Here is a 56,073-nt window from a genome sequence, read left to right on the forward strand (position 1 = left end):
GCCGCGTTCTCGCCAAGCAGCTATTCCGAGCTGATCAAGCGCGCCGCGCAGGACGGTGTGTTGACGCTCAAGATCGGCCAGCGCAACGACCTTTCCGGCGAGCACCTGAAGCAGCTGCTCGACGGCACGCTCGACGTCATCCGCCGCCGCCTCTCCAGCGTGGTCAACCCCGCGCGCCAAGCCGAAATCAAGCGCGCGATGGCGGCGATCGAGGAGGCTGCCCGGCCGCCGGGACCGCGCCGTGATTACTCGGCAGCACAGCGCACCGTGCTGGCGCTGTACCGCGAAGGCCATCTTGGCGAGAGCGCGTTGCTTGGCTTCGCCAAGGCGAACAAATACGAGGAATCGATCGCCGCTCTCTCGGCCATGTCCGGCGTTCGCCTCTCGGTGCTCGACCGCCTGATCGCGGGCGATCGCTACGATCCGATCTTGATCTTGGGCCGCGTGCTGAATCTCGGCTGGCCCACGGTGCGCGCGCTGATCCGGCTCTGGTATGGCCCGCAACGCGCGCCCGCCGACGCCGACATCGAGACCGCGCGCGTGAACTTCACGCGACTGATGCCGACGACCGCCGAGCGCGTCGTGCATTTCTGGCGCAACCGGCAGACGATCTGAATCTCTCGCTTGTCGTTTCGGGGCGATCCGCAGCATCGAACCATGGTGCGCACTTGCGCACCTGAGAAGCTCGAGATTCCGGTTCGCGCTTTCGCGCGTTCCGAACGACAATCATATCCGCCTGAACCGCAAATAAGCCGCCTTGCGTCCTTCTCGCGCGGCCTTCCGTCCGTAGCGTGTCATGGTGTAGCCCGGCCATGGCTGCCGGAAATCGTCGGCGCGTTCGGCAAGCCACACGAAGTCCTGCGAGCGTGCAAGATGCGACAGCGTCCAGGCGCAGTAATCGTCGATGTCGCAGACGAAGCGAAATTCGCCGCCAGGCTTCAGCACGCGCGCCATCGCGGCGATGGTCCTGTCCTGGACGAAGCGCCGCTTCCAGTGCCGCCGCTTCGGCCAGGGATCGGGATGGATCAGGTCGATCCGCGACAGCGCCCCCTTCGGCAACCAGGCCAAGAGCTCTGCGGCATCGCCCGCGAACAGGCGGATGTTGCCGATGTTGGCGGCCTCGATCTGCGCGAGGATCTTCGCCATGCCGTTGACATAGGGCTCGCAGCCGATGAAGCCGGTCGTGGGGAAGTTCTGCGCCTCGGCAGCAAGATGCTCGCCTCCGCCGAAGCCGATCTCGAGCCGTACGTCGTCGGCTGCGGGAGCGAAGATCGCGCGGGCATCCACCGGCGCCTCGCCGTTGATGTCGAGCGCGAGATGCGGCAGCAGATGGTCGATCAGCTCGGCCTGATGCTGCCGGAGCTTGTGACCCTTGCGGCGCCCGAAGAAGGCGCGCTCGCTGTCGTCGCGACCGGGATCTGATTTGCGTTCGCTCATCGCAGGGTCTGATACAGCCGATGGAGCAGCCGCGCGCGTGGCGCGAGCGACGAGACGTAGAGCTGCTCGAAATGAGTGTGTGCGCCCTTGCCGTCGACGCCGAGCCCGTCGAGCGTCGCGGTGTGCGCGGCGGTGAAATTGCCATCCGAGCCGCCGCCGGTATGGGTGTCGATCAGCTCGAATCCGATCTCCCTGGCGAGCAACCTCGCATGTTCGTACAGGGAGGCCCCCGCGTTGCTCTTCTCGTAGGGCGGACGATTGAGCCCGCCGGCGACCCTGACGGTGACGCCGTCGGTCTTCGCTGTCAGGGCGAGAATCCTGTCGACGTACTCGTCCGCGTCCTTCAGGCTCACGACGCGCAGATCGACTTCGGCGTAAGCCTCTTCCGGCGTGACGTTGGGGCGCGTGCCCCCGCGCACCAGGCCGACATTGACTGTGACGCCGCGCGCGGGATCATTCATTCCTTCAAGCGCCAGGATGACGTGGCCGAGCTCGCGGACGGCGCTGCGGCCGTCTTCGGGCCGGGAGCCGGCATGCGCGGGCACACCCTTGATGTGCACCTGGAAGCGACCAACGCCCTTGCGTCCGGTGACGATCTTGCCGCCGTCGCGTGCCGGCTCGGTCACCAGCACATATTTGGCCTTGCGCCCTTCCTTCTCAATCAGCGCACGTGACGTCGGGCTGCCGATCTCCTCGTCGGAGGTGAACAGGTGCGTGATGCCGAGCGGCGAGCGATCGCCGGTGGCGCAGAGCGCGCCAAAGGCATGATGGGCGATGTAGGCGCCGCCCTTCATGTCGTAGATGCCGGGTCCAAACGCGACGTCGCCTTCGACCTTGAACGGCAGGCGCTCGATGAATCCAACGGGATGAACGGTATCGAGGTGGCTCAGCACCAGGATGCCTGGCCGGTCCTGACCCCAATTCGTGCGCGCCACAAGATGATCGCCGCAGCCAGCCACGCCGGCGACGCGCTCGAGGGTGACGGGCAGGCCGCGGTATTGCTCCGCGACCAAGGAGACCAGCTCGTTGACTTGCTCAGGTGATTCCGTCGGCGTCTCGATCTCCACCCAGCGGCGGATGCCGTCGAGAATGGTTTGGGAATCGAACCAATTGGAGCTGGTCATGGATGCATCTGTGCCTTTGAATCGCATCATCGAAGCGGAGGTGCATCAATGCGCGGTCGCAAATGACGACATAGGCCAGATTTGACGCAGTCTCAAATCGCGCTTGAGACGGCCCTTCAGCGCTTGTCGGGACCTTCGCGGGCCGCGATCTGCTCGACGAGATCGACGATCGAGCGGCGCATCTTCGAATCGGTGATTCGCGTGAACGCCTTGGTCAAGGCGAGCCCTTCGGAGGTCGCGAGAAAGTCCGAGACGTAAGAGGGCGAGGCGCCTTCGCTGAAGCCTTCCGGACCCGGCACGCCGCTCGGGCCGCCCTCGAACAGGAATGAGACCGGCACCTGGAGAATTTCGGCGATCTGCTGGATTCGGCTCGCGCCGACCCGGTTCGTGCCCTTCTCGTATTTCTGAATCTGCTGGAAAGTCAGGCCCAAAGCTTCACCGAGCTTTTCCTGACTCATGCCCAACATGATGCGGCGCATGCGCACGCGACTGCCGACATATTTGTCAACAGGGTTGGGCGCTTTTGACATTTCCTCAGCCCTCCAAACATCACCCTCGGCGCAATCATCGCGAATGCCTCGGGTGCAGCATCGTCAAAATCAAACCCTGTTATTGGGAAACATTGCGGAGAAATTTAGCAATGCCCACTGTCTTTTGCAGCGGGTGCAGAATGAGGAGGCCATGTGCAGTCTGTCAACCGTGAGACTACGGTTGTCAAAGGATTCTGGCCGCGAGCGCGGACATGGCGCGATCAGGTGTGCCGCTTGGCGACGCGCCGCCGGACCGCCACAATCACTGCGAGCGCAACGAGCATGGCTGCAGGCGCATCGCCGACGCGCGCATAGACGGTCGGCGGCAGTGCGGCCGGCAGGTTTGCATCCAAGATGCCTTCGATGCCGAGACCGAGGCTGGCGATGGTGCGCCCGACCGGATCAATCACCGCGGAGATGCCGGTGTTGGCGGAGCGCACGAGCGGCAAACCAAGCTCGATCGCGCGCATCCGCGATTGCTCGAGATGCTGATAAGGACCGGTCGAAATGCCGAACCACCCGTCATTGGTGAGGTTCACGATCCAGCCCGGACGTTCGTTGCGCCCTGCCACCTCGCCGGGAAAGATCGCTTCGTAACAAATCAACGGCAGCGCAGGCGGCGCGCCGGCGACCGGCAACGCATGCCGCACGGTGCCGGGAATGAAGCCGCCGCGCACACGCGTCAGCTGCTCGAAACCGAGCTTCTCCATCAATGCCTGATATGGGAGAAATTCACCGAACGGTACCAAATGCAGCTTGTCGTACACTGCGAGCACACTGCCGTCGTGATCGATCACGTAGATCGAGTTGTAGGCGCGCGTGATCGGCGTGCCGCGCGGCAGGTCGGGCGCGCGGACCGAGCCCGTGATCAGCACGGTGCCCTTGGGCAGGAGGTCGGCGATCTGCGCCATCGCGCCGGCTTCGCGGGTCAGGAAGAACGGAAAGGCGGATTCCGGCCAGATCAGGATGGTGGCATCGCGCACGCCGGTCGATTGCGGGCCGGAGGCGCGGTCCGACAGCGCAAGGTATTTCTTCATCACCTCCGCCTTGGCGGCGTAGTTGAATTTGGCGTCCTGCTGCAGGTTCGGCTGCATCAGGCGCAGCTTGGCGCCTGAGACCATCGCGGTCGGATGGAGCGACAGGCGGATTGCGCCGAAGATGCTCATGACGATCAGAAGTGCGACGGCGGCGCTTGGCACGCGCCATTGCGGGCGGCGGTCGGGCGTGCGGTCGATCAGCGTCGCCGGGCTTGCGAAGATCGCGACGGTCAGGAACGTCATGCCCCATAGGCCGATCAGCGACGCCGTCTGTGCCAGCGGCAGCGGCTCGGACAGCGCGTAGCCGAACGTGTTCCAGGGAAAGCCGGTCAGCGCATGACCGCGCAGCCACTCGCTGATGGTGAGGCTCGCGGCGAGCGCCAGCACACGCGTGGCGTTCTTGGTCCAGAGCAGGCGCGCCAGTGCAAAGCCGATGGCCGTGAAGATGGACAGATAGGCAGGCAGGCCGAGCACAGCGAACGGCGTCAGCCAGGCGAACACATCGGCGTCGACGAAGAAGGCATAGCCGATCCAGTAGAGGCCGGGGACGAAATAGCCCAGCCCGAACCAGTAGCCGGTCAATGCGGCGGCGGGGACGCCGCCATGTCGGCCGGCCCCGGCGCCGTCGATCAGCCAGACCATTACCGGGAAGGTGATGAACAGCACCGGGAAGAGGTTGAACGGCGCCAGCGCCAGCACCGACAGCGCCCCCGCCGCCATGGCGATCACCGCGCGCTTCCATCCCCAGGTGAGGATGATGGCAAGCGCGATCTGCCGGAGTCGCTGCAATGGACTCACTGTTGGCTGGTCCCGTCGCTCGGCGACGTGGGCGTTTCGCCCGCCGGCGGCTGACCTGCGTCGGGGGCCGCCTCGCGGCGGCTTCTCTCGCGCTGGGCGCGCGGCGCGGGGCGCTCCTTCCGCGTCGAGATACGCAGCCGCTTGACCCGGCGCGGATCGGCGTCGAGCACCTCGACCTCGTAGGTGCCGGGGCCCGAGATCACCTCGCCGCGCACCGGCAGGCGCCCCACGAAGCTGACCAGATAGCCGCCCAGCGTCTCCACCTCCTCGCCGGCCTCGCCGGTCAGGAAGTCTTCGCCGATCACCGAGCGGACATCGTCGAGGCGGGCGCGGGCGTCGGCGATGAAGGCGTTGTCGGGCAGGCGCACGATCGAGGGTGGCTCGTCGCTGTCGTGCTCGTCGTCGATCTCGCCGACGATCTGCTCGACGATGTCCTCGATCGAGACCAGCCCGTCGCTGCCGCCATACTCGTCGACCACCAGCGCCAGATGGATGCGCGTGGCCTGCATCTGCGCGAGCAGGTCAATAGCCCGCATCGAGGGCGGCACGTAGAGCAGCTTGCGGATGATACGCGCTTCATGAAGCGGCAGCGCGAGATCGACGGCACGCAGGTCGAGCCCTGCCGGCAGCGGCTTCTTGCGCTTGGTCTTGGTGACTTCCGACACCCGGGCGCGCGCGGTCATGAAGGCGAGCAGGTCGCGGATATGGACGATGCCGACGGGATCGTCGAGCGTCTCGTTGTAGACCACGAGGCGGGAGTGGCCGGCGCTCTCGAAGCGGTCCATCAACTCGCCGAGCGGGATGTCTTGCTTCACTGCGACGATGTCAGCGCGGTGCACCATGACATCGGCGATGCGGCGCTCATGCAGGCCGAGAATGTTGCGCAGCATGGTGCGCTCGACGGCCGAGAAGCCGGTGTCGTCGGGCCTCGTTGCGTCGAGCACGACCTTGAGGTCGTCGCGGACCGATCCCGCCTTCCAGCCGAACAGCGTCCGGATGGCGCGCAGCAGCCAGCCGTCCGCCGTCGGACGCATCACCTCGCCTTGTGTCACCACGACCGGCAAATTGGCCGTGTTGCGCGGGTTGTCCTGGATTGGATCGGAATCCGGCATATCAGTGTGTCCCCGCGCGGTCTGCATAGGGATCAGGGATGCCGAGATGCGCCAGGATCTGCGTTTCCAGCGCTTCCATCTCCTCGGCGTCGTCGTCGTTCTCGTGATCGTAGCCGATCAGGTGCAGGAAGCCGTGCACGGCGAGATGGCTCAGATGGTGATCGAACGGCTTGTGTTCCTCGTCCGCCTCGCGCCGCATGGTCTCATAGGCGATCGCGATGTCGCCGAGCATGCGCGGCGCATCGCCCGGCTTCCGGTCGCCCTCCTGCTGAAGCGCGGGGAACGACAGCACGTTGGTCGGCTTGTCGATGCCGCGCCAGTTGCTGTTGAGGGTGCGGATGCCGGCATCATCGGTCAGCATCACAGCCACTTCCGCATCGGCAACGTCCTCGTGAATGCTCTCGGCGGCAGCGGCCACCGCTCGCTGGATCACGGCTTCGGAATCGGGCTCGCGCTGCCAGCAATCGGCGACGACGAGGACCTCGGTCATGGGAAGATTGGGATGGGACATTGTGTTGTCTGGGACGAGGGGCGCCGTGGTCGCGACCTCTGGAGTCCGGTGTTGCCTCGTCAGGATTGACCGGTGGTCGGCCGCTGCGGCGGCCCTTCGTAGGCGGCGACAATCCGCGCCACGAGTTCGTGGCGGATCACGTCCTCGGCCCTGAAATGAACCTGAGCAATGCCTTCGACGCCGTTCAGAAGACGCGTTGCCTCCGCCAGACCCGAGGTCTGGCCGTTCGGCAGGTCGATCTGCGAGGGATCGCCGGTCACGATCATGCGGCTGTTCTCGCCGAGACGCGTCAGGAACATCTTCATCTGCATCGATGTGGTGTTCTGGGCTTCGTCCAGGATGATGGCGGCATTGGTGAGGGTGCGGCCGCGCATGAAGGCGAGCGGCGCGATCTCGATCTCGCCGGTCTGGAGCGCACGCTCGACGATACGCGCGTCCATGAGGTCGTACAGCGCATCGTAGATCGGCCGCAGATAGGGGTCGACCTTCTCGCGGAGATCGCCGGGCAGGAAGCCGAGCCGCTCGCCGGCTTCCACTGCCGGACGCGACAGGATGATACGGTCGACCTCCTTGCGCTCGAACAGCTGCGCGGCGTGGGCGACGGCGAGCCAGGTCTTGCCGGTGCCGGCCGGGCCGACGCCGAACACCAGCTCGTGCCGCTTCAGCGCACGGATGTAAGAGTCCTGCGCGGCCGTGCGCGCGCGAACGGGGCGCTTGCGCAGATTGATGCTGTCGAACGCCGATTTGGCGGACTTGGCGTCGAACTCGAACAGCGAGCCCTGGGCGATCACGGCGCGGATCGCGCCCTCGACCTCGCCCTGGTCGAGATCCTGTCCCTTCGCCGCCTGCGCATAGAGCATCTCCAGCACGCGGCGCGCGGCGTCGCAGCCGTCGCGGCTGCCGCCGATGGTGATGTGGTTGCCCTTGGAATCGACGACGACGCCGAGCCGCCGCTCGATCTGCGCGAGGTGCTGGCCGTAGGGGCCGACCAGCGCGGAAGCGGCGCGGTTGTCGTCGAAGTCGATGACGACCTGGGTCTCGGGCGGAACTTGCATGTCGCGATCAAATTTGCGGCTGGGAGCGAACGAAGACGAATCCGATGCGCTTTTTGGCAAGGGTTCAGGCTCCAGTGGCTTGCGATAAAGCGTGCTCGCGCGCGCCACGCGGCGTCACGAGTTCGCCGAGAAAACTGTAGCGCTCGAGGCGGTCGATGCGCACCGGCAGGATTTGTCCGATGATGTCGGGCGAAGCCATCACATGCGCCGGCTGGAGGTAGGCGGTGCGGCCGACGATCTGGCCCTCCTTGCGGGCCGGACGCTCGAACAGCACGTCGACCGTCGAGCCGATCGCAGCCTTGTTGAAGGCCGATTGCTGGCTGTCGATCAGTTCCTGGAGCCGCTCCAATCGCTGGTCCATCTCGGCGGGGGATACCGTCTCCTGCATGTCCGCCGCCGGCGTTCCCGGCCGGGCGGAGTATTTGAACGAATAGGCTGCAGCGTAGCCGATTTGCGCGACAAGTGCGAGGGTGGCGAGAAAATCTTGCTCGCTCTCGCCGGGGAAGCCGACGATAAAATCTGATGAAAAAGCAATGTCTTGGCGTGCAGCACGGAAACGGTCGACGACGCGCCGGTAATCATCGGCGGTATGTTTCCGGTTCATGGCGGCCAGTATGCGGTCCGAGCCCGATTGCACCGGCAGGTGCACGAACGGCATCAGGGCATCGAGATCGCGATGGGCTGCGATCAGGCTGTCGTCGACGTCGCGAGGATGGCTGGTCGAATAGCGCAGCCGCGCGATGCCGGGAATGGCCGCCAGATGTTCGAGCAGCCGGCCGAGCGGCCAGGTTTTCCCGTCCGGACCCTCGCCGTGATAGGCGTTGACGTTCTGCCCGATCAGCGTGAGCTCGCGCACGCCGTTGTCGGCAAGACGCTTCACGTCATCGACGATCTTCGCCACGGGACGCGACACCTCGGCGCCGCGCGTATAGGGAACGACGCAGAAGGTGCAGAACTTGTCACAGCCTTCCTGCACCGTGACGAAGGCGGAAATCCCGCGCGCGCGGATGGCGTCTGGCTTGGGCTGGGCCAGGAAGCCGAACTTGTCTGCCGCAGGGAATTCGGTCTCGATCGCACGGCCTTCACTGCCGGCGCGTTTCAACAGCTCCGGCAGATGATGATAGCTCTGTGGCCCGACCACGACGTCGACCGCCGGCGCGCGGCGAACGATCTCCTCGCCCTCGGCCTGCGCCACGCAGCCCGCGACGGCGATCTGCATCGCGCGGCCCGCGCGCGCGGCTTCGTCCTTGGCCACGCGCAGGCGGCCGAGTTCGGAATAGACCTTTTCCGAGGCCTTCTCGCGGATATGGCAGGTGTTGAGGATGACGAGGTCGGCATCCTCCGCGCTGGCCGTCTCCACGAATCCTTCCGGCGCCAGCGTATCCACCATGCGCTGCGCATCGTAGACGTTCATCTGGCAGCCATATGATTTGATGTGCAGCTTGCGCGGCGGCGTCATGGAACCCGGAATGGAGGTGGAGGACGGCCTTCAGATATAGGCTGAAGGGGGGAAAATCCAGCGAATGGAGGCATTTGGATTGTGATTCCGGGGTGCGCGCAGTCGCGAGCCCGGAATCTCGCGCCAAAACCCCTGGATTCCGGGTTCACGCGCTCCGCGCGTGCCCCGGAGTGACACAAAGAGCGGAATTAGCCCGCCAGGGCCTTCGCTCCCGCACGCCGGACAAGCTCCGGCAGCTGATGCATGTCGGCAAAAATCAGGTCGGCGCCAGCCTCGCGCAGCGTCTCGGCATAACCGGGCCGGCAATGGCTGCCCCCGTAGAAGCCGAACACCGTCATGCCCGCGGCCCGGGCGCCGGCGATGCCGGCCAGGCTGTCCTCGATCACGACGCAGCGCTCGGGCGCCACGCCCATTTCGCTCGCCGCCAGCAGAAACAGGTCCGGCGCCGGCTTGCCGTTCTTCACCTGCGAGGCCGAGAAGATGTTCGGCGCCAGGCGCTCGTAGAGACCGGTACTTCCCAGGCTCACGCGCATACGCTGGTGCGAGCCGCTCGAGGCGACGCAGACAGCTTGCGTAACGACATCGAGCACGTCGCGAATGCCGCGGATCGCTTCGAGGTCGGCCCCGAACGAGCGGAACAGCTCGTCCTGAAGATCGCCGTGATAGGCCTCGGGCAGCTTGCGGCCGAGCTCGGTCTCGATCTCGAGATTGGCCTGCCGCGTCGAGCGTCCCAGGAAGCGTTCGAACACCTGCTCCGAGGTGATCGGATAGCCGTGCCGCGTCAGCACGTCGGCATGCGCGCGACAGGAGATCACCTCGCTGTCCACGAGTACGCCGTCGCAATCGAAGATGATGAGGTCTATCGGCACCAAATCAGGACGTCGGCTTGTCGTCGTCGAGCGGCACGCAATAGAGCTCGAGCCGGTGGTCGACCAGCTTGTAGCCGAGCTTGCGGGCGATTTCCGCCTGAAGCTTCTCGATCTCCTCGGAGGTGAACTCGATCACCTTGCCGTCGCGCAGATTGATGAGGTGGTCGTGGTGACTGTCGCGCATCTGCTCGTAACGCGCGCGGCCCTCGCGAAAATCGTGGCGTTCGATGATGCCGGCATCCTCGAACAGCTTCACGGTGCGATACACGGTCGAGATCGATATCTTGTCGTCAACGGCGACGCAGCGGCGGTACAATTCCTCGACATCCGGATGGTCGGCAGCCTCCGCGAGCACGCGGGCAATGACCCGGCGCTGCTCGGTCATGCGCATGCCCGTGGCAGCGCAGCGCGCCTCGATATCGGACGCTTTGGATGTGGAGGAGGGTTTCAATGCGGTCATAGGTTTGTCTGCCTGGCGGAGGCGTTTTCTGCCACCAATGTTACGACAAGTCACGCCGCATCAGAAGGGCGTTCAATTGTTCCCCGTTCGGCTGCTTATAGTAGCGTTCGCGGCGTCCGACCACCGTGAATCCGGCCCGCTCGTAGAGCCGCCGCGCCGGCTGGTTATTTTCCTCGACCTCGAGAAATATTGTGCGAACGCCGCGTCCGGCGAGATGGCCGAGATGGGTCATCAACAGCGTGCGGGAGAGGCCGCGGCCGCGATAAGCCGCGTCGACCGCGATCGAGAGAATCTCCGCTTCGTCCGCGCCGACCCGCGACACCGCAAAGCCGATCGTCTTGCCGCCCAGACGCAAGCGATGCACCAGCGTGTTGCGCTCGCTGATCATGCTCTCGAACTCGCCTTCGCCCCAGCCGCGCGCGAAGGACGCGCCGTGCAGCTGCGCGAGCCGCGCGGCATCGCGCAAGGTCGCAGGCTCGACGACGGCGCTGCCGCCGCGCCACCATTCGGACAGCCATCCCATCATGAGGTCGCGGCTTGTGCTGCGAGGTGCTTCTGCGCCGCCGGCTTTGCGTCCGGCGCCTTCAGATAGAACGGCCGCGCCGGGGTGGTGTCGGGATTGGCAGCTGCACCAAGCCAGGCGATCCAGCCGATGTCGGGCGCAGGTTGCGCGTCGACCGCGACAGGCTGCGGTCCATCCTTGGGCCAGCGATCGGCGAGGATGCTTGCGGCATTGCCGACCAGATGCGGCGCGCCGAATTGCGAGGCGGCGATCGCCTCGTCGATCGAGGCGACACCCGGTCGCACCAGCTGGCTGCCGTCCCCGGCCACGATCTGGAAAAAGACATGGTCGTGCCGCGCATCGATTGCGGAGAGCACGGGCGCCGGCTTGTTCTGGCTGACGATGGCCGCGGCATAGGCCGACAGTGTCGTCAATCCCACCGCGGGCTTGCCGGAGGCAAGCGCCAGTCCGCGTGCGGCCGAGATGCCGACGCGCAATCCGGTGAAGCTGCCGGGCCCGGTGGTGACGGCGATGCGGTCGAGCGCGGTGAAGCCGAGCTCGGCCGATTGCATCACCCGCGCGATCAGCGGCATCAGGGCTTCGGCATGGCCGCGCTTCATCGGCAGCGATTCGTGCGCGCGCAGCTCGGCCGTTTCGGTGTCGAGCACGGCGGCTGCGCAGGCGTCGAGCGCAGTATCGATGGCGAGGATCAGCATGAAAAAGCGAATGGCGGGTGGCGAATAGCGGGCAGTCTAGCCGATCCGAGTTCCATTCGCCATTCGCTTGCTCGCCATTCGCGCTCCAATCACATCGGCCGGACTTCGACCACGTCCGGAACGAAGTGCTTCAGCAAGTTCTGGATGCCGTGCTGGAGCGTGGCCGTCGACGACGGGCAGCCGGCGCAAGAACCCTTCATGTTGAGATAGACGATGCCGTCCTTGAAACCGCGGAAGGTGATGTCGCCGCCGTCATTGGCGACCGCCGGCCGCACCCGGGTCTCGATCAGGTCCTTGATCATGTCGACCGTCTCGGCGTCGGCCTCATCGAAGAACTCGTCCTCGTCGTCGAGATCGGCATCGCCTTGCGCTGTGCCGTCGGCAAGCAGCGGCGCGCCCGACATATAGTGCTCCATGATGGCACCCAGGATCGCGGGCTTGAGCTGCTGCCATTCACCGTTCGCCTTGGTCACGGTGATGAAATCCGATCCGTAGAACACGCCGGTGACGCCGGGCACGTCGAACAGCTTTTCAGCCAGCGGCGAGCGCGCGGCTGATTCGCGGCTCGAAAACTCCATCGGGTTGCCGTCGACCACGACGCGGCCGGGAATGAACTTCAGCGTGGCGGGATTGGGAGTGGCTTCGGTTTGAATGAACATGGCTTTCTCCAGACGTCGCCGGTTCAAGGCCAGCGCGTACCTATCCACTAGCAGATGGCGAGGGGGAACGCACGATCAAGGGGCAGGGCGAGCATTTCAAAGCCAGATCAGAGGCTTAGGCACTAGATTGCCCTTCCCTGGATGGGGCCCTCCAGGGAAGGGTAGGAGGCACCGCGCTACGACAGCAGATCCACGCTCTGGTCGCTCAGCGCCCCCGAGATGATCGTCACCGGTATTGGAAAGGTTCCGACCGCCTGCGCGAGCATCGCGACCAGCGGTCCCGGCCCTTCCGGGCCGGGATTGGCGGCCAGCACCAGCATGGCGATATCGGGATCCTCGTCGATCACCGCGAGCAGCTGTTCCATCGGCGCGCCCTCCCGGATCACCCGCTCCGGGGTGATTGCGGCGATGCCATTGGCCCGGCCGGCGGCGCGGTCGAGTGCGGCTTCGGCGGCCTCCTGCGCTTCCGCGCGCATGATGTCGGCAACGCCAAGCCATTCCTGGCTCTGCTGTTCGGGCTCGATGATGCGAAGCATCACCACGCCGCCCCCGGCCCGAATCGCCCAGCGGCTGGCGTAATACACCGCGCGATCCCATTCGGCGGTGTCATCGACGATGACGAGGCATTTGGGCTTGTGGCCCGGCTCGTAGCAAAGTCGCTTGCTGGTCATGCATGTCCCGGAATGTGCACGGCCGGCATGCTGCCACACTCGCCTTCGCTTTGGGAGAGGGGGCGCCGGACGGCGTCACGAGAGCGAAGGTCAGCGCCGGCGGATGAAGCCGACGATGTCCTTCGAGAGCTTCATGGTCTCGTCGGCGATGGCGCGGGCACGGTCGGAGCCGTCGTTCAGGATCGCGTCGATATGGCCGGGGTCGGCGACGAGGCGCTTCATCTCACCGGCGATCGGCGCGAGCTTGGTGACGCACAGCTCCGCCAGCGCGTTCTTGAAGCTCGAGAACTGGCCGCCGCCGAAATCGCGCAGCACATCGGCTTTGGAGCGGCCGGAGAGCGCGGCGAAAATGCCGACGAGGTTGTCGGCCTCGGGGCGGGCTTCCAGGCCCTTTTCCTCGGTCGGCAACGGTTCCGGATCGGTCTTCGCCTTGCGGATCTTCTGCGCGATGGTGTCGGCATCGTCGGTGAGGTTGATGCGCGAATTGTCGGAGGCATCCGACTTCGACATCTTCTTGGTGCCGTCCCGCAAGCTCATCACGCGCGTCGCCGGTCCCGTGATCAGGGGCTCGGGCAGCGGGAAGAACAGGCCGTCACTGGCGCCCTGGGCACGAATGGAATCGCCGAAATCGTTGTTGAACTTCTGCGCGATGTCGCGCGAAAGCTCGAGATGCTGCTTCTGGTCCTCGCCGACCGGCACGTGAGTGGCGCGGTACAGCAGGATGTCGGCCGCCATCAGCACGGGATAGTCGAACAGCCCGACCGACGCGTTCTCGCGGTCCTTGCCGGCCTTCTCCTTGAACTGGGTCATGCGGCCGAGCCAGCCCATGCGCGCGACGCAGTTGAAGATCCAGGCGAGCTCGGCATGGCCCGAGACCTGACTCTGGTTGAACACGATGTGCTTCTTCGGATCGATGCCGGCAGCGATGAACGCAGCGGTGACCTCGCGGGTGTTGCGCGTGAGCTCGGCCGGTCCGCCCCAGACGTCGACGCCCTGCGTGATCGCGTGCATGTCGACGACGCAATAGATGCAGTTGTGGGTTTCCTGCATCTTCACGAAGTTGACGATCGCGCCGAGATAATTGCCGAGGTGCAGATTGCCTGTCGGCTGGACGCCCGAAAAGACCCGTTCAACGAATGGCATGGTCAGCCTTCCCATAGGTATTCGCGCCGTCGTTTCCAACAGCGGCGCTGCCCCGTCAAGGGTATTTCGCCGGGCCTCGTGGTTTAGCGGGGCCGTTTCAACGCGCCGACCGCCTCATGCCAGGAGGTGACGCCGAGGATCCGCAGGAGCAGGCCATAGACGGCGATCCCCGCCGCGATCTGCACACCCAGCGCGACGAACTTGATGAAGCCTTGGCTCTCGGCAGGCACCAGACCTGTGGTCAGCCAGAGCAGGCCGCCCATCGCGATCGCGGCCAGCGCGATCCGCGGCAGCCGCGTGCGGGCGCTCGCATCGACCGCGAAGCCGAACTCGCTCGTGCCCTTGCGGAGCAGCGCGAGCGCGCTGCTCCAGGCGCCGGCCGCGATGCTTGCGGCGATCCCGCTCGCGCCGAAGACATGGCCGAGCAGAAGCGCGAGCACGACCGTCACCACGAAGCCCTGGGCCGTGGCCAGCAGCGGCGCCATGGTGTCGCTGCGGGCATAGAACGCCGGCGACAGCGCCTTGATCAGCACATGCGCCGGCAGGCCGAGCGCCAGCCAAATCAGGGCGTTCGCCGTCGCCGCGCTGTCCTGTGCGCCGAAAGCGCCATGCTCGAACAACAGCCGCACGATCGGCTCGGCCAGTACGATCAGGCCGAGGGTCGCCGGCAGCGTCAGCCCGGTCGCAAGCTCCAGCGCGCGCGATTCGGCGTGCGCCACCGCGTCGCGATCTCCGCTGCGCACGGCACGCGTCAGCTCCGGCACCAGCACCGTTCCCATGGCGACGCCGACGATACCGAGCGGCAGCTCGATCAGCCGGTTGGCGAAATAGAGCCAGGACACCGCGGAGGGCGTCGCCGAGGCGATGATCGCGCCTGCGACCATCAGCCATTGCGGGCCCGAGCTTGCCAGCATGCCGGGGATGGCCTTGGCGAAGAAGCCGCGCATCTCCTTGTCGAAGCTGGCGCGCAGCGGCGTCGCAAGACGCGCGCTTCGCTGCGACAGCAGCATGAGAAGCTGCAGCAGGCCGGCGATGCCGACGCTGGCCGCCAGGATCCACGCGGCGAAGCTTGCATCTGCGCGGTCCAGCAGCAGCACTGCGATCGCGGCGATCAGCGCGATGTTGAACAGCAGCGGCGAGAACGCGGTGAGGGCAAAGCGCCCTTGCGCATTGAGCAGTCCCATCAGCACCGTGACCGGACCGGCAAAGGCAAGGTAGGGCAGCATCAGCCGCGCATTCGCGACGGCGAGATCGAGCGTGCCGCTGCCGAGGAATCCCGGCGCGATCACCGTGATGACCAGAGGCATCAGAAGTGCGATGACGATCGAGATCGCGATCAGGGCCGCGCTGACCGTGCCGAGCACGCGCCCCGCGAATGCCGCGGCAGCCCGCTGCCCGTCATGGTCGCGGATACGGAGCCAGGCCGGGATCAGCGCCGCGTTCAGCGCGCCTTCGCTGAGAAGCCGCCGGACCACGTTGACGAGCTGAAACGCCGCCAGAAACGCGTCCGCCACGGCGCCGGTCCCGAGCAGCGCCGCAATCAGGGAATCGCGGGCAAAACCCAGCAGCCGCGAGGCCAATGTTCCCGTCGAGACGGTCAGGAAGGAGCGGATCATTGCCGTCGAGAATACCGTTGCTTGCTCGTGCCGGCCCGGTCGTGATAGGCCGCGAGCCGGATTTCAGGCGCACAGGAAGCGGATTTTCGCGGGTATCGCAATCCGCCAAACAGGATCAAGGTGAATGGCTGACGTGAAATACGACGTTCTCGGCATCGGCAACGCGCTGTTCGACGTGCTGGTCAGGACCGACGAGGCCTTTCTGGCCAAGCATGGCATGACCAAGGGCAGCATGTCCCTGATCGACGAGGCGCGCGCGGCCGCCATCTACAAGGACATGGGGCCGGCCACGGAAGTCTCGGGCGGCTCGGCCGCCAACACCATCGTCGGCATCGGCAGCCTGGGGGCACGCGCCGCCTATGTCGGCAAGGTCAAGGACGACCAGATCGGCAAGCTCTATGTCCATGACATCCGCGCCGCCGGCGTCGCCTTCGACACGCCCGCTGCCAAGGATGGCCCCGCCACCGGCTGCTCCTACATCCTGGTCACCGGCGACGGTGAGCGCACCATGAACACCTATCTCGGCGCGGCGCAGGATCTGTCGCCCGCCGACATCGACCCGGCCGAGATCGCGGCAGCCGGCATCGTCTATCTCGAGGGTTATCTCTGGGACCCCAAGAACGCCAAGGACGCCTTCGTCAAGGCGGCCAAGATCGCCCATGACGCCAAGCGTAAGGTGGCGCTCACGCTCTCGGATTCCTTCTGTGTCGACCGCTATCGCGACGAATTTCTCTCCTTGATGCGCAACGGCACCGTCGACATCGTCTTCGCCAACGAGTCCGAGCTGCACTCGCTCTACATGACCTCGGATTTCGACACCGCGCTGAAGCAGCTGCGCAACGACGTCAATCTCGGCGTCGTCACCCGCAGCGAGAAGGGCTGCATGGTGGTGTCGGTGGAAGACGCGGTTGCCGCGCCCGCATTCCCGGTCGACAAGGTGGTCGACACGACCGGCGCCGGCGATCTCTTCGCTGCAGGATTCCTGTATGGTTTGGCGCGCAATCTTGCCTACAAGCAGTGCGGCGAGCTCGGTGCGCTTGCGGCTGCCGAAGTGATCCAGCACATCGGCGCGCGGCCGCAAGTGTCGCTGAAGGAGCTGGCGGAGCAGCGCGGGCTGACGGCGTAAGGCTCTCGCCACTCTTTCCGTCATTTCGAGCCAACGGGTCCGCGCGAAGCGCGGCCCGATGACGGGCTCAGCGAAGCAATCCAGTCTGTCTCAGCGCAAAGACTCTGGATTGCTTCGCTAGGCTCGCAATGACGGTGTAGCTCACGCCGTCTTCGCCGCCTTCAATCCCAGTCGCTGCTCCACCGCATCCCGCATCACGAACTTCTGGATCTTTCCCGTCACCGTCATCGGAAACTCCTCGACGAACTCCACGTAGCGAGGGATCTTGTTGTGGGCGATCTGGCCGTCGCAGAAGGCGCGGACCTCCTCGGCCGTCAGCGTCTCGCCCGGCCTGACGCGGATCCAGGCGCAAAGCTCCTCGCCGTAGCGGGTGTCCGCGACGCCGAAAATCTGCACGTCCTGGATCTTGGGGTGACGGTACAGAAACTCCTCGATCTCGCGCGGGTAGAGGTTCTCGCCGCCGCGGATCACCAGATCCTTGATGCGTCCAACGATGTTGCAATAGCCCTCGTCGTCGATGGTGGCGAGGTCGCCGGTGTGCATCCAGCCATGGGCATCGAGCACATCGGCCGTCTTTTCCTTCTCTTCCCAATAGCCCAGCATGACGCTGTAGCCGCGCGTGCAGAGCTCGCCGCGTTCGCCGCGCTTGACGATCTTGCCTTCGAGATCGACGACCTTGACCTCGACATGGGGGTGAATGCGGCCCACGGTCGAGACGCGCCGCTCCAGCGGGTCGTCGGTCGCGCTCTGGAAGCTGACCGGGCTGGTCTCGGTCATGCCATAGGCGATGGTGACCTCGCGCATGTTCATCTCGGTGTTGACGCGCTTCATCACCTCGATCGGGCAGGGCGCGCCCGCCATGATGCCGGTGCGCAGCGATTTCAAATCGAACGTCTTGAACTCGGGATGATCGAGCTCGGCGATGAACATGGTGGGCACGCCGTACAGCGCGGTGCATTTCTCCTGCTCGACCGCGCGCAGCGTCGCGAGCGGATCAAAGCCCTCGCCCGGATAGACCATGGTGGCGCCGAGCGTGACCGAGGCCAGATTGCCCATCACCATGCCGAAGCAATGATAGAGCGGCACCGGAATGCAGATGCGGTCCTGCTCCGTCAGGCGCATCGCGCGTCCCGTGAAGTAGCCGTTGTTGAGGATGTTGTGGTGGGTCAGCGTGACGCCTTTCGGCGAACCCGTGGTGCCGCTGGTGAACTGGATGTTGACGGGGTCGTCGAACTGCAGCGCGGCGCCGAGCGCGGCAAGCTGCTGACGATGCTCCGCTCCGCTCATGCGTGCGACGTTGTCGAAGGGGATCGTGCCTGGGGCCGCCGGGCCGCCGATCTGGATCACCATCCGCAAAGCCGGCAACCGCGCTGCCTGCAAATGTCCAGGTTTCGCCCGCGCCAGCTCCGGAAGCAGCGTGTTGAGCATCTCCATGTAATTGCTGGTCTTGAACGCGGTGGCGGTGACGATCGCCGCGCAGCCGACCTTTTTGAGGGCGAATTCCAGCTCGCTGAGCCGGTAGGCGGGGTTGATCGTCACCAGGATCAGGCCGGCTTTGGCGGCGGCGAACTGGGTCAGCGTCCATTCCGGCCGGTTCAGCGACCATATGCCGATCCGCTCCCCCCGTTCGAGCCCGAGCGCGAGAAAGCCCGCGGCGAGCGCGTCGACCCGCTCGGCGAACTCTTTCCAGGTCCATCTGACGCCGTGGCTGGGCGAGACGAGCGCCTCGCGATCGCCCCAGCGCCGCACCGCGTGGTCCAGGCTGCGACCGATCGTGTCGCCGAGCAGTGACGTGTCCGAGATACCGCAGACGTAGCTGTCCGCCTTGTCAGCCAAATTATCAGCCAAGTCGAAATCCTCTCGTCAAAATACCCAGCATGGTCTTCAGTCGCCATGCCCGGGCTTGACCCGGGCATCCACGTCTTTGGCGCCTGCGGCTGCACGTGGACGGCCCGGACAACAAGCCCGGCCATGACGGGTGATGAGAGTCGCGCCCCTTAGGCCGCCTTCTGCCCGCTCCCGGCAGCATCGAGCCCGGCATAGACCCCGCGTTCGAATCCCGCGAACGCTTCCAGGCATTTCGCATCGGCGAACGGCAGAAGCTGCATCAGGATCACGCCGGTGACGTCGCGTGCAGGATCGATCCAGTAATAGGTGTTGGCGAGCCCCGCCCAAGCGAGGCTGCCGGCGCTACGGCCCTCGGCGGTCTTGGCGGTGTTGATCATGAAGCTGAGGCCCCACTTCTTCACCTGCTCCGGATACAGATCGACGTCGTTGGTGTACATCGGGGCGGCCGTCGTCATCTTGCCCATGGCGAGATCGCCGATGTGGTTCTGCCCCATCGTTGCGACGGTCTCGGCCTTCAACACCTGGTTGCCGTTGCCGCGGCCCTTGTTCAGGATCATCTGGGTAAACCTGATGTAGTCCGCCGCCGTCGAATAGAGGCCGCCGCCACCCATGTGGAATTCCGGCTCCTGCTCGAGCTCGAACGGGATGGCAGCCAGCTGGCCGTCCTCGCCGCGCGCGTGCATGCCGACCAGGCGCTTGCGCATGTCGTCGGTGATCTTGAACGCCGTGTTGCTCATGCCGAGAGGGTTGAACAGATTGTCGCGCAGATAGGCGTCCAATCGCTTGCCGCTGGCGGCCTCCACGGCCTTGCCGACGAAATCGATGTTGGTGCCATATTCCCAGCGCGTGCCGGGGTCGGTCATGATCGGGGTCTTCAGCGCCGCGTTCTGGCAGGTGGTGATGGCGGGAATGCCGTTCTTGTCCAGATAGACCGCGAGATCGCCGTTCCACATATTGTAGCAGAAGCCGGCAGTGTGGGTCATGAGCTGGCGCAGCGTGATCGGGCCCTTGGCGGGGCGCAGCTTTGCCTCGCCATTGGCGTCGAAACCTTCGAGCACCTGCGGATTGGCGAGATCGGGCAATACATCGCCGATCGGCGCATCCAGCGACAGCTTGCCCTGCTCGACCAGCTGCATCGCGCCCGCCGTGGTCACCGCCTTCGTCATCGAGGCGATCCAGAACACGCTGTCGTCGGTCATCGCATCCGGCCTGGACAGGTCGCGCTTGCCGAACGCGCCCTGATACAGCACGTCGTTGCCGCTCGCGGCGATGGCGACGACGCCCGGAATCTCCTTGGTCTCGCTCTTCTGCCGCAGAATCTCGTCGATGTCAGCTTTGCTTTGCATGGCGTTCCTCAGGTTTGATTATTGTTGGAAGCAGCCGATTGTCCTCCCGGATGGCCGGCGCGGCAAGCGCATCTATGTACCTGAACCGGTCGCGATGTCGTGACTTGACGGTCTTGATCTAGCGCAGGACGACAACGCGGCTGAGCGCCTACGCTCTTTCACAATCTGCGGTGGATCGACGTGCCTCGCCCTCACCTTGGACGGGCTTCAGGCCGATATGCTTCGTGGTTGTCGAACCCTTGAAACATTTCGTGAGCTGCCGCGTTCAGCACCCGGTCCCGATCGAGGGGCCGATAAGACTTAATGCAAATGTTGCCGGCCGTGTGGATGGGCGGCGAGGGGGCCTCGGATGATTTCGACCTGGAGCGAATGGAAGCGCTATCCCCGTCCGGGACGCGGCGAGAACCTGGAGGCGCCGATTTCGCCGGGGATCTATGAGGTGCGCGTCGCCGGCACCGGCGCACTCTACTCGTTCGGGGCGGTGGACAATCTGGCGCAGGCGCTGTCGCTGTTGCCGGTCGGCTCGAAATCATGGTTCGGCCGCCGCGACACCTCTCATGTTCCCGATCTCGAATACCGGACCTGCGCGACCTCCTCGAAGGCCGACGCCAAGGCCGCGGCCGAGCGGATGATCGGCCGTCGCGAGACCTATATGAGCGGCGCGGCCTGAGGCCGCTGCCAGTTTAGCTGCCACCTGACGTGCGTTTGCGGGGCGGTGCATTGCGCACCGTCTATCTCTATATTGCGGCCGATCCGATCGCCGCCAGGGAGAAACGCCAATGACCCAGACCGCCGCCGCTCGCGCTCCGCAAGCCACCTCCAATCTGCGCGACCGGCTGAAGGACCCGTCGCTCCTGAAGGAGGCCTGTTATATCGACGGCGCCTGGGTCGGCACGCCGGTATTCGCCGTCAACAATCCCGCGACCGGCGTGGAGCTGGCAAAAGTCCCGCAGCTTGGCGCGGACGACACGACCAAGGCGGTCGAAGCGGCCGAGCGCGCCTTTCCGGGCTGGGCCAAGCACACGGCAAAGCAGCGCTCCAACATCCTGCGCAAATGGTTCGAGCTGATCATCGCCAACCGCGAGGACCTCGCGCTGATCCTCACCTCCGAACAGGGCAAGCCGCTTACCGAGGCTCTGGGCGAGGTCGATATCGGCGCCGCCTACATCGAGTTCTTTGCCGAGGAAGCCCGCCGCGTCTATGGTGAGACCATCCCGACGCAGCGGCCCGATGCGCGCCTGCTCGCGATCAAGCAGCCGATCGGCGTCTGCGGCGCCATCACGCCCTGGAATTTCCCGAACTCGATGATCACGCGAAAGGTCTCGCCGGCGCTGGCCGCCGGTTGCACCGTGGTGCTGAAGCCCGCCAATGAGACGCCGCTGTCGGCGCTGGCGCTCGCCGTGCTCGCCGAGAAGGCGGGCATCCCCAAGGGCGTGCTCAACATCATCACGGGTGACGCACCGCCGATCGGCAAGGTGCTGTGCGAGCATCCGGCCGTGCGCTTCGTCGGCTTCACCGGCTCGACCGCCGTCGGCAAGATCCTCTACCAGCAGGCCGCCGTCGGCGTGAAGCGGCTCGGCCTCGAGCTCGGCGGCAACGCACCGTTCGTGGTGTTCGACGACGCCGACATTGACGCTGCGGTCGAAGGCGCGATCGTCTCGAAATACCGCAACATGGGCCAGACCTGCGTTTGCGCCAACCGCCTCTATGCCCAGGACAAGATCTACGACGAGTTCGTGCAGAAGCTGTCGAAGAAGGTCGCGTCGATGAAGATCGGCGACGGCACCGAGAGCGGCGTCACGCAAGGACCCTTGATCAACATGAAGGCGGTCGACAAGGTCGAGCGCCACATCGCCGATGCCGTCAAGCGCGGTGCCAAGGTCGTCACCGGCGGCAAGCGCAGCGAGCTCGGCCGCTCCTTCTTCGAGCCGACCGTGCTGGCCGACGTCAAGCCGGATTCGCTGGTGTCGCAGGAGGAGACCTTTGGCCCGCTTGCCCCGGTGATCCGCTTCAAGGACGAGGCGGACGTCATCGCGATGTGCAACGCCTCGCCATTCGGCCTGGCCTCGTACTTCTACTCCCGCGATCTGGGCCGCGTCTGGCGCGTCGCCGAAGCGCTGGAATCGGGCATGGTCGGCGTCAACACCGGCCTCATCACCACGGAAGTCGCCCCCTTCGGCGGCGTCAAGGAAAGCGGCCTGGGGCGCGAAGGCTCGCGTCACGGCATGGAAGAATATCTCGAGATCAAATACGTGATGATGGCGGGGGTGTGAGGCACCATTATCTCTCCACGTCATTGCGAAGCGAAGCAATCCAGACGATCTCCGCGGAGGGACTCTGGATTGCTTCGCGACGCTCGCAATGACGGAGCGAGACGCGACAGTCGAGGCTAAATCTTCAACTCCGATCCCGTCACGCGCCGGTACGCTTCCAGATATCGCTTGCTGGTCGCTTCGACGACGCTCGCCGGCAATGGTGGCGGCGGGGCGTCGCCGTTCCAGCGGCCGGCGCGGCGCTCGGCGTCGAGATAGTCGCGCAATGGCTGCTTGTCGAAGCTCGCCTGCGGCTGGCCGGGCTTGTAGGTGTCGACCGCCCAGAAGCGCGAGGAATCCGGCGTCATCACCTCGTCGATCAGAATGATGCGGTCGTCCCTGTCGCGGCCGAACTCGAACTTTGTATCCGCGATGATGATGCCCTGTTCGCGCGCCAGCTCCTCGCCGAGCGTGTAGATCGCGCGCGTCATGCTTTCCAGCGTATAGGCGACCTCGTCGCCGACCACTTCGCGCATCTTCGCGATCGTGATGTTCTCGTCATGGCCACTCTCGGCCTTGGTGGCGGGGCTGAAGATCGCAGGCTCCAGCTTCTCGCTCTCGACAAGCCCGGCCTTCAGCTTCTCGCCGGCGAGCGTGCCGCTGGCGGCATATTCCTTCCAGGCGGAGCCCGAGAGATAACCGCGGATCACGCATTCGATCGGAAACACGGTGGTGCGCTTGCACAGCATGGCGCGGCCGAGGATCTCGGCGCGGTGCGGCTTCAGTGCCGGCACGGCCGCAATGATCTCGTCGGTGTCCGCGCTGATCATGTGATGCGGCACCACGCCTTCGAGCTCATTGAACCACCACGCGCTGATTTGCGTCAGCACCGCGCCCTTCATCGGAATGGTTTCGCCCATCACCACATCGAAAGCGCTGATGCGGTCGGTGGTGACGAGCAGCAGGCGCTCATCGTCGACGGCATAGATATCGCGCACCTTGCCGCGTCCGATCTTGGGAAGCGGCAGGTCGCTGGAGAGCATGGTGGTCATGGGCAAGGCTTTCGCAGGCTTTCAGGCAGGCATCCGGCCGTGCCTGATGGCATTGGCCGGAGACCGGATTAGCCTATTCCGGCAGCGGAATGAACTCATGTTCCTGCGGAACTGGCGCGAAACGGCCGGTTTTCCAGTCCTGCTTGGCTTGCTCGATCCGCTCCTTGCTGGATGAAACGAAATTCCACCAGACATGGCGTGGACCTTCCAGCGCATCGCCGCCAAGAAACATCATCCGGGTCGCCTTGAGCGCCTTCACCGTAATGCGGTCGCCGGGGCGGAAAATGAGGAGCCGCGGCCCTTCATAGCGCTCGTTCGCGATCTCGACCTCGCCGTCGACGACATAAATCGCGCGCTCCTCGTGATCGGGATCGAGCGGCACGCTCGCGCCGGCGAGGGCAGTCACCTCGGCGTAGAACCAGGGCGACACCATCGATACGGGCGAGGTGATGCCGAACGAGGATCCCGCGATCACGCGCGCGGTGAAATCGCGTTCGGTGATCATCGGCAGGTCGCCCGCCCCGTAGTGTTGGAACGACGGCGCGATTTCTTCCGATCCGGCCGGCAGCGCGATCCAGCTTTGCAGGCCCAGCATCTTCTGGCCCGAGGCACGCTGTGCATCCGGCGTGCGCTCGGAATGGGCGATGCCGCGGCCGGCCGTCATCAGGTTCATCGCCCCCGGCGCGATCTCCTGGACGTTGCCTTCGCTGTCGCGATGCATGATCGCGCCGTCGAACAGATAGGTGACGGTGGCGAGCCCGATATGCGGATGCGGCCGCACGTCCATGCCTTTTCCGGAGACGAACTGCACCGGTCCGAAATGGTCGAAGAAGATGAAGGGCCCGACCATCTGCCGCTTGCCGTGCGGCAGCGCCCGGCGCACCGCGAAGCCGTCGCCGAGATCGCGCGTCCGCGGCACGATGACGAGATCGAGCGCATCGCAGGACATGGGATCGCCGAGCACGGGATCGTTCGAGGGCTGCCAGCTCATGGGGGACTCCTTGTGTATTTCGCGAGCCTGATTGTAGCAGGATACCATGCCGCAGTCGCGGCAAAGCCCGACCTCATGCGCTTGTGACTTGGGAATGTTCGATATGTCGCAGCGGTCGCCATGCCGGGACAAGCCGGTCATGCATGGCGCAGCATACGGGCAGCGGCAAACGGATGGTTACTGACGTCCCAGCTCGGTCGCCTGCGCCACGCGGTCGAAGCGCTCCAGCGTCATGATCGCGTCCGCGAATTTCTCCGCCCGCGCGTTCAGCACGGGGCGGGCCAGCGTCAGGAATTTCTGCTGCATGGCCTGCGCGTCCGGGAACGAGGTCGGCTCGCCGGAGGGATCGGCATAGAGCCGCTCATGCACGCCGTCGTCGGTGGTGATGCTGACGCGCGCCCCGAACGGGTGGGTGCGGCCGATCTCGAGCCGGTCGTCCTGCACCACGTCGAACTTGTCCGCGAGCGCGTCGATCGCGGCATCGCCAAGCCGGTTGTAGTCGTCCCAGCCGAACGAGCCCTGGTCAAGCGCGAGCGCGCCGGTGAAGAACATCGAGAACTGGCCGCCCACGATCGAGCGCGGATGGCGCTTGGTCGCGGCATCTCCGGTGAGCGTGATGCCGTTGCGGTGCAAGCCGATCTCGACTCGCTTGACTTGGTCGGGAGTCAGATTGTGCTCGCGCCGCATGGCGATCAGGGCGTCGATCGCGGCATGAGTGTAGCGGCAGCTCGGATAGGGTTTCACGCCGATCTTCATCGTCTCGTAGGTCTTGCCAAGCTCGGCGACCGCTTTGTCCGGATGCGCGTCGTCGGTGTAGCCGGCGAGCAGGCCGTGCTTGCCCTCGATCGATTCGGTCGCGCCGACGAAATCGTTGCGGGCGAGCGTCGCGGCGATCACGCCGTTCATCGCGGCCGCGCCGACCTGGTAGCGCTTGTTCCAGGCGCCGTTGACCAGGAATTGCAGCGAACCCGCGGCCTGGCTGCCGGACACGCCGAAGGCCGCGATCAGCTGCTTCTCGCTGAGGCCAAACAGTTTTCCGGCCGCTGCGGCAGCGCCATAGGTGCCAGCCGTCGCGGTCGGATGGAAGCCGCGTGCATAATGCGAGGTCGGATCGAGTGCGTTGCCGAGGCGGCAGCAGACCTCATAGCCCGCGACGATCGCCGTCAGCACGTCGCGGCCGGACGCGCCGACCATCTCGCCGACGGCGAAGGCCGCAGGAACCACCGGGGCGCTCGGATGCAGCGAGGAATCGGCGTGCGTGTCGTCGAAATCCAGGGAATGCCCCAGCGCGCCGTTGAGCAGGGCCGCGACTGCCGGAGTCCAGGTCTTGGTATCGCCGAACACGGTGGATTCGCCCTTGGTGTCGAGCGCGAGCGCCTCCAGCATCTTCAGCATCGACGGGGTCGATTCCGCCTCGCGCCTTGCCCGGATCGCGCTGCCGAGAAAGTCGAGCGTCAGCACTTTGGCGCGCTCCAGCACCTCTGCCGGAATATCCTGGTACTTCAGATTGGAGACATAGGCTGCGAGCGTTGCGGTTTCAAAGGCCATCGTGTTTCCTCGTTTTGGCCGGCAAGTTAGGCGGGCTCATTTCGCCTTTCAAGCGGCCTTGCGGCCGCGGGCATCAGCTATGCTCCTGGCAGCTTCGACCGGATCGGGACGTTGACGATGGCACTCGCAGGACAGCTGTTCGACAGGATCCGGGCGCGAAGGACGCAGCTGGGGCTCGCGATCCGGGTCACGGTGGCGGCGACCGCCGCCTACGCGATCGCCACCGCGCTGCACCTCTTGCTGCCGCTCTGGGCGGTGCTGACCTCGCTGATCGTGACGCAGATGAGTGTCGGCCGCTCGCTCAAGGCGACGCGCGACTACATGCTGGGCACGATCGGCGGCGCCGTTTACGGCGGTGCCATCGCGATCCTGATACCCTATTCCAGCGAAGCGGGCCTGTTGGGGCTCCTGGTCCTCTCGGTCGCCCCGCTTGCGTTCATCGCCGCGATCAATCCGAGCCTCAGTGCCGCCACGGTGACCGCGGTGATCGTGCTGCTGGTTCCGACCATGCACCATTCCGATCCCCTGGCCTCGGCGATCGATCGGGTGAGTGAGGTCGCGGTCGGGGCGGTCACGGGATTGCTGGTGTCCTTCCTGGTGCTGCCCTCGCGCGCGGTGCGGCAGATCCGCGCCAGCGCGGCCAAGCTGCTTGAATTGATCGCCGACGCTTTCACCGAGCTGCTTGCGGGCCTGACGCGCGGCCGTGACAACGATGCGCTGCACCGGATTCAGGACGGGATCGGCACTGCGATGGTCGATCTCAACGCGATCGGCTCCGAAGCCGAGCGCGAGCGCGCCGCGCATCTGTCGAGCGGCCCGGACACCGGCCCCTTGCTGCGCACGATCCTGCGGCTGCGCCATGACGTCGTGATGATCGGCCGGGCCACGGTGGTGCCGCTGCCGATCGAGGTGCAGACGCGGCTGGCCGGCCCGTTGACGGAGGTCTCGACGGTGATCGCCCGTTTCCTGCGTTCGGCCGCCTCGGCCTTGCGCGAAGGCGCAGGCGCGCCGCCGATCCATCCGGTCCACGTCGCGCTCCAGCACTACGCCGAAGCGGTCGCGTCCGTGCGGCAGGACGGCCTGATTCGCGGCTATCCAGGCGACACCGCCGAGCGCTTCTTCGCACTCGGTTTCTCCCTGGAGCAGATGCACCAGAATCTGTGCGATCTCGATCGTGTCGTCGGCGAATGGTCAGAGGCGGCGAGCAAGTCCGCGCGCATTGCAGACTGAATGGTGTTACAGATCGAAGAACGCGAGCTGCGTCGCATCGCGCCGCTCTATGCCCTCGGTCAGCGCGTTCAATGCGGCATCGAAGCTTGGCTGAGGTTGCTCCAGTTCCCACGCCCCGTCATGGTCCCATTGAAAACACTGACCATAGCGCGTTCCGGGCTCGACATGGAGGAGGAGACAACGGCTGAGCTGCGATGGTTCCGCAATCGGCACCAGGTGCTTTAGCGACACGCCGTATTGCTTGCGAAAATGGGCGCAGGCTTCCTCGAGCACTTCCTCGGAATAGGCGATGAAATCGAGCAGGCTTCGATGCTGCGTGGCAAGCTCATCCGGTCCATAGAAGCGAAGCTCGGAGGAGGACTCGGGCAGCCGCACCAGCAGCTCCGTCTCGCCGCGGGTCAGCAGGAAGTCGCGATAATCATCGGGCAGTCTGACTCCGAGGGCCCGCTGCGCAGCACTCACATCGGCTTCGCTCGCTGGCGTGCCGGGCCTCCAGCGCCAGCTCCTGGCCGATCCCGCCTTGCGCCGGCTTTCGTACTCAGCATAGCCGGGAAACGCAATGATGTCCTCGTAGCCGCCGAAGCGCGACCATTGATAGGCATCGTCTAAGGCTTCTTCCCGCCGCTCGGGGAAATATCCGCAGACAATCTCCGCGCGCTTGAGGATGTGTTCATGGTTCGGGGCGGTCCTGCACAGGTGCTCGGCGGTCTTCAGCGCCGCATCTGCATCGTCGGCATAGAGATAGGCGTCGCACAGCAGCTCGAGAATGCGCTCCTCGAGGTCGTTCTCGGAGATGGACCACGCATAGTGCGGCTGTCCGGATGCGCGCCGCGCGCGGATTTCATTGTGTGCCTGTTCAGCAAGGCGCACCGCCCCGGCCGGGTCGTCTCCGGCAGCGTAATCGCGGCGTGCGGCGTGCCAGAGATACAGCGGCTCGTGCTCGGCCGGCGTGCCCTTGAGCAGGTCGAGTTGCTTTGCCTGCTCCGCGAGTGGGCCGCTGAGCGCCAGCATCATCAGCTCGTCGAGTCCTTTTTGCCAGTCCGGCTTTGCCTGCGGATCGGGCAGGAGATTGCGCAACGTATAACGCGTGTGGTGGGTCTCGACGTAACCGTGCGCTACCAGTTCGGCGGCATGGCGACGGAAGGCTGCGGCGGCCTCGGCAATGTCCGGAAATTCCTCGCGCAGATATTGATCCGATCCGGGTTCGTCGTCCCGGTTCATGCGGATGCCGATCACCATGGGCTCGCTGCCCGGGATCAGCATCAGCTCGCGATCGTCGTCGCCCGGTGCGCGATGGAAGAATTTTGCCAGATGCATGCGACCTCCGGACGCGCCGCCGGTATTGGTGCGGGGCGCCTCGTCTCAGTCGTCGGCTCGAAGACTTGGGTTCAGGTCGGCGGTCTTACCGCCGCGTCAGGCCCTTGCTCTGCATGCGCCAGACCAGGAGATCGACGCGGTCCTGGCCGAAGAACGGCTCGTTCTCGAATACGAAGGTCGGCACGCCCCAATGGCCTGACGCCGCGTGGTCCGTCTCGTTCTCAGCGATCACCTGCTCGTAGCGATCCGGGTCGGCTGTGATCGCCGCATCCATTGCGGCGAGATCGAAGCCGGCTTTCTCGGCCGCCCGCGCGAGATGATCGCCTTCGTTCCATCCGGCGACCGAGCCGTCCCAAAGCACGCGGGCGATCGCGCAGGTGAATGCGAGCGAGCGGCCTTCGAGCTGCGCCATGGCACCCAGCCGCGTCAGGCGGTGGATGTAGGGCTGCTCGGCCGCGACCTCCAGCGTCGTCATGTCCTGCACGATCGGATCGGGCCGCGGAAAACGGAACGGGATGCCCTCGTATTCCGCCACGCGGATGGAATCGCGAACGACGTAGCGCGCAAACTGCGGGTTGGCCTTCTTGAAAAAGCCGGGCACGCGCACCGCGAGCGGATAGACCGGCCGCAGGTTCACGGCCAGATCGTAGTCTTCGACGAGTTTTTGCGTCTTGGGCAGCGCCAGATAGCTGTAGGGGCTGCGGAAGGAGAAGAAGAGGTCGACGGCGAGGGTCATCGTGCTGGCTCCACAATCCGCCCCATCATGCTGCGGACCACGAGCTTGTGGAAGGGCATGATCAGCATGAGATAGGTGCGGCCGAGCAGATTGTGCGTGCGCACCAGCGTGGTTGACGTCACCTCGCGGTCCGCCGCCGAGCCTGCGACATCGACCACGATGCGAAAATCGAGATGGTAGTCGTTGAAACCAGCGACCAGCCGTTCGGGCGTTTCGCTGAGCACCGGAAACAGGCCGATCAACCCGTGCGGCGCCGGAGCGCCTTCGCCCGATGTCCTCAGTCCGAACGGTTTCACCAGAATGTTGCGCAGGCGCAGCAGCGCGTCGGTCCAGCGCGGCCCGTGGAGCACCATCCTGGTGCAGGCTTCGCGGGCATCGAGCGCCGCCGCGCCGATCTCCACGCGAAACGCGTCGATGAACTGCGCGCCTGCCAGCACCGTTTCGACATCGACATTGGGAGTGATTTCGCGAACTGTCCCGTTCATGCCGCCAATCTGCGCGCGAGCATCCGGAAGCGCAAGATCAGGAGACCGGCATAGACGAACGTACCGACCGAGAATCCGATCCAGACACCGATCGCGCCCAACCTTGTGTGGAACGCCAGCACCCAGCCGATCGGAAAGGCGATGCACCAATAGCCGATCGCCGCGAACAGCAATGTCATCCTGGTGTCGTTGATGCCGCGCAGCGCGCCGCCCATGATGGTCTGGAGGCCGTCGGCGATGAAGAAGCTGGCGCCGACCAGCAGCAGAGTCCCGGTCAGTTCGACCGTCGCCGCGCTTTCGGCGCCGCCGCCGAAAAACAGCCGGCCGAGCTGGTAGCGGCCGATTATGATGGCGATGGTCAGCGCTGAGACCAGCGCGAGGCCGAGCACGGCAGCGACCAGCCCCGCGCGCTTCACTGCCGCCGGATCATTGCGGCCGAAGGCATGGCCAACCCGCACCGTCGCTGCCATGCCGATGCCGAGCGGCACCATGAACAGCACCGCCGTGACCTGGAGCGCGATCTGGTGCGCGGCAATCGCAGTGGTCGAGATCAATCCCATCAGCAGCGCCGCCGAGGAGAACAGGCCGTATTCCAGCAGCAGCGAGAACGAGATCGGCGCGCCGATCGCAATGAGCTGGCGCATCAAGGGCCAGTCGATCCGCCACAGGCGCGCGAGCGGATGGTAATCCGCAAACGGCTCGCGCAGCGCCGCGATCGCGAGCGCGGCGAGGAAGGTGCCGAGATTGACCAGCGTGGTCGCGAGTCCTGCGCCGAACAGCCCGAGCTCCGGCAGGCCGAACAGGCCGTGGATCAGGGCATAGACCAGCGCGGCATTGATCGGGATCGCCGCCACGGTGATCCATAGGGGCGCCTGTGGCCGGTTCACCGCGCTCATCATGCCGCGCAGCGCGATGAAGCCGAGCGCCGGCGCGACGCCCCAGGCGAGGCCGTTCAGGTAGCGCTGCGCCAGCGCCGCCGATTGCGGCGCCTGGCCGAGCGCGAGCAGGATCTGCTCGCCGTAGAGCGGCGAGGCCATCATCGGCAGCGAGATCAGGAGCGCAACCCACAGGCCGACGCGCAAGGAGCGGCGGATCAGCCTGACGTCGCCGGCACCGAACGCCTGCGCGGCCAGCGGGGACACCGCGGACGTCAATCCGAGCCCGAAGGTGAAGCTGACGAAATAGACCGTATGGGCCAGCGCCGCAGCGGCCACGGCGTCCTCGCCGAGCCGGCCGATCATCGCCAGGTCGGTGGTGATCATTGCGATCTGCCCGAGCTGCGTCAGCATCAACGGCACGGCGAGGCGCAGCGTCTCGGCCAACTCCTCGGCGAGATGGTTCGGCGGTGCATCCGAGCGTGCGTGGCCCGGCTGTTCGGTGTCCAGAAGTTCAGTCATGGCAAGGCCATAGCAGCCTCGATCGGCGAAGTAACGGCAAAGAAGCGTGAGGGCGGGTCTTGCCAAAAAAAGTGCGTGCGCAGGCGAAGGAAAGTTCGGCTTGGACCGTATTCCTCATGTGCGCGTCCGGCGCCGGTCTCACATGGGGGAAGCCGAGCATGACAACGAGATTCAGAATGACGTTCGCCGCGCTGCTCATCGGGTCTGCCCTCACGGGCGCCGGCGCCGCTGCAGCGGCCGACCTGAGGTTGCCCGCATCGCCGCCCCCGCAAGCCCAGGCCGCATCTGCGGCCCTCTTGAGCTGGGCGGGGCCCTATCTCGGCGTGCAGGCCGGCTACCTGTCGGGCCGCACTGAGACCTCGTTTCCCGCCACCGGGGAATTTCACTTCGTCGATCCCAAGGGGGCGACCGTAGGTGCAACGGCAGGCTTCTCCGCGCAATGGGGCCGTATCGTCGCCGGTATCGAGGGCGACGTGAACTTTGTCGATGCGCGGGCGACGGTCGACACCGGCTTTGCCCCGACCCCTTCCGTCACCCAGCTTCAGTCCGCGGTCAATTGGAATAGCCATCTGCGTGGACGCGTCGGCTACGCCTTCGGCCGGACGATGCTGTTTGCCAGCGGGGGCCTCGCCGTTGCGGGGGTCGAAAGCAAAGCGTTCGACAATGCGAGCGGGGCGGTCGCCAACTGGACCGATACCCGTGTCGGCTGGTCGATCGGAGCAGGCAGTGAATTCCGCTTCGCACCGAACGCGTCCGCCCGGCTCGAATATCTCTATGACAATTACGGCTCAAGAACCCTCGGAAGCCAGACGGTTGGAGCCGTCAGTTTCACCGAACGCGCGTCCAGGCTCGATACCCATACCGTTCGAGCAGGCGTCTACTGGCGCTTTTGACCCGTTGTCGCGACTTGTTGCCGCGGATGATGCAATTGAGGCGGTGCCGCATTCCGGAGATGCGGCATATCCTCATGACCGGGACCGGCTCGTACCGCATAGCCATCATGGCCGCAGTCCAAGGCACCAGATCGAGATGATGGAAGAACCATCGGACGAGACCTTGATGTCGGAGGTTTCGGCGCAGCGGCAGCACGCGTTTCGCATCCTGATGCGGCGTCACATGCCCCGCGCGCTGCGGGTCGCGGAGCGGATCGTTCGCGATCCGGCCGAGGCCGATGACATCGGCCAGGAGGCGTTCATGCGTGTCTGGACCAACGCGGCCTCGTTCGATCCGAAGGTCGCGAAATTCACGACCTGGCTCTACCGCATCGTCCTCAACCTGACCTTCGACCGCACGCGGCGCCGAACGTTTGAGCCTCTCGAAGAGGCCGGCGAGGTACCTGACACCGGGCCGCATGCCGTCGAGCGGCTGATCGCCGACGAGGAGCTCAGCCTTCTCAACCGCGCGATGGCCGGCCTGTCGGACCGGCAGCGCGGCGCGATCGCGCTCTTCCACATGGAGGGGCTGAGCGGCGAGGAGGCGGCGAAGGCGATGAATCTCAGCGCCAAGGCGTTCGAATCGCTGCTGGGCCGCGCCCGCCTGGCGCTGAAGGCAAATGTTCGAAAAATACAGGACACGGGGAGCTACGCATGACGCCCGATCAGTTCAGGGAATTGGCCGAGACATGGGGAGGCGACGTCGAGCGCTGGCCGGCGGCAACGCGCGAGGCCGCGCGGCGATTTGCGGCGAGCGCGGAAGGCGCCGCCGTGCTGGCTGAGCAGGAGCGCCTCGACCGCCTGCTCGCTGTCGCCCCGGAGATCGAGACGACGCGGGCGGACCGTTCGAGCTTTCTTGTCCTGCAGAGGCTCGCCGCCGTCCCGCCGCAGCGTCGGCCGGCATGGCATCAGCGCCTGTTGCGCTGGCCGGCGCTCGTTCCCGCCGCAAGTCTCGCCTGCTCGGTGATGGTGGGCGTGTGGCTGGCGGGAGCGATGCCCTATGCCCACGCGCCGTCGGACGTCTTGTCCGTCATGAGCGGCGTCTTCGACGTCTACGCAATCGGCTATGGATCGGTGCCATGAAGTTCTGGCGAGAATGGTCCACTCCCTGGCGTGCGCTCATGCTGCTGTCGCTGTGCGCCAACGTCGTCCTTTTCACCTATGTCTCGGTGCAATGGCTGCTGCCCGGCGGCTTCAGGCCCGGCGCGGGCGTGCCGATCCGCATGATCGAGCGTGTCGCCGAGAGATTGCCGGCAGAAGACGCAGAGATCCTGTGGAGCATCTATCGCGGCAAGGAGGCCGAGCTGCTGCCGCTGCAGTCCGAATACCGGCTCGCGCTGATCAAGGCCATGAAGACGGCGGCACAGACGAACCTGGACAAGGCGGAACTGGAAGCGGCCGTGAAGGATGCCCGCGACAAGCGGGTGAAGATAGGCGACCTCGTCGTCGCAACCTTCGTCGAAATGCTGGAACGAATTTCACCGAAAGGACGCCGCCAACTCGTCGGCGGCTATTTTCGCTGAGCCGCGCAGAGTGAACGAGGGATTCGGTCCGTCCAGACGTATCACCTACATCGATGTCTGCGAATTGGTGGAGATGATATGGTGCAACGATTTGGCAGGACGGCAAGCGGGACGGTAGTGAGCTTCTCGCGGCGTACGGCCGTCTATGTGCGTGCGGCTCTCGCGGCCGCGAGCTTGATCGCCCTTCTCGTGCTGTTCCTCTCGCAAGCTTCCGCGGAGGACGCACGGAACGAAGCGAAGCAGGCCTGCAAGGCGGATTATTCGCGCCTCTGCGCGGGAACGATGCCCGGTGGCGGCCGCATTCGCAAATGCCTCAGCGACAATTACGGCGGCTTGTCGGCAGCCTGCAAACAGGCCCTCGATGCACGCCCGCCGAAATAGGATGGGCTAAGTCCGTGCCGGCACGCGCTTGATCTTCGCACCAAGCGCGTTCAGCCGCTCCTCGATGCGCTCATAGCCGCGCTCGATCTGGTCGGCGTTGTTGATGGTCGAGGTGCCCTCGGCGCAGACCGCCGCGAGCAGCATCGCCATGCCGGCGCGGATGTCCGGCGAGGTCATGGTCGCGCCGTGCAGGCGGCTCGGCCCGGCGATGATGGCGCGGTGCGGGTCGCACAGCACGATCCGCGCGCCCATCGCGATCAGCTTGTCGACGAAGAACATCCTGGATTCGAACATCTTCTCGAACATCAGGATCACCCCCTCGCATTGCGTGGCGGTGACGATCGCGATCGACATCAGATCGGCCGGGAAGGCCGGCCAGGGCTGGTCCTCGAGCTTCGGCACATGGCCGCCGAAATCGTCCTGAATCTTCAGCGTCTGGTTCGAGGGCACGATGAGGTCGTCGCCTTCGACGCGGCAGATGATGCCGAGCCGCTCGAAACCCATTCGGATCGAGCGCAGATGCTCGACGCCGGCGCGCGTGATGCGCAGCGGCGATCGCGTCACGGCGGCGAGTCCGATCAGCGAGCCGACCTCGATGTGATCGGGCTGAATCCTGTAGGTCGCCTCTCCCAGCGTCGCCGGCCCGTGCACGATCATGGTGTTGGTGCCGATGCCTTCGATTCTGGCGCCGAGCGCGACCAGGAAATTGGCAAGGTCCTGCACATGCGGTTCGGAGGCCGCGTTGCGCAAATAGGTGACGCCGTCGGCGGCGACCGCCGCGACCAGTGCATTCTCGGTTGCGGTGACGCTCGGCTCGTCCAGGAACACGTCGGCTCCCGCAAGCTTGGGCGCGCGGAATTCGAGCCGGTCGGTCGCGGTGACCTTTGCCCCCAGCTGCTCCAGTGCCAGCACATGCGTATCCAATCGGCGACGGCCGATGACGTCGCCGCCGGGCGGCGGCAGCATCACCTCGCCGCAGCGCGCGAGCAGGGGGCCTGCGAGCAGGATGGAGGCGCGGATGCGCACGCACAGCTCTGGGTCGAGGTCGGCCGCGCGGATGCTCTTGGCATGGATCTGCAGCGTATTGCGGGCACTCCATTCCGCCGACGCACCGACCGAGCGGACCAGCTCGACCAGCGTCTCGGTGTCGCGGATGCGCGGCACGTTCTCCAGCGTGACCGGATGCTCCGTGAGCAGCGCGGCGGCGATGATCGGCAGCGCCGAATTCTTGTTGCCGGACGGTTCGATCGAGCCCGAGAGCCGGTGACCGCCCTCGACGATGTATTGGATGGGCGCCACGTGGTTCTCGCTGTCCTGTTGCTGGGCGGCTATTCGGGCGGAAACTACAGAGAATCGAGCGCGGGAGCAATTGGAGCGGGCGGTGGTTCGTGGCCTGTTCGCGAGCCCAGGCGAGGCTACTGATCCTTTGGTGAGGAGGGCGGAACGCGCGCCGCGAACGATGCAGGCTCCCCGCGGCCATCCCTTCGAGACGCACGCTTTCGCGGTCCCCTCAGGATGAGGCCGCGAGCTTGTGGCAGGCGGCCCTCAAAACAGCCCGATGATATTCCCGATCACATAGAGGAGCGCGATCAGGATCAGCGCGCCGATCATGAAGAAGGAGATTTCGATCGCGATGGCGCCGGTGCCGAGCGCGGCGGCGACGGCGGCGAGAAGCCGTTCTTCCCGGAAGATCAGCGAGAGCACCGAAAGTAGGATGGCGAGCAGGCCGAGCGAGATCGCGGTGACCGACGCGATTTCACTCCAGCTTCGTCCAGGCGATTTGTCGGACCTGGGAGCCTGGTAATCCACGCCCTTCACCTTTGCGACGATGCGGTCCTTGATGCGGTACCCGGTGTCGACGATCACCTTGTCCGCCGGGGGCGGCGGGAACACGATCGGCACGACCCAGTGCGGCAGCACCGCCGCCATAAGCGCGAGCACGCCGACAATGCTGCCGATGATGCCGAGGCGGCGTGATGGCGCAGCGGAACTGGGCGTCGCAGAGGCGATCATGACGTGAGGCTTCCCGGCCGGAATAGGCCAACGGGTTCATGCCACTTCGTCGCGATGGCGGGTGGGGAGGTTCAGGGCGGTGCCGCATGAAGCTGGTGCGCTCCCTCCCCCGCTTGCGGGGGAGGGTGTCTCCGCAACGGGACAATCCCCTACAGGAGAAAGCCCTCACCCGCCACGCTCTGCGAGCGTGTCGACCTCTCCGGCAAGCCGAGGAGAGGTTGCAGCGAGTGCTTGGCTAGCAGATCAGACCCAAGTCCATCCGGCCTCAGATATCGATCGTCGCGCTCAGCGAGTGTTCCTGGATGAAGTCGCGGCGCGGCTCGACCACGTCGCCCATCAGCTTGGTAAAGATGTCGTCGGCCTGGTCGACCTCCTTGACCTTCACCTGCAGGAGCGAGCGCGCCTCGGTGTCCAACGTCGTCTCCCAGAGCTGCTCCGGGTTCATCTCGCCGAGGCCTTTATAGCGCTGCAACGTGATGCCCTTGCGGCCCGCGTCGGTGACGGCTTCGAACAGATCGGCCGGTCCGTAGACCATGTGCTCGACATCCTTGCGCCGCAGCTTGCCGGGGCGGGCATACACGTCCTGGAGCTTGACGGTGTACTCGTCGAGCTTGCGCGCCTCCGCGGATCCAAGGAAGGCATCGTCGATAATAGCGGCTTCCTTGACGCCGCGCACGGTACGCTCGAACTGGAAGCCCTGGCCCTCGGCATACTGTCCGACCCAGCCGCGCTCGACCTCCTCGGCCTGGTTGTCCAGCCGGCTCGCGATGTATTGCGCCGCAGCCGCAGCCTTTTCGGGGTCGCCGTAGATCGCCTTGTTCAGCACACCGGTGATGGCGGCCTGCTCGATGACCTTGCGATTGTAGCGGCTGTGCAGGTTGCGCAAGATGCTGCGGACCACGCGGGCATCGTCGACCAGCGCCCGCAGGTCGCGGCCGGTGCGATCGCCACCCGTGCCGGGAATGAAGACGCAGTCGTCGAGGCCGGCGTCGATCAGATAATCCTCCAGCGCCCGCTCGTCCTTCAGATATTGCTCGGACTTGCCGCGTGAGACCTTATAGAGCGGCGGTTGGGCGATATAGAGATAGCCGCCGTCGATGATGTCGCGCATCTGCCGGTAGAAGAAGGTGAGCAGCAGCGTGCGGATGTGGGCGCCGTCGACATCGGCGTCCGTCATCACGATGATCTTGTGATAGCGCAGCTTCTCGATCGAGAACTCGTCGCTGATGCCGGTACCCAGCGCGGTGATCAGCGTGCCGATCTGTTCCGACGACAGCATCTTGTCGGGACGGACGCGCTCGACGTTGAGGATCTTGCCGCGCAGCGGCAGCACCGCCTGGAATTCGCGATTGCGGCCCTGCTTGGCGCTGCCGCCCGCCGAGTCGCCCTCGACGATGAACAGTTCGGACTTGGCGGGATCCTTTTCCTGGCAGTCGGCGAGCTTGCCGGGCAGCGAGGAGACCGACAGCGGACTCTTGCGCGTCAGCTCGCGTGCTTTTCGCGCAGCTTCGCGGGCCGCCGCCGCCTGGATCACCTTGCCGACGATCATCTTGGCTTCGGAGGGGTGCTCCTCGAACCACGCCTGCAGCGCTTCGTTGAGGACGTTCTCGACCACGGGGCGCACTTCCGAGGACACCAGCTTGTCCTTGGTCTGCGACGAGAACTTCGGATCGGGCACCTTCACCGAGAGAACGGCCGTGAGGCCTTCGCGGCAGTCGTCGCCGGTCAGCGCGATCTTTTCCTTCTTGGCGTTGGCCTCGGCATAGCCGTTGACCTGGCGCGTCAGCGCGCCGCGGAAACCGGCCAGATGCGTGCCGCCGTCCCGCTGCGGGATGTTGTTGGTGAAGCACAGCACGTTCTCGTGGTAGCTGTCGTTCCACCACAGCGCGGCCTCGACCCCGATGCCGTTGGCTTCCGCGCGCACCATGATCGGCGCCGGCACGATCGGGCTCTTGTTGCGGTCGAGATATTTGACGAACTCCTCGACGCCGCCGGAATAGTGCATCTCCTCGCGCTTCTCGACCGCATGCCGCATGTCGGAGAGGGCGATGTGGACCCCGGAATTGAGGAAGGCGAGCTCGCGCAGCCGGTGCTCGAGCGTGGCAAAATCATACTCGATGTTCTTGAAGGTTTCCGTCGAGGCCAGGAACGTCACCTCGGTGCCGCGCTTGCCCGGGGCATCGCCGACCACCTTCAGCGGCGCCACGGAATCGCCGTGGGCGAACTCGATGTAGTGTTCCTTGTTGTCGCGCCAGATGCGAAGCATCAGCTTGCTCGACAGCGCGTTGACCACGGAGACGCCGACGCCGTGCAGGCCGCCGGAGACCTTGTAGGAGTTCTGGTCGAACTTTCCGCCGGCATGCAGCTGGGTCATGATGACCTCGGCCGCCGAGATGCCTTCGCCCTTGTGGATGTCGACGGGAATGCCGCGGCCATCGTCGCGCACGGTGACGGAATTGTCGGCGTTGAGGATGACGTCGACGCGCGTGGCATGGCCCGCGAGCGCTTCGTCGATGGCGTTGTCTACGACTTCGTAGACCATGTGGTGCAGGCCCGAGCCGTCGTCGGTGTCACCGATATACATGCCCGGGCGCTTGCGGACGGCGTCGAGACCCTTGAGCACGCGGATCGATTCCGCGCCGTATTCGCTCGCGGTGGAGGGCTCGTTTTCGGCAAGCGGCTGCCGAGCAGGTTCTGTCATGAGAGGCCTTCGAGATGTCGCCCGAATCAGCGGCGCAAAAGGCGCTGATTTGCAGGGCTGTTGTGCCACGAAAGGTGGATTGCGCCTAGCGTAAAGTATCCGCCCGCAACCCCTTGATCAGATAGGAGTTTTAGGCCGGTTTTCAAGGCTTTGGAAAGCCGTTTCTGGGCGCTGCAAAAAGCGCGATTCGACGGCTCGCCCGAGGCGTCGAAAAACGTGGATTCAGCGCGGCGGAAAGGCAGGTTCCGAAGTGCCTGGGGAGCTGCTTCGGACCCCGCTCCCTCGCCCGCCGGCGGGTGAGGGAGTGCACGTTGTTGGTCGCGGCTCAATACATCTGAAGCGGCAGCACGTCTCCGCTCGGCCCGACCATGAGGCCCCAGGCCTCGCCGGCGGCCACGGCGAGGGTCTCGGTGCGGGCCGGGTGCCCGTCCACGCGCAGGGCGTACTGGTACTTGCCTGGCGGCAGGTCGAGGATCGGCCCCTTCGGCGATTGCGGGCCGCCGGCGCCGGCCGCGATCTTCACAGTCTGCCTGTTGATCGTCAGCGACGCCTCTTTCGGTCCCATATTTCCGAACATGAGCCTGGCCTGGCCCGGCTTTGGCATCATGTCGGCCTTGGCCGCAGCATCCGCGTTCTTCTGCACCAGAGTGACCGTGGTCTCGCCCTTGGCGCGGCCAAGCTTGAGCACGGCCGGGCCTTGCGGCGAGGTGAACTCGATCTGCGCATGCTCTGCAGACGCGGCCGCGCCGTTGGTCTTTTCCTGCCAGCCCAGCTTGGACAGTTCTGCACGGTAGAAGGCAAGGACGTCGTCGAGCGGCGCCGGGACGCTGGCGGTCAGCTCGCGGCGGAGCGGCGCATCGCTGCCCGGAATCTTCGAAGTCCCAAGCGATTTCGACGAACGCTGCGTCGGTACTGGAAGTGGTGATTCGGAGTCGGGCTTGAGGGGCTCGGAGGGCTTGGCCTGCGCCTCGGCGCTGCTCGCAGCTTTGGCCGCTTCGGTCACCAGGCCCGATCCGTCGGCACGGACATTCACCTTCGGGCCCATCTGCATCACGGTCATCGAGATCGACTTGCCGCCCTTGGAGAAAGCCATCACCGCCATGTTGGGCTGGTTGATGACCGAGGGCTGCTCCTTCCAGCCCGAGCTCTTCAACGCCGAGCGATAGAAGGTGCTGAGTGCCTTCACGCTCGAAGCCGAGGAGAACTCCAGCCGGCCGTTGCCGCCCTCGAAGTTCACGCTTTCGGCGTTCTCGGGCAGCGGCACCGGCGTCTTGCTGTCGGATAGTGCATTGAGAGGCGCATCCGACAGGGAAGCGGATTGTGCCTTGCGCCTGCTCTCGTCGGCGGCGATGAGCTGCTGGGCCGCACTCAAGGCATCGCCGAGGAATCTCGCGTCGGCCTCCTTCTTGGCCCTGGCGCGGGCGGCGAGCGCTGATTCCTTCACCTGGGCGGTCACGTTGATCATGGTGAAATCATACTTGCGGCCAAGCCGTAGCATGCCGGTTTCCTCCGCCGAGGAGATCCTGACCGCGACCTCGTCGCCGGACGCGAGCGGGGCGTTGCCGTCCTCCTGCCAGCCGCGCGCCGCGAGCTCACGGCGATAGAAGGCGAGCACGGCGGGCAGCTCGGCCATCGCTGCGGCCGACATCTCGCGCTTGTTGGAGTTCGTGCTGCCAAGTCCCCTCGCAGATCTGGTCGGCTTGGGTCGCGGCAGGCCGGCCATGTCGTCATCGGCCTCGAGCACCTCGGGCAACGCAAACGGCGCCACCCGGATTTCGACATTGGTGCGACCGTCCTCGCGCCGCGTCAGTGTCAGCATCACCGGCTTCTGCTTGTAGAATTGCGTCGTGTCGCCGCCGGGATGCTCGTAGAAGACGCGCACCCCGTTCGGCACTGTCTCGCCGAGATCCGCATTCGGCCAGCGTGCCGCCGCTTCTAGCGTCAGCTTGCGCCAGCCGATTGTCGCCATCTCCCTGGTGAAGAAGGCCGCTGTCGCATCGAGCGTGCCGGGCGCGATGCAGCCGAGATAGGGCCGCGTCTCGTCGAACACGAGTTCGGTCGCACCGTCCGGAAACGGCACGTTGGAATAGATCCGGTTCGGCGTGTAGGACACGGCGGACTGATCGGGACGGCCGCGCGTCTGCGTGAAGGAGACGCGCAGCCCCTGCCGTCCCTTCTTGAAGCTCAGCGATGTGCTTTTCTCGTCCAGCGAATAGACATAGGGCACCCAGCCCTCGGCGCTCAGCAGCTTCCTGGCCGCGTCGGACGTAACGGTCACGGCGGTCGGTACGGAATAGACCACGCGATGGGGATCGGCGCGCGAAGTGTCTTCCGTTGCGCCTTCGAGCCGCGGCAGCTTATGGACGTCGACGATGCCTTCGTCGGCCCCGCGCGCGGGACCTGATGCGCCCGCCATCGCGAGAATGCCGCAGGCAAGCAGCAGCCATCTTGCCGGGACTTGCGTCCCGCGCCGGATCATCGGCATCGTCGAAACTCCTGGATGTTCGCGCGGGTCATGCCCTGCGCATTGGCGGGCTGCGGCGCCGCGGCGCGCGGCCTCAGACGAAAAGTCGCGGCGGGAACCGGAGAGGTTCAAAAGGGGCGTCCGGCCAGCGCCGGGCGTGGACAGAAGCGCGGCTCAGGCTCAATACAGCTGGAGCGGCGGCCACGGCTCGCCGTCGCGCCCGACCGTGAGCTCCCAGGTATCGCCGGCTGCGACGTCAAGCATGTTCGTGCTGGCTGGGCGGCCGGGCACGCTCACGCCGTAGGCGTATCTGCCGGGCGGCAGGTCCAGCGCGACGGCGTTGGCGCCGGCCTGGCGCGAGATGGATCGTTCGTCGATCGTGAGCACGGCTTCCTTTTCGCCGATATTGCTGAACACCAGCTTGGCCCGGCCGGGCTCGGGCAGCACGTTCGCGCGCGTCGCGACCTCCGAATTCTTCTGCACGAGCTGCACCGCCGTGCCGCCGTCCTTGCGCGCAAGCTCCAGCGCCGCCGGCCCGATCGGAGAGACGAAGGCGAGACGCGCATGATCGGTGCCGACCCATGCGACGTCCTGCTGCTCCTGCCAGCCGAGCTTTCCAAGCTCGGCACGGTAGAAGGCGAGGACGTCACCGAGCGTTGCGGGCACGCGGGCTTCGAGCCTGGTCCGGAGCGGAGCTTCGATGCCGGGTATCACCGTGGTGTGGATCCCTCGATAGCTGTAGCGGGTCGGCGCGGGCAACCTGGCATCGGGATCGCGCGTGAGCGCGGCCGAAAACAGCGGCGGCAGATTCGACACGAAGGCGCCGGCGCTGGCCGCAAGCAGGCAGCTTGCGAGGAGCGCAAGGCCGCACGCAACAAGTTGCCATCGTGCCGGAGCTTGCGCTCCACGCCCCACCGCCGCCATGCTCATGCTCCAAGGATGTCGCGCTGTCCGACATCCAGCGCGATGACCGCTGCTCGCGGCCTCAACCAGCTAGTCGCGGCCGTCAACAAGCGGGTTCAACGCAAGGGCCTATCTGCGGGCCGAGACTCGTCCGCTCTCGACGTCAAACACTTCGCCGCCCGCGCCAATCTCGGCGAAGGCGACAGGGTCCGCACCGGTCAGCCACACCTGCGCGCCGAGCTTCTTCAGCTCATCGAACAGCGCGGCACGGCGGCTCGGATCGAGATGCGCGACCACCTCGTCGAGAAGCAGCAGCGGCACGATGCCGGTCATTTCCGCCACCAACGTCGCATGCGCCAGCACGAGGCCGATCAGCAGCGCCTTCTGCTCGCCGGTGGAGGCATCGCGCGCCGGCATGCCCTTCGGCGCATAGACGACCTGGAGGTCGGTGAGATGCGGACCGTCGGTGGTGCGGCCGGCAATCGCATCGCGCGGGCGATTGTCGCGCAGGATCTGGCGGTAGCGGTCCTCGACCGAGGTCGCGGTCTCCGTCAGCAGCGCGTTCTCCATCCAGCCGTCGAGCGCGATCTGGGCAGATGGGAAGGCGGATTGTTGCGCGCGCGCGTTGAGCATGCCGGTGAGACGCGCAGCAGTCTGGCCGCGCGTTGCCGCGACCGCGACCGCAAGCTCGGCGGTCTCGCGCTCGATCGCGCCGCACCAATGGTCGTCGTAATTGCGTGTCTCGAGCAGGCGGTTGCGCGAACGCAGGGAACGCTCGAGTGCGTTGATCCGGCTGGAATGCTCGCTGTCGATCGCGAGCACCAGGCGGTCGAAGAAGCGCCGCCGTTCCGACGCAGCCCCCATGAACAGCCCGTCCATCGCGGGCGTCAGCCAGACCATGCGGATATGGTCGCCGAAGGCGCTGGCGGAACCTACCGGCTCGCGGTCGATGCGGCAGCGCCGGCTGACCGCGGTATCGGCGCGCGGGGCGTCGATGCCGGTGCCGAGCGTCGCGAGCCCCAGCGCGCCCTCGACTTGCGCGGAGACAGCCCAGGAGCCGTCGCCCTGATTGTCGGCGACGTCTTCCAGCGTCGCCCGCCGCAAGCCGCGTCCCGGCGACAGGAACGAGATCGCCTCGATGCAATTGGTCTTGCCCGCCCCGTTCGGCCCGACCAGCGCCACCATGTCAGCCGCCGTCTCGAGCCCCGCCGCCCGATAATTGCGAAAATGCGTCAGCGTCAGGCGATGAATGCGGGAGGGGGTCATCAGTTCTTTATCATGAACGCGATTCTTCCCCTCTCCCCTTGTGGGAGAGGGTGGCGCCTCACGAAGTGAGGCGACGGGTGAGGGGTATCTTACCGCGCGCCGAGCTTTGCAAGGAGATCCTCCAACACAGAAGCGGGCTGTTGCAGCACGTCATTGTTCCAGTAGCGGGCGATTGAGAAACCTTCAGCGGAAAGTGCTGCGTCTCGAACTGCGTCGCGCTGCGATCCGCGTGCTGACTGCCGTCGATCTCGATCACGAGGCGTTTCTCGAAGCAGACGAAATCGAGGATGTAGTTCTCGATCGGGACCTGTCGGCGGAATTTGTAAGCCGATAGCCGGCGATCCCTCAGCAATCGCCACATAGCCGCTTCCGCGTCCGTAGGCTCGTGCCGCATGTTCTTCGCGAACTGGCGAAGATGATTGGCAATCGGCCGATGATGCGGGTCATTCGGCATCGGGTGTTCATTCTGAAAGGTGTTGGGGCGCGGTGCCTTCACCCTCTCCCCTTGCGGGAGAGGGTGCCGACGCGAAGCGGCGGCGGGGGGGGGGGCGAGAGGACCCCTCACCCGAGTGATGTCTTGGCCGATAGCGGAGATGCCCTCTCCCGCAGGGGGAGAGGGCGCATCAACGAGCATCGCGTTCGATTCTAAAGGCAGTCTCCGCCGGGAAGGGACCACGCCCCTCACACCCGCATCGGCATCAGCACGTAGAGCGCGCTCTTGTCGTCGCGGTCTTGCACCAGGGTCGGCGAGCCGGGGTCGGCGAGCTTCAGGACGGCCACGTCGCCTTCGATCTGGGCGGCGATGTCGAGCAGGTAGCGGGAGTTGAAGCCGATATCGAGGGCGTCGGAGGCGTATTCGACCTCGAGCTCTTCGGTCGCGCTGCCTGAATCCGGGTTGGTCACCGACAGCACCAGCTTGCCGGCCGACAGCGACAGCTTCACCGCGCGGCCGCGCTCGCTGGAGATGGTCGAGACGCGATCGACCGCGTTCTCGAAATCCTTCTTGTCGACGACGAGCTCCTTGTCGTTGTTCTGCGGGATGACGCGGCCGTAATCGGGGAAGGTGCCGTCGATCAGTTTCGAGGTCAGCACGACGTTGCCGATCGTGAAGCGGATCTTGGCCTGCGACAGCTCGATCGTCATCTCTGCCTCGGTGTCCTCGATCAGGCGCTGCACCTCGCCGACGGTCTTGCGCGGCACGATCACGCCGGGCATGCCCTCGGCGCCCTTGGGCTGCACCAGGTCGAGCTGGGCGAGGCGGTGACCATCGGTCGCGACGCCGCGCAGGGTTGCGGCCTTGGGCGTGCCGGCGGCGTGCAGATAGATGCCGTTGAGGTAGTAGCGCGTCTCCTCGGTCGAGATCGCGAACTGGGTACGGTCGATCAGCCGCTTGACGTCCTTGGCGGCGAGCGAGAACGAATGCGACATGTCGCCGGCGGCCAGGTCCGGGAAATCGTTCTCTGGCAGCGTCTGCAGGGTGAAGCGCGAGCGGCCGGCACGGATCGCCAGCACCGCGCGGTCGCCGTCCGCCTCCAGCACGATCTGGGATCCGTCGGGCAGCTTGCGCACGATGTCGTAGAACATGTGCGCCGGCACGGTGGTGGAGCCGGCCGTCGCGGTTTCCGCCGGCAGCGTCTCCGTCACCTCGAGGTCGAGGTCGGTCGCCTTCAGCGACAGTTTCGCGTTCTCGGCGCGCACCAGCACGTTGCCGAGGATCGGGATCGTGTTGCGGCGCTCGACCACGCGGTGGACATGGCCCAGCGACTTCAACAGTTGCGCGCGTTCGACCGTAACCTTCATTGCACTACTCGCCCGATCCCCAAGGAAAACACAGCGTTGAGAAGGCCGGGCGGCGGGACGCGCGCCACGGCACCGAAGACCCCGACCAAGCCGGATCATCCAGCCGATATGACCAAAGCTGTCAGGGCCGCACAAGGTGGCCCGGATGGCCCACGGATTCAAGGGATGGAGGGCAGTTCCCCCACGATTTACCGCCCGGAACGAAGACCGCCGCCCGGGCAAGCCGGAGCGGCGGGAGAATGGCGGAAGCCTGGGCCTTTATTCCTGAAGCTGGCGCTTCAGCGACTCCACTTCCTCGGAGAGCGCGGTATCCTTGGAGACCAGTGCCTCGATCTTGCGCACCGCATGCAGCACGGTGGTGTGATCGCGTCCGCCGAAGCGGCGGCCGATCTCCGGCAGCGAGCGCAGTGTCAGCGTCTTGGCGAGATACATCGCCACCTGGCGCGGGCGGACCACGTTGGCGGTGCGGCGCGAGGAGAGCAGGTCGGAGCGGCTCACATTATACTGCCGCGCCACCACGCGCTGGATGTCCTCGATCTTGATCCGCTTGGGCTCCTGCGGCCGGACCAGGTCGCGGACCTCGTGCTCCGCCATTTCAAGCGTCACCGGGCGGTTGTTGAGCTTGGAATGCGCGAGCAGACGGTTGATCGCGCCTTCGAGGTCGCGGCCGTTATGGGTGATGGTGCGCGCCAGATAAAGCAGCACCTCCTCGGGCACCTCGAACGTCGCATGATGGGCGCGGGCCGCTGCGACGCGCGACTTGAGAATGCCGTGGCGCAGCTCCTCGCCGAGCGAGCCCATCTCGACCACGAGCCCGCCCGCGAGCCGCGAGCGCACGCGATCGTCGAGGCTTTCGAGATCGGACGGCGGACGGTCGGCTGCGATCACGACCTGGCGGCCGGCGTCGATCAGCGCATTCAGCGTGTGGCAGAACTCGGCCTGGGTCGACTTGCCCTGCAGGAACTGGAGATCGTCGATCACGAGCACGTCGATGCCGCGCAACGCTTCCTTGAACGCCAGCGCGGTCTGCGTCTTCAGCGCAGCGACGAAGCCGTACATGAATTTTTCGGCCGTGAGATAAAGCACCTTGCGCTCGCTGCCGGAATTGCCGGCCCAGGTCACCGCCTGGAGCAGATGCGTCTTGCCGAGGCCGACGCCGGCATGGATGTAGAGCGGGTTGAACATGACGGGATCGCCGCGGCGCCCTTCGGCGACCTGGCGGGCTGCGGCATGCGCCAGCGTGTTGGAGCGGCCGACGACGAAGCTCGCGAAGGTCAGGCGCGGATCGAGCGGCGAGCCGCCGAGCGCGTCGTGGTTGGCCGAGACCGGCGCGGTCGCGGTCGAGCGCAATTCCGGCGTCGGCGCGCGGCGTGCTTCGATCGGCGCCGGCGTTTCCTTCGGCTGCGCGGCCGGGCGCACGGCGGATCGGACCGTCAGGTCGATGCGATGCACCTCCGGCATCTCGGCCTGCCAGCACGACAGCACGCGCTCGGCATAATGGGCCTGGATCCAGCTCTTCAGGAACCGCGTCGGTACCGAGAGCCGCACGCTCTCGTCCTGCACGCCTTCCAGATCCATGCGTGCAAACCAGCTCGTGTACACGTCCTCGCCAACGCTCGAGCGCAGCCGACCCTTCACGCGTGACCAGCGATCCTGTTCCATTGTCATCGTCAGAAAACTTCTCTTGAGAGATATAGTTGCGTTGTGAGCGCCATGCAGGGTCCCTGCCACGGCCCTGAACTGGCGCGACCTCGAGCGATTCCATCGTCTGGCATGGCTCGACCGTTCGGCGCGAGCGCCGCGGGTCAAATCAGCGATGTCGGAGATGGAGGGGTCGCGAGGTCAGCGCGTACTCGGCGCTCCGTCGCACGCGGGAGGCTGGAGATCAGACGGAGCTGGAACGGCATCGTTGGAATAGGAAACGTGCTTCAATACCGCGTTGAGTCCGTAAGACATGATACCTCCCCGTCCTGCCGTGATCACTCACGACAAGGTCCTGCGTGTCCTGAAGACAACCGCGCCGTACTCCTGTCGCGGATGCCTGCCCAATGTACTAGTCGTCCGCTCGGCTTCGCCGCCTTGCGTGCCGGGGTAGCGTTGCGATGTCTCTCCTGTGCGCGCTTGGCGCGAGCGGGAAGATCCCGCTTGGAGACATTCAGACAAAGAGCTACCATTCCCATATTGCTATGGGTTTTGAACCGCCATCGCTTGTTGAAGCGTCGCCTACGTGCACACCGCCGCCGATTTGCACGCTCGCCCCGTTTCCTAAACCGCGCTGGTCTGAAGATCGTGGGCGCCGCTGACGACCTAAGGAATACACTAAGCGGAAAGACTCGCAACGAATTGATTCACTGTTGAGCCACCAAAAAAACTTGACGTCGGTTAACGCCGCGCGCGAGTTGTTCACAGGCCGCAAGGTATGTTTTTGAATCCGTGCACAGAATCGAGAAGGCCGCGCATCGTGTGACAATTCTCAGTCACCGCCGACTTTTTTTCAAAAAACCGTCACGCGCCCGACGTGCGGACGTATTTTCCAAGTGCTTGTCGCTGCTATGTTGATAAGTGATTATTGAGTCATCGGTTTTCGAGACTCGTTTTGCAGGGTAACTCCAGCGCCACACGCGTTCCGGTGAATTCACGGTGTGCAGAACTCTCGTCGGCCGCCGCTTCAATTCGAGCTCGCAGCACAGGGGTTTTGCAACGCAGTGAAGTTTCCACTGTTGCAGAATGTCGGCAGGTAGAAGTACGGAAGAAGAATAACGCAGCAAATCGCCCAAGCGAGCATCAGGCCTGGCGCGACTGCTTGCCTGCATATGACAGTCAACAAAAAAGCCCGGCGCGATGCCGGGCTATTTGACGCGCTGACCGGATCGACCGATCAGATGAGAGCCGCGAGATGATTTGGCGAAATCACTTCGCGAGCTTGGCGATCTGCGCGGTGAGGCGCGAGACTTTGCGGCTGGCGTTGTTCTTGTGAATGATGTTGCGCTGGGCGGCGCGCATCAAGGCGGGTTCGGCAGTCGCGAGTGCCTTCACGGCAGCGGCGCGATCGCCGCTCTTGATGGCTTCCTCGACGGTGCGCACGGCACCGCGCATCTGGGTGCGGCGCGACTTGTTGACGGCGGTGCGGCGGGCGATCTTGCGCGTCGCCTTCTTGGCGGAAGTGGTATTGGCCATGGTCTCAATGTCCTTTGCGGGTACCGGTCGCGTCTTGGTCGGGTAGCGCCGGCTTGCTTGACCGCGTAATCGACGCTCGGATTTAGGGTGTTCGGTTGCTGGGCCGTTCCCGGAACATGAGCGACGGCCTTGCGGCTGTCTCTGAGGCTCCAAAGAGTTTCAAGCCCAAGAGAGTCTTGAAGCTCAAGGCGCCTGCAACTGCTCAAAGAACAGCGGCGGCAGGATTGCGCCCACCGCCAGTCGGCGCCCTTATAGTCAGGGTCTTCGGCACCGTCAACGCTTTCGGGAGCTGGAAATCCTGCCTTTGGCGGCTTGGCGCGCGCCCTAACGCCCTGAAGAGGTTGAATTTCTGCCGTCGCCCGGTTATTGGCTGGCAACGTTCCGAAAAGGTTGTCCGATCGGACGACCATCGCAGGTGAGGCATGATCCGCGGCTTTTTCCGACTGATTGGGCTCTTGCTGCTCGCCGGCGGGTTCATCTTCATGGTCTATGATGGCGCCCGCTGGGTGGCCGACCAGACCCTCCAGTTCACCCGGTTCGGCCAGTTCTGGAACGACATCAATCAGGCCAGCCAGGCGGCATTCCGCACCTGGGTCGAGGCCAAGGCGCCCTGGCTATGGACCTCGGTGATCCGCCTCGTGCTGGATCAGCCGGTCTTCGCCGTCCTAGGCATTCTCGGCATCCTGCTGATGATCCTGTTCCGGCCGCGCAAGCCGTTGATCGGCTATTCCCGGGATTGATCTTCAATTCCGCCGGGATTGATCTCAATCTATCGCCGGGACTGAGCCCTCCGAGCTGGCAGCCGCGTAACACGGCTGCCCCTTGCTGCGTAGATGCCTATATTCCCACCTGATCGCGAGCGCGCCGCCTGAGTGTCTGGCTCACGCGACGGACAGCTCGTCTCGGAGATCCGTCATGCTGTTCATGCGCAAGACCACCGCATTGCCGAGCGCAACCGAAGCGCTGCCGGGCCGTGCACAGGCCATCCCCACCGCGACCACCCATTTCGTCAACGGCGCCAAGCTCAAGCCGCCTCATCCGGCCGGTCTCGAGCAGGCGGTGTTCGGGCTCGGCTGCTTCTGGGGCGCCGAGCGCAAGTTCTGGGAGCTTGGTGACGGCGTCCACGTGACTGCCGTCGGCTACGCCGGCGGTCACACGCCGAACCCGACCTATGAGGAAGTCTGCTCGGGCCGCACCGCTCATACCGAAGTGGTGCTGGTCGTGTTCGATCCGAATAAGATCTCCTACGACAAGCTCCTGAAGACGTTCTGGGAGAGCCACAATCCGACGCAGGGCATGCGTCAGGGCAACGATATCGGAACGCAATATCGAAGCGCGATCTACACCTATTCAGATGCACAGAAGAAAGCGGCCGAGGAATCCAAGGCGCTCTACCAGAAGGCGCTTGCTGCAAAAGGCCTTGGTGCCATCACGACCGATATCGCGCCCGCAGGCGCGTTCTACTTCGCCGAGGACTATCACCAGCAATATCTGGCGAAGAATCCGGCCGGCTATTGCGGCCTGGGCGGCACCGGTGTGTCCTGCCCGATTGGCGTCGGTGTGAGCGCGTAAGTCGGCTCCGGGCTCGCCGCACCTCTCCCGCTTGCGGGAGAGGTCGCATCGCATCGTGAGATGCAATGCGGGTGAGGGTTCTTTCCTCCAGGGGATAGTCCCTTTGGGGAGATGCCCTTTCCCCAACCCTCTCCCGCAAGCGGGAGAGGGGCGCACCGCCCTGCTTGCAGAGCAGCCTCACTCAACGCTTTATTAACCATAACCGGTGCATCACTGAAGCTGTCTCGTTTCGAGGGATAGGTCCGGTGCCGGTTGCACGCGCGTTTCGATGGTCGAACTTGGCGTCCTTGGCAGCGTCCGCCGCGCTTGCCCTTGGCGGCTGCGTGCAGACGACCGGTCCCGTCGCGGTGATGCAGCCGCGTCCCGATCTCGACTCCATGGCCTATGGCCAGCCTTACAATGCGCCGCAGCCGGTCGTCGTTGCCAACAACGGCGGTGGCGCCATCGCGGCGCTGAGCAACTCCTTTGCAGCTTCGCCCGCACCCATGCCGGTCGGCTACTCCGCGCCCATGACGGTGCGCCAAGGCGCATCCTATCATCTCGACGCCGGCGACAAGCTTCGCGTCGTCGTCTACGGCCAGGAAGGTCTCACCAACAGCTATGCGATCGACGCCGGCGGCTCCATCACCATGCCGCTGATCGGCGCGGTGCCGGCGCGCGGCCGCACCACGGCGGGGCTGGCCGGCGAGATCGCCGCGCGCCTGCGCAACGGCTACATCCGCGAGCCTTCGGTAGCGGTGGAGATCGAGACCTATCGTCCCTTCTTTATCCTCGGCGAGGTCCTCGCGCCCGGCCAGTATCCTTACGTGCCGAACATGACCGTCGAGAGTGCGGTCGCCATCGCCGGCGGCTTCTCGCCGCGCGCCAAGCGCGACATGGTCACCGTCACGCACAGCGAGAACGGCGCCTCGATGCGCGCCGTGGTGCCGCTCGGCACGCCCCTCGCCCCCGGCGACACCGTGTTCGTCGGCGAGCGCTGGTTTTAAGGTTTCAGATCGCCTGTCACCTTCGTCATTCCGCGGTCGCGCTGCGCACGCCCCGGAATGACGGCCGGAGCGAGCGTGTCCGCCTATCTCAAATGCTTCGCGAAGAACGCCATGCTGCGCGGCCAGGCGACGTCGGCGCTGGCCTTGTCGTAGCTGGCGCGCTCGTCGCAATGGAAGCCGTGCTGGGCACCCGGATAGACGAAGACCTCCACATCCGGCCGCTTCGACTTGATGGTCTCCACGTCGGTCAAGGGGATGCCGGCATCCTTCTCGCCGAAGTGCAGCTGCGTCGGCGCCTTCGGCGTCTCGTCGGCAAAGCGCACCACCGCGCCGCCGTAATAACCGATCGCGGCCTTCAGCCCCGAGAGCCGCGTTGCCGCGAGGAAGGCGATGCTGCCGCCGAGACAGAAGCCGATGATGCCGACGGGGCCGACGCTCCTCGCGGCATCGATCGCGGCTTGCGTGTCGCGCAGCATCGCGGCCCAGTCCGGATTGGCGACGAACTTGCGGGCCTCCGCAATCTCGTCGGGCGAATAGCCCGACTGGAAGTTCGGCGACGTCCGGTCGAAGATCGACGGTGCGATCGCGACATAGCCCTCCTTGGCGAGGCGGTCGCAGACCGAGCGGATGTGGTGATTGACCCCGAAGATCTCCTGGATCACCACGACGGCGCCCTTCGCGCTGCCTGCGGGATCAGCGCGATAGGCGCCGAGCTGGAAATTGTCGGAGGCCGTCAGCTTGATGTCCTGTCCCACGGGGTATCCTTCCAGTTGTTACGAACCTGTCTCTTTCCCCTCATCCTGAGGAGCGCGCACCTGCGCGCGTCTCGAAGGATGTAAGGCCGAGACGGCAGAGCCGGGCCTTCATCATCGAGACGCTTGCTGCGCAAGCTCCTCAGATGAGGGGCGGCACCTCACTCCCACATCCAGTTCTCACCGTAATCCTCCTTCCATCCTGCCAGCCGTCCATGACGGAACTGCAGGAACAGGCGGTGGCGGTGGGGAAGCAATCCGCTGCCGCCGATGTTGCGCAGCGCGAGATAGATTTCGTTGCCGGGACGGCCACGCACATATTGCAGGGGCTGGCCGAGGGCACGCGCGGTCTCTCCGGCATCCATGCCGAAGGCGAGCGGCGTGTTGTTCGACAAGGTCGTGACGAAGGGCTGGCGCGGCGGCATGGCGCCGAACGGTTCGGCCTGCGCAGATATCGACAGCAACGTCGCGCCCGCTGCCAGTATCGCCCGCTTCATCGCCAATGCCCTTGCTTGATCGACCTATGCCGGCAAGTTCTTCAGGAAAGGCACGACCGCGTCAACAAAAGCCTGGGGCTGGTCGATGTTGACGGCGTGCCCGGCCGCGGGGATCACGACCTTTTGTGCGCCGGGGATCTTGGCCGCCATGTAGTCGGACGCCGCGAGGAACGGCGTGTCGTCGGCGCCGACCACGATCAGGGAGGGCACCTTGATGTCGGGGAGCAGCTCGATCACGCGCGCATCGCGCTGGGTCAGCATGCCGCGCGCAGCGAGCGCGAGACCCTTGGCGTCGCGATGGCTGGCGGTGGCGCGCTCGCGCGTCGCCGCCTTCAGGACATCGAGACCTTCGCGATCGAGCCTGTCGGCAGTGGCAAGTGCCCTTGCGTTCCAGGTCTCGCGTGCGTCGTCCTTCTTGAAACCGGGGCCGGTGTCGATGATCAAGAGCGCGCGGGTGCGCTCCGGATGCGCGCGGTAGAACGCCAGCGACATGTAACCGCCGAGCGAGAGTCCGCCGATGATGGCGCGCTCTGCGCCGACCGCATCGAGGATCGCCGCCATGTCGCCGACCGTGAGCGCTTCGCTGTACGCGCCGGGATCGTCGGGATAATCGGACTGGCCGTGTCCGCGCATGTCCCACAAGATCAGCCTGTGGTCTTTCGCGAGCGCCTCGATCTGCTCATGCCACATCGCCGATGTCGAGGAATAGCCATGGGTCAGCAGCAGCGGTGGCCCCTCGCCATGAACCTCGTAGTGGATTCCGACGCCGTCCCGATCGATCCTCGGCATTGCTTCCGCCCTTCTTTTCTCGCCGCGACACCGCTGGACCTTCTCCCACAAGGGGAGAAGGGACGTGCCCGCGGCGGCGGTTGTACTCTAACGCGCCAAGTTACCTCAAAGAAACTGCCTCGATACGATGGCACGCATGTTCGCCAACGCTCTCTGTTGCGTCCAGTCGCTGCATCAAGCCCCGCTCTTGCAATGCACAACCTGTCCGCGCCGCGTTGCTTTCGACTCGTTCCAATTTGCATTTGCCTCCGCGCCTGAACGCGATCATTCTCGCGGGCAAGGCTGACGCCAGCCCGGTGGGCGTCCGCCGTACAAGTCGCCGCCGTAAGCGGCTTCATGCACCGGCAGGGGAAGACGCCTATGCCAACACTCACCATCAACGGGCGGAGTCTGTCCGTGGATGCGGCGAACGACACGCCGCTCCTCTGGGCGATCCGCGAGCAATTGCAGATGACCGGCACCAAGTTCGGCTGCGGTGCCGGGCTGTGCGGGGCCTGCACCGTGCACGTCAACGGCGAAGCCGTGCGCTCGTGCCAGACCATGGTCGGCGACGTCGCCGGCAAGAAGATCACCACCATCGAAGGCCTTTCCGCCAAGGGCGATCATCCCTTGCAGAAGGCGTGGATCGCCGAGCAGGTACCGCAATGCGGCTATTGCCAGTCCGGGCAGATCATGCAGGCAGCCTCGCTGCTCGCCAGGAATCCCAACCCGACCAAGGAGGAAGTGGTCGCGCATATGGACGGCAATCTCTGCCGCTGCATGACCTATTCGCGGATCCAGAAGGCGATCATGCGCGCCGCATCCGAGATGCGTACCGCGTCCGCCACCTCCGGCGAGCGGAGGCCCACATGAACGAGCACGTGAAGAACGTCGTCCCCGCGACGACCGATCTCAGCCGCCGCTCCTTCCTGGTCGGCACCGCCGCGACCGCCCTCGTGCTCGGCTATGCCGCGCTGCCCGGCATCGATGCTGCGGCTGCCGCGGCACCGGCCAGTTTCGAGCCGAGCGTGTGGTACGCGATCTCGCCGGACGGTCTCGTCACCGTGACCTGCGGCAAGGCCGATATGGGCCAGCACATCGCCTCCACCATGGCGCAGCTCGTCTGCGAGGAGCTGGGCGCGAAATGGAGCGACATGCGCGTATCGCTCGCCTCCAACGACCCCAAGTTCAACGATCCCGTCCTGGGCGCGCAGATCACCGGCGGCAGCTGGTCGACCATGATGAATTTTGATGCCATGAGCCGCGCGGGCGCCGCCGGCCGCATGGCACTGACGGAAGGTGCGGCCGCCGCAATGGGCGTGCCGGCGTCGGAGCTCGTGGTGCGCGATTCCATGATCGTGCATCCGAAATCGAAGAAGCAGATGTCGTTCGCCGAGATCGTCAAGAGCGGCAAGGCGACCAAGACCTTCACGCCCGATGAGCTGAAGGCGATCAAGCTGAAGACGCCCGACCAATACACCATGATCGGCGTCTCGGTGCCGCAGCTTGATATTCCCTCCAAGACCAACGGCACGGCCAAGTACGGCATCGATGTGATGCTGCCCGGCATGGCCTATGGCGCGTTGGTCACGCCGCCGGTGCGGTTCGGCGCCACCGTGAAATCGGTCGACGACAGCGCGGCGAAGAAGGTGCCGGGCTTCATCAAGGCAGTCACGCTCGACGACAAGACCGGCACGACGTCGGGATGGGTCGTCGCCGTCGCCAGCACCTACGCCAACGCCAGGAAGGCGGCGCAGGCGCTGAAGATCGCCTATGACGCGGGTCCGAACGCCAAGGTGTCGAGCCAGTCACTGCTCGACGAAGCCAAGCGGCTTCAGAAGCTCGAGGATTCCGGCCAGTTCTTCGTCAAGGACGGCGATCCCAATGCAGCCTTCGGGTCGGCGGCCAAGGTGGTGGAGGCCGAGTACACCACCAGCATCAACATCCACGCGCCGCTGGAGCCGATGAACGCCACCGCGGAGTTCAGGGGCGACATCCTGCACGTCTATTCCGGCAACCAGTTCGCGACGCGCTCCGGCGCGATCGCCGCAGGTGCGGCCGGGATCGATCCGAAGTTCGTGGTCATGCATCAGCATTGGCTTGGCGGCGGCTTCGGCCGGCGTCTCGATGCCGACATGATGATTCCCGCCGTGCAGGCGGCCAATGCGGTCGGCAAGCCGGTCAAGGTGATCTACTCGCGCGAGAACGACATGACGATGGATTTCTCGCGTCCGCTCACCTACCAGAAGGTCAAGGCCGGCGTGGACGGCGACGGCAAGCTCATTGCGATCAGCCACGACGTGGTCTCGGCCTGGCCGACCGCGCGCTGGGGAATCCCCGATTTCCTGACGCCCTCGGTCGACAAGAAGGGGCCGCTTGATTCCTTCACGGTGAACGGGGCGGACTTCTTCTACACCGTGCCCAACCATTATGTGCGCGCGATCAAGAACGAACTCGCGCACAACGCCACGCCGTCCGGCCAGCTCAGGTCGGTGGCGCCGGGCTGGACCTTCTGGGCGGTCGAAAGCATGATCGACGAGATCGCGGCCGCGACCGGCAAGGATCCGGCGCAATTCCGCATCTCGCTGCTCGACGGCGCCGGCAAGAACGACGGCGGCGCGCAGCGGCTGCGCAACACGCTGCTCGCCGCGATGGGGCTGTCGGGCTACGGCACTAGGCAATTGCCGAAAGGCGAGGGCATGGGCGTTGCCTGCGTGTCGTCGCAGGAGCGCGCCAGCGCGAGCTGGACGGCCTGCGTCGCCCATGTCGCTGTCGCGCCGTCGGGCGCGGTGACCGTGAAGAAGCTCACGGTCGCAACCGACGTCGGCACCCAGGTGCATCCCGACAACATCCGCGCCCAGGTCGAGGGCGCGGCGCTGTGGGGCCTGTCGCTGGCGATGTACGAGAAAGCGACGCTCAAGGACGGTGGCATCGAGCAGACCAATTTCGATGGCTATACGCCCTTGCGCATGAGCCAGACGCCCGAGATCGCGGTGGCCGTGATCGCCAACGGCGAGAAGGCAACCGGGGTCGGCGAGCCCGCGGTGACGGTGGTCGCCCCCGCCATCGGCAACGCCATCTTCAACGCCTCAGGCGCCCGCGTCCGGGCGCTGCCGATCACGGCAGAGGCGGTGAAGGCGAGCATGAGGGCGTAAGGCTGATGAAGGCTGCTTGAGACGATCCGCCGGAGGGCCAACCTCCGGCGGATTGTTCTTTGGCGCGGTGACAGTCCCACCCTCACTGTCATGCTCCGCGAAAGCGGGGCATCCAGTACGCCGCGGCCTTTCGGGTCCAGCCGTGCCAGCTCGGCG

Annotated in this window: 52 protein-coding genes and 1 pseudogene (1 of these 53 cut by a window edge); 15 read left to right on the forward strand and 38 right to left on the reverse strand. The window is 65.4% G+C overall.

Annotated elements, in window-relative coordinates:
• Nucleotides 1-615, forward strand: the 3' portion of a protein-coding gene (locus ASG57_RS02680; protein ID WP_024338550.1) for a DUF2336 domain-containing protein. 468 nt of this gene lie to the left of the window's left edge; 615 of the gene's 1,083 nt are visible here — the last part of the coding sequence; its start codon lies beyond the left edge, outside the window; its stop codon occupies nt 613-615.
• A 111-nt stretch (nt 616-726) separates the two neighbouring features.
• On the opposite strand, the gene trmB is transcribed toward ASG57_RS02680, so the two are convergent.
• From trmB to murJ, 16 genes are all read right to left on the reverse strand, one after another.
• Nucleotides 727-1,437, reverse strand: coding sequence for a tRNA (guanosine(46)-N7)-methyltransferase TrmB (trmB, locus tag ASG57_RS02685; RefSeq protein ID WP_024338549.1), 711 nt, complete (start codon nt 1,435-1,437; stop codon nt 727-729).
• Nucleotides 1,434-2,591, reverse strand: coding sequence for a M20 family metallopeptidase (locus tag ASG57_RS02690; RefSeq protein ID WP_024338548.1), 1,158 nt, complete (start codon nt 2,589-2,591; stop codon nt 1,434-1,436). Before ASG57_RS02690 ends, trmB begins: the two co-directional genes overlap by 4 nt.
• Nucleotides 2,592-2,677: 86 nt before the next feature.
• Nucleotides 2,678-3,091, reverse strand: a complete 414-nt coding sequence (locus ASG57_RS02695) for a helix-turn-helix domain-containing protein (RefSeq protein WP_024338547.1) — start codon at nt 3,089-3,091, stop codon at nt 2,678-2,680.
• Nucleotides 3,092-3,312: 221 nt separating this feature from the next.
• Entirely contained in the window at nt 3,313-4,926 is a 1,614-nt protein-coding gene (gene lnt / locus ASG57_RS02700) for an apolipoprotein N-acyltransferase (protein ID WP_024338546.1), read from the reverse strand.
• The gene (locus ASG57_RS02705) at nt 4,923-6,038 is read right to left on the reverse strand and encodes a hemolysin family protein (protein WP_024338545.1); all 1,116 of its coding nucleotides are present in this window, start codon (nt 6,036-6,038) and stop codon (nt 4,923-4,925) included. The genes lnt and ASG57_RS02705 overlap by 4 nt, the downstream gene beginning before the upstream one ends.
• Before the next feature lies 1 nt (nt 6,039).
• Complete coding sequence (ybeY, locus tag ASG57_RS02710) at nt 6,040-6,549, reverse strand: rRNA maturation RNase YbeY (RefSeq protein WP_024338544.1); 510 nt, start codon at nt 6,547-6,549, stop codon at nt 6,040-6,042.
• Between the two features lie 59 nt (nt 6,550-6,608).
• Complete coding sequence (locus ASG57_RS02715) at nt 6,609-7,604, reverse strand: PhoH family protein (RefSeq protein WP_024338543.1); 996 nt, start codon at nt 7,602-7,604, stop codon at nt 6,609-6,611.
• 64 nt (nt 7,605-7,668) lie between these two features.
• Entirely contained in the window at nt 7,669-9,063 is a 1,395-nt protein-coding gene (gene miaB / locus ASG57_RS02720; RefSeq protein WP_057195628.1) for a tRNA (N6-isopentenyl adenosine(37)-C2)-methylthiotransferase MiaB, read from the reverse strand.
• Nucleotides 9,064-9,251: 188 nt separating this feature from the next.
• Nucleotides 9,252-9,932, reverse strand: coding sequence for an HAD family hydrolase (locus ASG57_RS02725; RefSeq protein ID WP_057195703.1), 681 nt, complete (start codon nt 9,930-9,932; stop codon nt 9,252-9,254).
• A gap of 4 nt (nt 9,933-9,936) precedes the next feature.
• On the reverse strand, nt 9,937-10,392 hold the full coding sequence (locus tag ASG57_RS02730) for a Fur family transcriptional regulator (protein WP_024338540.1): 456 nt from the start codon (nt 10,390-10,392) through the stop codon (nt 9,937-9,939).
• A gap of 40 nt (nt 10,393-10,432) precedes the next feature.
• A complete protein-coding gene (gene rimI / locus ASG57_RS02735) occupies nt 10,433-10,918 on the reverse strand; it encodes a ribosomal protein S18-alanine N-acetyltransferase (protein ID WP_057195629.1) in 486 nt (161 codons plus the stop codon).
• A complete protein-coding gene (gene tsaB, locus ASG57_RS02740; RefSeq protein WP_057195630.1) occupies nt 10,915-11,610 on the reverse strand; it encodes a tRNA (adenosine(37)-N6)-threonylcarbamoyltransferase complex dimerization subunit type 1 TsaB in 696 nt (231 codons plus the stop codon). Before tsaB ends, rimI begins: the two co-directional genes overlap by 4 nt.
• An 89-nt stretch (nt 11,611-11,699) precedes the next feature.
• Nucleotides 11,700-12,269: a NifU family protein gene (locus tag ASG57_RS02745; protein ID WP_024338537.1), complete on the reverse strand. Its 570-nt coding sequence runs from the start codon at nt 12,267-12,269 to the stop codon at nt 11,700-11,702.
• A gap of 176 nt (nt 12,270-12,445) precedes the next feature.
• Nucleotides 12,446-12,940, reverse strand: coding sequence for a universal stress protein (locus ASG57_RS02750; RefSeq protein WP_057195631.1), 495 nt, complete (start codon nt 12,938-12,940; stop codon nt 12,446-12,448).
• A 90-nt stretch (nt 12,941-13,030) separates the two neighbouring features.
• The gene (gene trpS / locus ASG57_RS02755) at nt 13,031-14,083 is read right to left on the reverse strand and encodes a tryptophan--tRNA ligase (RefSeq protein WP_024338535.1); all 1,053 of its coding nucleotides are present in this window, start codon (nt 14,081-14,083) and stop codon (nt 13,031-13,033) included.
• 83 nt (nt 14,084-14,166) lie between these two features.
• Complete coding sequence (gene murJ, locus ASG57_RS02760; RefSeq protein ID WP_057195632.1) at nt 14,167-15,699, reverse strand: murein biosynthesis integral membrane protein MurJ; 1,533 nt, start codon at nt 15,697-15,699, stop codon at nt 14,167-14,169.
• Between the two features lie 124 nt (nt 15,700-15,823).
• Between murJ and ASG57_RS02765 the strand changes: the two genes are divergently transcribed.
• Nucleotides 15,824-16,825, forward strand: coding sequence for an adenosine kinase (locus ASG57_RS02765; RefSeq protein ID WP_024338533.1), 1,002 nt, complete (start codon nt 15,824-15,826; stop codon nt 16,823-16,825).
• Nucleotides 16,826-16,966: 141 nt separating this feature from the next.
• Here the strand turns inward: ASG57_RS02765 and ASG57_RS02770 are convergent, their stop codons facing one another.
• Nucleotides 16,967-18,661 (reverse strand): AMP-binding protein, encoded by a 1,695-nt coding sequence (locus tag ASG57_RS02770; protein ID WP_057195633.1) that lies wholly within the window; start codon nt 18,659-18,661, stop codon nt 16,967-16,969.
• Nucleotides 18,662-18,822: 161 nt separating this feature from the next.
• Nucleotides 18,823-20,019 carry a serine hydrolase domain-containing protein gene (locus ASG57_RS02775; RefSeq protein WP_057195634.1) on the reverse strand — a complete coding sequence of 399 codons (1,197 nt, stop codon included), beginning with the start codon at nt 20,017-20,019 and terminating at the stop codon, nt 18,823-18,825.
• A gap of 349 nt (nt 20,020-20,368) precedes the next feature.
• On the opposite strand from ASG57_RS02775, the gene ASG57_RS02780 reads away from it, so the two are divergent.
• Together ASG57_RS02780 and ASG57_RS02785 are read left to right on the forward strand one after the other, a co-directional pair.
• Nucleotides 20,369-20,689 carry a hypothetical protein gene (locus ASG57_RS02780; RefSeq protein ID WP_024338530.1) on the forward strand — a complete coding sequence of 107 codons (321 nt, stop codon included), beginning with the start codon at nt 20,369-20,371 and terminating at the stop codon, nt 20,687-20,689.
• A 109-nt stretch (nt 20,690-20,798) separates the two neighbouring features.
• Nucleotides 20,799-22,292 (forward strand): NAD-dependent succinate-semialdehyde dehydrogenase, encoded by a 1,494-nt coding sequence (locus ASG57_RS02785; RefSeq protein WP_057195635.1) that lies wholly within the window; start codon nt 20,799-20,801, stop codon nt 22,290-22,292.
• A 116-nt stretch (nt 22,293-22,408) separates the two neighbouring features.
• Here ASG57_RS02785 and ASG57_RS02790 read toward each other — a convergent pair whose 3' ends face one another.
• From ASG57_RS02790 to ASG57_RS02800, 3 genes are all read right to left on the reverse strand, one after another.
• A complete protein-coding gene (locus ASG57_RS02790) occupies nt 22,409-23,323 on the reverse strand; it encodes a phosphoribosylaminoimidazolesuccinocarboxamide synthase (RefSeq protein WP_057195636.1) in 915 nt (304 codons plus the stop codon).
• A gap of 73 nt (nt 23,324-23,396) precedes the next feature.
• Nucleotides 23,397-24,314 carry a pirin family protein gene (locus ASG57_RS02795; RefSeq protein WP_024338527.1) on the reverse strand — a complete coding sequence of 306 codons (918 nt, stop codon included), beginning with the start codon at nt 24,312-24,314 and terminating at the stop codon, nt 23,397-23,399.
• A 177-nt stretch (nt 24,315-24,491) separates the two neighbouring features.
• The gene (locus ASG57_RS02800; protein ID WP_024338526.1) at nt 24,492-25,862 is read right to left on the reverse strand and encodes an MmgE/PrpD family protein; all 1,371 of its coding nucleotides are present in this window, start codon (nt 25,860-25,862) and stop codon (nt 24,492-24,494) included.
• Nucleotides 25,863-25,979: 117 nt separating this feature from the next.
• Between ASG57_RS02800 and ASG57_RS02805 the strand changes: the two genes are divergently transcribed.
• Nucleotides 25,980-27,092, forward strand: coding sequence for an FUSC family protein (locus tag ASG57_RS02805; RefSeq protein WP_024338525.1), 1,113 nt, complete (start codon nt 25,980-25,982; stop codon nt 27,090-27,092).
• A gap of 6 nt (nt 27,093-27,098) precedes the next feature.
• On the opposite strand, the gene ASG57_RS02810 is transcribed toward ASG57_RS02805, so the two are convergent.
• The 4 genes from ASG57_RS02810 to ASG57_RS02825 all read right to left on the reverse strand — a co-directional run bounded on the left by ASG57_RS02810 (nt 27,099) and on the right by ASG57_RS02825 (nt 31,027).
• Nucleotides 27,099-28,409: an SMI1/KNR4 family protein gene (locus tag ASG57_RS02810; RefSeq protein ID WP_024338524.1), complete on the reverse strand. Its 1,311-nt coding sequence runs from the start codon at nt 28,407-28,409 to the stop codon at nt 27,099-27,101.
• Nucleotides 28,410-28,494: 85 nt separating this feature from the next.
• On the reverse strand, nt 28,495-29,145 hold the full coding sequence (locus ASG57_RS02815) for a 2-hydroxychromene-2-carboxylate isomerase (protein WP_057195637.1): 651 nt from the start codon (nt 29,143-29,145) through the stop codon (nt 28,495-28,497).
• A complete protein-coding gene (locus ASG57_RS02820) occupies nt 29,142-29,630 on the reverse strand; it encodes a DUF2867 domain-containing protein (protein WP_057195638.1) in 489 nt (162 codons plus the stop codon). The genes ASG57_RS02815 and ASG57_RS02820 overlap by 4 nt, the downstream gene beginning before the upstream one ends.
• The gene (locus ASG57_RS02825) at nt 29,627-31,027 is read right to left on the reverse strand and encodes an MATE family efflux transporter (RefSeq protein WP_057195639.1); all 1,401 of its coding nucleotides are present in this window, start codon (nt 31,025-31,027) and stop codon (nt 29,627-29,629) included. The genes ASG57_RS02820 and ASG57_RS02825 overlap by 4 nt, the downstream gene beginning before the upstream one ends.
• Nucleotides 31,028-31,185: 158 nt before the next feature.
• On the opposite strand from ASG57_RS02825, the gene ASG57_RS02830 reads away from it, so the two are divergent.
• From ASG57_RS02830 to ASG57_RS02850, 5 genes are all read left to right on the forward strand, one after another.
• Nucleotides 31,186-31,920 carry an outer membrane protein gene (locus tag ASG57_RS02830; RefSeq protein ID WP_162250032.1) on the forward strand — a complete coding sequence of 245 codons (735 nt, stop codon included), beginning with the start codon at nt 31,186-31,188 and terminating at the stop codon, nt 31,918-31,920.
• Complete coding sequence (locus tag ASG57_RS02835; RefSeq protein ID WP_283806168.1) at nt 31,802-32,617, forward strand: RNA polymerase sigma factor; 816 nt, start codon at nt 31,802-31,804, stop codon at nt 32,615-32,617. Before ASG57_RS02830 ends, ASG57_RS02835 begins: the two co-directional genes overlap by 119 nt.
• A complete protein-coding gene (locus ASG57_RS02840; protein ID WP_057195642.1) occupies nt 32,614-33,042 on the forward strand; it encodes a hypothetical protein in 429 nt (142 codons plus the stop codon). The genes ASG57_RS02835 and ASG57_RS02840 overlap by 4 nt, the downstream gene beginning before the upstream one ends.
• Nucleotides 33,039-33,482, forward strand: coding sequence for a periplasmic heavy metal sensor (locus ASG57_RS02845; protein ID WP_057195643.1), 444 nt, complete (start codon nt 33,039-33,041; stop codon nt 33,480-33,482). Before ASG57_RS02840 ends, ASG57_RS02845 begins: the two co-directional genes overlap by 4 nt.
• 78 nt (nt 33,483-33,560) lie before the next feature.
• Complete coding sequence (locus ASG57_RS02850) at nt 33,561-33,863, forward strand: hypothetical protein (RefSeq protein WP_057195644.1); 303 nt, start codon at nt 33,561-33,563, stop codon at nt 33,861-33,863.
• A 6-nt stretch (nt 33,864-33,869) separates the two neighbouring features.
• Here the strand turns inward: ASG57_RS02850 and murA are convergent, their stop codons facing one another.
• The 10 genes and pseudogenes from murA to rpsT form a co-directional block, all read right to left on the reverse strand.
• Nucleotides 33,870-35,162 (reverse strand): UDP-N-acetylglucosamine 1-carboxyvinyltransferase, encoded by a 1,293-nt coding sequence (murA, locus tag ASG57_RS02855; protein ID WP_057195645.1) that lies wholly within the window; start codon nt 35,160-35,162, stop codon nt 33,870-33,872.
• 246 nt (nt 35,163-35,408) lie between these two features.
• Nucleotides 35,409-35,876, reverse strand: a complete 468-nt coding sequence (gene yidI / locus ASG57_RS02860) for an inner membrane protein YidI (protein ID WP_057195646.1) — start codon at nt 35,874-35,876, stop codon at nt 35,409-35,411.
• A gap of 265 nt (nt 35,877-36,141) precedes the next feature.
• The gene (gene gyrB / locus ASG57_RS02865) at nt 36,142-38,577 is read right to left on the reverse strand and encodes a DNA topoisomerase (ATP-hydrolyzing) subunit B (protein WP_024338513.1); all 2,436 of its coding nucleotides are present in this window, start codon (nt 38,575-38,577) and stop codon (nt 36,142-36,144) included.
• A 325-nt stretch (nt 38,578-38,902) separates the two neighbouring features.
• Nucleotides 38,903-41,062: a hypothetical protein gene (locus ASG57_RS02870; RefSeq protein ID WP_057195647.1), complete on the reverse strand. Its 2,160-nt coding sequence runs from the start codon at nt 41,060-41,062 to the stop codon at nt 38,903-38,905.
• Nucleotides 41,063-41,221: 159 nt separating this feature from the next.
• Nucleotides 41,222-41,965 carry a hypothetical protein gene (locus ASG57_RS02875; protein WP_057195648.1) on the reverse strand — a complete coding sequence of 248 codons (744 nt, stop codon included), beginning with the start codon at nt 41,963-41,965 and terminating at the stop codon, nt 41,222-41,224.
• A 108-nt stretch (nt 41,966-42,073) separates the two neighbouring features.
• Nucleotides 42,074-43,210, reverse strand: a complete 1,137-nt coding sequence (gene recF / locus ASG57_RS02880; RefSeq protein ID WP_057195649.1) for a DNA replication/repair protein RecF — start codon at nt 43,208-43,210, stop codon at nt 42,074-42,076.
• Between the two features lie 89 nt (nt 43,211-43,299).
• Nucleotides 43,300-43,664, reverse strand: a pseudogene (locus ASG57_RS02885) (endonuclease domain-containing protein).
• A 227-nt stretch (nt 43,665-43,891) separates the two neighbouring features.
• On the reverse strand, nt 43,892-45,010 hold the full coding sequence (gene dnaN / locus ASG57_RS02890) for a DNA polymerase III subunit beta (protein ID WP_024338508.1): 1,119 nt from the start codon (nt 45,008-45,010) through the stop codon (nt 43,892-43,894).
• A gap of 258 nt (nt 45,011-45,268) precedes the next feature.
• Entirely contained in the window at nt 45,269-46,678 is a 1,410-nt protein-coding gene (gene dnaA, locus ASG57_RS02895; RefSeq protein ID WP_024338507.1) for a chromosomal replication initiator protein DnaA, read from the reverse strand.
• Between the two features lie 1,242 nt (nt 46,679-47,920).
• Nucleotides 47,921-48,187 carry a 30S ribosomal protein S20 gene (gene rpsT / locus ASG57_RS02900; protein WP_024338506.1) on the reverse strand — a complete coding sequence of 89 codons (267 nt, stop codon included), beginning with the start codon at nt 48,185-48,187 and terminating at the stop codon, nt 47,921-47,923.
• A gap of 422 nt (nt 48,188-48,609) precedes the next feature.
• Here rpsT and ASG57_RS02905 point away from each other — a divergent pair, with 422 nt between their 5' ends.
• The 3 genes from ASG57_RS02905 (at nt 48,610) to ASG57_RS02915 (ending at nt 50,745) form a co-directional block, all read left to right on the forward strand.
• A complete protein-coding gene (locus ASG57_RS02905; protein ID WP_024338505.1) occupies nt 48,610-48,927 on the forward strand; it encodes a hypothetical protein in 318 nt (105 codons plus the stop codon).
• Nucleotides 48,928-49,102: 175 nt separating this feature from the next.
• Nucleotides 49,103-49,759: a peptide-methionine (S)-S-oxide reductase MsrA gene (gene msrA / locus ASG57_RS02910; RefSeq protein WP_024338504.1), complete on the forward strand. Its 657-nt coding sequence runs from the start codon at nt 49,103-49,105 to the stop codon at nt 49,757-49,759.
• 245 nt (nt 49,760-50,004) lie between these two features.
• Nucleotides 50,005-50,745, forward strand: coding sequence for a polysaccharide biosynthesis/export family protein (locus ASG57_RS02915; RefSeq protein WP_024338503.1), 741 nt, complete (start codon nt 50,005-50,007; stop codon nt 50,743-50,745).
• An 83-nt stretch (nt 50,746-50,828) separates the two neighbouring features.
• On the opposite strand, the gene ASG57_RS02920 is transcribed toward ASG57_RS02915, so the two are convergent.
• The 3 genes from ASG57_RS02920 to ASG57_RS02930 all read right to left on the reverse strand — a co-directional run bounded on the left by ASG57_RS02920 (nt 50,829) and on the right by ASG57_RS02930 (nt 52,783).
• Nucleotides 50,829-51,500, reverse strand: a complete 672-nt coding sequence (locus tag ASG57_RS02920; protein ID WP_024338502.1) for a dienelactone hydrolase family protein — start codon at nt 51,498-51,500, stop codon at nt 50,829-50,831.
• A gap of 158 nt (nt 51,501-51,658) precedes the next feature.
• On the reverse strand, nt 51,659-51,994 hold the full coding sequence (locus ASG57_RS02925) for a hypothetical protein (RefSeq protein ID WP_024338501.1): 336 nt from the start codon (nt 51,992-51,994) through the stop codon (nt 51,659-51,661).
• Nucleotides 51,995-52,018: 24 nt separating this feature from the next.
• Nucleotides 52,019-52,783, reverse strand: coding sequence for an alpha/beta fold hydrolase (locus tag ASG57_RS02930; protein WP_057195650.1), 765 nt, complete (start codon nt 52,781-52,783; stop codon nt 52,019-52,021).
• Nucleotides 52,784-53,143: 360 nt separating this feature from the next.
• Here ASG57_RS02930 and ASG57_RS02935 point away from each other — a divergent pair, with 360 nt between their 5' ends.
• Nucleotides 53,144-53,635, forward strand: coding sequence for a (2Fe-2S)-binding protein (locus ASG57_RS02935; RefSeq protein WP_024338499.1), 492 nt, complete (start codon nt 53,144-53,146; stop codon nt 53,633-53,635).
• Nucleotides 53,632-55,917, forward strand: a complete 2,286-nt coding sequence (locus ASG57_RS02940) for a xanthine dehydrogenase family protein molybdopterin-binding subunit (RefSeq protein WP_057195651.1) — start codon at nt 53,632-53,634, stop codon at nt 55,915-55,917. The genes ASG57_RS02935 and ASG57_RS02940 overlap by 4 nt, the downstream gene beginning before the upstream one ends.
• Nucleotides 55,918-56,073 lie beyond the last annotated feature (156 nt).

The sequence above is a fragment of the Bradyrhizobium sp. Leaf396 genome (genome assembly GCF_001424605.1).
GTDB classification, from domain to species: Bacteria; Pseudomonadota; Alphaproteobacteria; order Rhizobiales; family Xanthobacteraceae; genus Bradyrhizobium; species Bradyrhizobium japonicum_C.

Excerpts from the sequence above, each read along its gene's own strand:
- ASG57_RS02870 (WP_057195647.1), bottom strand. The coding sequence starts at position 41,062 with ATGCCGATGATCCGGCGCGGGACGCAAGTCCCGGCAAGATGGCTGCTG.
- ASG57_RS02835 (WP_283806168.1), top strand. The coding sequence starts at position 31,802 with ATGACAATTACGGCTCAAGAACCCTCGGAAGCCAGACGGTTGGAGCCG.
- ASG57_RS02815 (WP_057195637.1), bottom strand. The coding sequence starts at position 29,145 with ATGACCCTCGCCGTCGACCTCTTCTTCTCCTTCCGCAGCCCCTACAGC.
- ASG57_RS02905 (WP_024338505.1), top strand. The coding sequence starts at position 48,610 with ATGATCCGCGGCTTTTTCCGACTGATTGGGCTCTTGCTGCTCGCCGGC.
- ASG57_RS02730 (WP_024338540.1), bottom strand. The coding sequence starts at position 10,392 with ATGACCGCATTGAAACCCTCCTCCACATCCAAAGCGTCCGATATCGAG.
- yidI (WP_057195646.1), bottom strand. The coding sequence starts at position 35,876 with ATGATCGCCTCTGCGACGCCCAGTTCCGCTGCGCCATCACGCCGCCTC.
- ASG57_RS02875 (WP_057195648.1), bottom strand. The coding sequence starts at position 41,965 with ATGGCGGCGGTGGGGCGTGGAGCGCAAGCTCCGGCACGATGGCAACTT.
- ASG57_RS02775 (WP_057195634.1), bottom strand. The coding sequence starts at position 20,019 with ATGCAAAGCAAAGCTGACATCGACGAGATTCTGCGGCAGAAGAGCGAG.
- ASG57_RS02820 (WP_057195638.1), bottom strand. The coding sequence starts at position 29,630 with ATGAACGGGACAGTTCGCGAAATCACTCCCAATGTCGATGTCGAAACG.
- dnaA (WP_024338507.1), bottom strand. The coding sequence starts at position 46,678 with ATGACAATGGAACAGGATCGCTGGTCACGCGTGAAGGGTCGGCTGCGC.
- ASG57_RS02925 (WP_024338501.1), bottom strand. The coding sequence starts at position 51,994 with ATGAAGCGGGCGATACTGGCAGCGGGCGCGACGTTGCTGTCGATATCT.
- ASG57_RS02690 (WP_024338548.1), bottom strand. The coding sequence starts at position 2,591 with ATGATGCGATTCAAAGGCACAGATGCATCCATGACCAGCTCCAATTGG.
- ASG57_RS02805 (WP_024338525.1), top strand. The coding sequence starts at position 25,980 with ATGGCACTCGCAGGACAGCTGTTCGACAGGATCCGGGCGCGAAGGACG.
- ASG57_RS02930 (WP_057195650.1), bottom strand. The coding sequence starts at position 52,783 with ATGCCGAGGATCGATCGGGACGGCGTCGGAATCCACTACGAGGTTCAT.
- ASG57_RS02810 (WP_024338524.1), bottom strand. The coding sequence starts at position 28,409 with ATGCATCTGGCAAAATTCTTCCATCGCGCACCGGGCGACGACGATCGC.
- ASG57_RS02780 (WP_024338530.1), top strand. The coding sequence starts at position 20,369 with ATGATTTCGACCTGGAGCGAATGGAAGCGCTATCCCCGTCCGGGACGC.
- ASG57_RS02830 (WP_162250032.1), top strand. The coding sequence starts at position 31,186 with ATGACAACGAGATTCAGAATGACGTTCGCCGCGCTGCTCATCGGGTCT.
- ASG57_RS02825 (WP_057195639.1), bottom strand. The coding sequence starts at position 31,027 with ATGACTGAACTTCTGGACACCGAACAGCCGGGCCACGCACGCTCGGAT.
- dnaN (WP_024338508.1), bottom strand. The coding sequence starts at position 45,010 with ATGAAGGTTACGGTCGAACGCGCGCAACTGTTGAAGTCGCTGGGCCAT.
- ybeY (WP_024338544.1), bottom strand. The coding sequence starts at position 6,549 with ATGTCCCATCCCAATCTTCCCATGACCGAGGTCCTCGTCGTCGCCGAT.
- ASG57_RS02850 (WP_057195644.1), top strand. The coding sequence starts at position 33,561 with ATGGTGCAACGATTTGGCAGGACGGCAAGCGGGACGGTAGTGAGCTTC.
- ASG57_RS02800 (WP_024338526.1), bottom strand. The coding sequence starts at position 25,862 with ATGGCCTTTGAAACCGCAACGCTCGCAGCCTATGTCTCCAATCTGAAG.
- ASG57_RS02705 (WP_024338545.1), bottom strand. The coding sequence starts at position 6,038 with ATGCCGGATTCCGATCCAATCCAGGACAACCCGCGCAACACGGCCAAT.
- ASG57_RS02785 (WP_057195635.1), top strand. The coding sequence starts at position 20,799 with ATGACCCAGACCGCCGCCGCTCGCGCTCCGCAAGCCACCTCCAATCTG.
- msrA (WP_024338504.1), top strand. The coding sequence starts at position 49,103 with ATGCTGTTCATGCGCAAGACCACCGCATTGCCGAGCGCAACCGAAGCG.
- miaB (WP_057195628.1), bottom strand. The coding sequence starts at position 9,063 with ATGACGCCGCCGCGCAAGCTGCACATCAAATCATATGGCTGCCAGATG.
- ASG57_RS02940 (WP_057195651.1), top strand. The coding sequence starts at position 53,632 with ATGAACGAGCACGTGAAGAACGTCGTCCCCGCGACGACCGATCTCAGC.
- ASG57_RS02935 (WP_024338499.1), top strand. The coding sequence starts at position 53,144 with ATGCCAACACTCACCATCAACGGGCGGAGTCTGTCCGTGGATGCGGCG.
- rimI (WP_057195629.1), bottom strand. The coding sequence starts at position 10,918 with ATGATGGGATGGCTGTCCGAATGGTGGCGCGGCGGCAGCGCCGTCGTC.
- ASG57_RS02745 (WP_024338537.1), bottom strand. The coding sequence starts at position 12,269 with ATGTTCATTCAAACCGAAGCCACTCCCAATCCCGCCACGCTGAAGTTC.
- murJ (WP_057195632.1), bottom strand. The coding sequence starts at position 15,699 with ATGATCCGCTCCTTCCTGACCGTCTCGACGGGAACATTGGCCTCGCGG.
- ASG57_RS02750 (WP_057195631.1), bottom strand. The coding sequence starts at position 12,940 with ATGACCAGCAAGCGACTTTGCTACGAGCCGGGCCACAAGCCCAAATGC.
- trpS (WP_024338535.1), bottom strand. The coding sequence starts at position 14,083 with ATGCCATTCGTTGAACGGGTCTTTTCGGGCGTCCAGCCGACAGGCAAT.
- ASG57_RS02795 (WP_024338527.1), bottom strand. The coding sequence starts at position 24,314 with ATGAGCTGGCAGCCCTCGAACGATCCCGTGCTCGGCGATCCCATGTCC.
- trmB (WP_024338549.1), bottom strand. The coding sequence starts at position 1,437 with ATGAGCGAACGCAAATCAGATCCCGGTCGCGACGACAGCGAGCGCGCC.
- ASG57_RS02845 (WP_057195643.1), top strand. The coding sequence starts at position 33,039 with ATGAAGTTCTGGCGAGAATGGTCCACTCCCTGGCGTGCGCTCATGCTG.
- ASG57_RS02840 (WP_057195642.1), top strand. The coding sequence starts at position 32,614 with ATGACGCCCGATCAGTTCAGGGAATTGGCCGAGACATGGGGAGGCGAC.
- ASG57_RS02765 (WP_024338533.1), top strand. The coding sequence starts at position 15,824 with ATGGCTGACGTGAAATACGACGTTCTCGGCATCGGCAACGCGCTGTTC.
- gyrB (WP_024338513.1), bottom strand. The coding sequence starts at position 38,577 with ATGACAGAACCTGCTCGGCAGCCGCTTGCCGAAAACGAGCCCTCCACC.
- recF (WP_057195649.1), bottom strand. The coding sequence starts at position 43,210 with ATGACCCCCTCCCGCATTCATCGCCTGACGCTGACGCATTTTCGCAAT.
- ASG57_RS02790 (WP_057195636.1), bottom strand. The coding sequence starts at position 23,323 with ATGACCACCATGCTCTCCAGCGACCTGCCGCTTCCCAAGATCGGACGC.
- ASG57_RS02695 (WP_024338547.1), bottom strand. The coding sequence starts at position 3,091 with ATGTCAAAAGCGCCCAACCCTGTTGACAAATATGTCGGCAGTCGCGTG.
- rpsT (WP_024338506.1), bottom strand. The coding sequence starts at position 48,187 with ATGGCCAATACCACTTCCGCCAAGAAGGCGACGCGCAAGATCGCCCGC.
- tsaB (WP_057195630.1), bottom strand. The coding sequence starts at position 11,610 with ATGCTGATCCTCGCCATCGATACTGCGCTCGACGCCTGCGCAGCCGCC.
- ASG57_RS02715 (WP_024338543.1), bottom strand. The coding sequence starts at position 7,604 with ATGCAAGTTCCGCCCGAGACCCAGGTCGTCATCGACTTCGACGACAAC.